Annotated in this window: 55 protein-coding genes, 1 tRNA gene and 1 pseudogene (2 of these 57 running past the window's edge); 22 read left to right on the top strand and 35 right to left on the bottom strand. The window is 76.7% G+C overall.

Features of this window, described 5'->3' with window-relative positions:
* Together ACFO3M_RS00555 and ACFO3M_RS00550 are read left to right on the top strand one after the other, a co-directional pair.
* A protein-coding gene (locus ACFO3M_RS00555) for a S8 family serine peptidase (RefSeq protein WP_387984971.1) crosses the window boundary here: on the top strand, positions 1-1,225 show its 3' portion. Its footprint begins 308 nt before the window's first position; only the last 1,225 of its 1,533 coding nucleotides appear in the window; its start codon lies off the left edge, out of view; it ends in the stop codon at positions 1,223-1,225.
* A gap of 235 nt (positions 1,226-1,460) precedes the next feature.
* Entirely contained in the window at positions 1,461-4,013 is a 2,553-nt protein-coding gene (locus ACFO3M_RS00550) for a putative bifunctional diguanylate cyclase/phosphodiesterase (RefSeq protein ID WP_387984968.1), read from the top strand.
* 23 nt (positions 4,014-4,036) lie between these two features.
* Here the strand turns inward: ACFO3M_RS00550 and ACFO3M_RS00545 are convergent, their stop codons facing one another.
* Positions 4,037-4,630 (bottom strand): helix-turn-helix domain-containing protein, encoded by a 594-nt coding sequence (locus ACFO3M_RS00545; RefSeq protein WP_387984966.1) that lies wholly within the window; start codon positions 4,628-4,630, stop codon positions 4,037-4,039.
* A 59-nt stretch (positions 4,631-4,689) separates the two neighbouring features.
* Between ACFO3M_RS00545 and ACFO3M_RS00540 the strand changes: the two genes are divergently transcribed.
* A complete protein-coding gene (locus tag ACFO3M_RS00540) occupies positions 4,690-6,288 on the top strand; it encodes an FAD-dependent oxidoreductase (RefSeq protein WP_387984963.1) in 1,599 nt (532 codons plus the stop codon).
* Here ACFO3M_RS00540 and ACFO3M_RS00535 read toward each other — a convergent pair.
* From ACFO3M_RS00535 to ACFO3M_RS00520, 4 genes are all read right to left on the bottom strand, one after another.
* Positions 6,258-7,040 carry an esterase/lipase family protein gene (locus ACFO3M_RS00535; RefSeq protein ID WP_387984960.1) on the bottom strand — a complete coding sequence of 261 codons (783 nt, stop codon included), beginning with the start codon at positions 7,038-7,040 and terminating at the stop codon, positions 6,258-6,260. The two genes, ACFO3M_RS00540 and ACFO3M_RS00535, sit on opposite strands and share 31 nt — an antisense overlap.
* A 101-nt stretch (positions 7,041-7,141) precedes the next feature.
* Positions 7,142-8,164, bottom strand: coding sequence for an acetamidase/formamidase family protein (locus tag ACFO3M_RS00530; RefSeq protein ID WP_387984957.1), 1,023 nt, complete (start codon positions 8,162-8,164; stop codon positions 7,142-7,144).
* Positions 8,161-9,606: an APC family permease gene (locus ACFO3M_RS00525; RefSeq protein ID WP_387984954.1), complete on the bottom strand. Its 1,446-nt coding sequence runs from the start codon at positions 9,604-9,606 to the stop codon at positions 8,161-8,163. Before ACFO3M_RS00525 ends, ACFO3M_RS00530 begins: the two co-directional genes overlap by 4 nt.
* Positions 9,607-9,684: 78 nt before the next feature.
* Positions 9,685-10,725, bottom strand: coding sequence for an ABC transporter substrate-binding protein (locus tag ACFO3M_RS00520; RefSeq protein WP_387984950.1), 1,041 nt, complete (start codon positions 10,723-10,725; stop codon positions 9,685-9,687).
* Positions 10,726-10,745: 20 nt separating this feature from the next.
* Between ACFO3M_RS00520 and ACFO3M_RS00515 the strand changes: the two genes are divergently transcribed.
* The gene (locus ACFO3M_RS00515; protein WP_387984947.1) at positions 10,746-11,240 is read left to right on the top strand and encodes a MarR family winged helix-turn-helix transcriptional regulator; all 495 of its coding nucleotides are present in this window, start codon (positions 10,746-10,748) and stop codon (positions 11,238-11,240) included.
* A gap of 211 nt (positions 11,241-11,451) precedes the next feature.
* On the opposite strand, the gene ACFO3M_RS00510 is transcribed toward ACFO3M_RS00515, so the two are convergent.
* Positions 11,452-11,757 (bottom strand): hypothetical protein, encoded by a 306-nt coding sequence (locus ACFO3M_RS00510; protein ID WP_387984944.1) that lies wholly within the window; start codon positions 11,755-11,757, stop codon positions 11,452-11,454.
* Between the two features lie 224 nt (positions 11,758-11,981).
* Between ACFO3M_RS00510 and ACFO3M_RS00505 the strand changes: the two genes are divergently transcribed.
* Positions 11,982-12,158, top strand: coding sequence for a hypothetical protein (locus ACFO3M_RS00505; RefSeq protein ID WP_387984941.1), 177 nt, complete (start codon positions 11,982-11,984; stop codon positions 12,156-12,158).
* A gap of 9 nt (positions 12,159-12,167) precedes the next feature.
* Here the strand turns inward: ACFO3M_RS00505 and ACFO3M_RS00500 are convergent, their stop codons facing one another.
* Positions 12,168-13,349 carry an acyl-CoA dehydrogenase family protein gene (locus ACFO3M_RS00500; protein ID WP_387984938.1) on the bottom strand — a complete coding sequence of 394 codons (1,182 nt, stop codon included), beginning with the start codon at positions 13,347-13,349 and terminating at the stop codon, positions 12,168-12,170.
* A gap of 38 nt (positions 13,350-13,387) precedes the next feature.
* On the opposite strand from ACFO3M_RS00500, the gene ACFO3M_RS00495 reads away from it, so the two are divergent.
* A complete protein-coding gene (locus tag ACFO3M_RS00495; protein ID WP_387984935.1) occupies positions 13,388-14,512 on the top strand; it encodes a glycerate kinase in 1,125 nt (374 codons plus the stop codon).
* Here the strand turns inward: ACFO3M_RS00495 and ACFO3M_RS00490 are convergent.
* Positions 14,485-14,991 carry a mycothiol transferase gene (locus ACFO3M_RS00490; RefSeq protein WP_387984932.1) on the bottom strand — a complete coding sequence of 169 codons (507 nt, stop codon included), beginning with the start codon at positions 14,989-14,991 and terminating at the stop codon, positions 14,485-14,487. The two genes, ACFO3M_RS00495 and ACFO3M_RS00490, sit on opposite strands and share 28 nt — an antisense overlap.
* Before the next feature lie 99 nt (positions 14,992-15,090).
* On the opposite strand from ACFO3M_RS00490, the gene ACFO3M_RS00485 reads away from it, so the two are divergent.
* Positions 15,091-16,140: an NAD-binding protein gene (locus ACFO3M_RS00485; protein WP_387984929.1), complete on the top strand. Its 1,050-nt coding sequence runs from the start codon at positions 15,091-15,093 to the stop codon at positions 16,138-16,140.
* On the opposite strand, the gene ACFO3M_RS00480 is transcribed toward ACFO3M_RS00485, so the two are convergent.
* Both ACFO3M_RS00480 and ACFO3M_RS00475 read right to left on the bottom strand, forming a co-directional pair.
* Positions 16,111-17,331, bottom strand: a complete 1,221-nt coding sequence (locus ACFO3M_RS00480) for a serine/threonine-protein kinase (RefSeq protein WP_387984926.1) — start codon at positions 17,329-17,331, stop codon at positions 16,111-16,113. The two genes, ACFO3M_RS00485 and ACFO3M_RS00480, sit on opposite strands and share 30 nt — an antisense overlap.
* Before the next feature lie 40 nt (positions 17,332-17,371).
* Positions 17,372-17,497: a hypothetical protein gene (locus tag ACFO3M_RS00475; RefSeq protein ID WP_387984923.1), complete on the bottom strand. Its 126-nt coding sequence runs from the start codon at positions 17,495-17,497 to the stop codon at positions 17,372-17,374.
* A gap of 84 nt (positions 17,498-17,581) precedes the next feature.
* On the opposite strand from ACFO3M_RS00475, the gene ACFO3M_RS00470 reads away from it, so the two are divergent.
* The gene (locus ACFO3M_RS00470; RefSeq protein ID WP_387984920.1) at positions 17,582-20,740 is read left to right on the top strand and encodes an acetyl-CoA carboxylase family protein; all 3,159 of its coding nucleotides are present in this window, start codon (positions 17,582-17,584) and stop codon (positions 20,738-20,740) included.
* A gap of 37 nt (positions 20,741-20,777) precedes the next feature.
* Entirely contained in the window at positions 20,778-20,975 is a 198-nt protein-coding gene (locus ACFO3M_RS00465; protein ID WP_387984917.1) for a hypothetical protein, read from the top strand.
* 2 nt (positions 20,976-20,977) lie between these two features.
* Here the strand turns inward: ACFO3M_RS00465 and ACFO3M_RS00460 are convergent, their stop codons facing one another.
* The gene (locus tag ACFO3M_RS00460) at positions 20,978-21,478 is read right to left on the bottom strand and encodes a DUF2505 domain-containing protein (protein WP_387984914.1); all 501 of its coding nucleotides are present in this window, start codon (positions 21,476-21,478) and stop codon (positions 20,978-20,980) included.
* 54 nt (positions 21,479-21,532) lie between these two features.
* On the opposite strand from ACFO3M_RS00460, the gene ACFO3M_RS00455 reads away from it, so the two are divergent.
* Positions 21,533-22,003 carry a GNAT family N-acetyltransferase gene (locus ACFO3M_RS00455; RefSeq protein ID WP_387984911.1) on the top strand — a complete coding sequence of 157 codons (471 nt, stop codon included), beginning with the start codon at positions 21,533-21,535 and terminating at the stop codon, positions 22,001-22,003.
* A gap of 16 nt (positions 22,004-22,019) precedes the next feature.
* Here ACFO3M_RS00455 and ACFO3M_RS00450 read toward each other — a convergent pair whose 3' ends face one another.
* Positions 22,020-23,012 carry a hypothetical protein gene (locus ACFO3M_RS00450; RefSeq protein WP_387984908.1) on the bottom strand — a complete coding sequence of 331 codons (993 nt, stop codon included), beginning with the start codon at positions 23,010-23,012 and terminating at the stop codon, positions 22,020-22,022.
* A 219-nt stretch (positions 23,013-23,231) separates the two neighbouring features.
* Positions 23,232-24,146, bottom strand: a complete 915-nt coding sequence (locus tag ACFO3M_RS00445) for an EamA family transporter (protein ID WP_387984906.1) — start codon at positions 24,144-24,146, stop codon at positions 23,232-23,234.
* Positions 24,147-24,218: 72 nt separating this feature from the next.
* On the opposite strand from ACFO3M_RS00445, the gene ACFO3M_RS00440 reads away from it, so the two are divergent.
* A complete protein-coding gene (locus ACFO3M_RS00440) occupies positions 24,219-25,118 on the top strand; it encodes a LysR family transcriptional regulator (RefSeq protein ID WP_387984903.1) in 900 nt (299 codons plus the stop codon).
* A gap of 6 nt (positions 25,119-25,124) precedes the next feature.
* On the opposite strand, the gene ACFO3M_RS00435 is transcribed toward ACFO3M_RS00440, so the two are convergent.
* The 3 genes from ACFO3M_RS00435 to ACFO3M_RS00425 are packed head-to-tail and all read right to left on the bottom strand — an operon-like array spanning position 25,125 to position 27,411.
* Entirely contained in the window at positions 25,125-25,577 is a 453-nt protein-coding gene (locus ACFO3M_RS00435) for a TspO/MBR family protein (RefSeq protein ID WP_387984900.1), read from the bottom strand.
* A 42-nt stretch (positions 25,578-25,619) separates the two neighbouring features.
* A complete protein-coding gene (locus ACFO3M_RS00430) occupies positions 25,620-26,474 on the bottom strand; it encodes an SDR family oxidoreductase (RefSeq protein WP_387984897.1) in 855 nt (284 codons plus the stop codon).
* A gap of 49 nt (positions 26,475-26,523) precedes the next feature.
* A complete protein-coding gene (locus ACFO3M_RS00425) occupies positions 26,524-27,411 on the bottom strand; it encodes a helix-turn-helix transcriptional regulator (RefSeq protein WP_387984894.1) in 888 nt (295 codons plus the stop codon).
* A gap of 132 nt (positions 27,412-27,543) precedes the next feature.
* Here ACFO3M_RS00425 and ACFO3M_RS00420 point away from each other — a divergent pair, with 132 nt between their 5' ends.
* Both ACFO3M_RS00420 and ACFO3M_RS00415 read left to right on the top strand, forming a co-directional pair.
* A complete protein-coding gene (locus tag ACFO3M_RS00420) occupies positions 27,544-28,566 on the top strand; it encodes a zinc-dependent alcohol dehydrogenase family protein (RefSeq protein WP_387984891.1) in 1,023 nt (340 codons plus the stop codon).
* A gap of 107 nt (positions 28,567-28,673) precedes the next feature.
* Positions 28,674-29,714 carry an NAD(P)-dependent alcohol dehydrogenase gene (locus ACFO3M_RS00415; RefSeq protein ID WP_387984890.1) on the top strand — a complete coding sequence of 347 codons (1,041 nt, stop codon included), beginning with the start codon at positions 28,674-28,676 and terminating at the stop codon, positions 29,712-29,714.
* 40 nt (positions 29,715-29,754) lie between these two features.
* Here ACFO3M_RS00415 and helR read toward each other — a convergent pair whose 3' ends face one another.
* From helR to ACFO3M_RS00385, 6 genes are all read right to left on the bottom strand, one after another.
* Positions 29,755-31,905, bottom strand: coding sequence for an RNA polymerase recycling motor ATPase HelR (gene helR / locus ACFO3M_RS00410; protein ID WP_387984887.1), 2,151 nt, complete (start codon positions 31,903-31,905; stop codon positions 29,755-29,757).
* Positions 31,906-31,993: 88 nt separating this feature from the next.
* Positions 31,994-32,878 carry an ABC transporter permease gene (locus ACFO3M_RS00405; RefSeq protein ID WP_387984884.1) on the bottom strand — a complete coding sequence of 295 codons (885 nt, stop codon included), beginning with the start codon at positions 32,876-32,878 and terminating at the stop codon, positions 31,994-31,996.
* A complete protein-coding gene (locus tag ACFO3M_RS00400) occupies positions 32,878-33,678 on the bottom strand; it encodes an ABC transporter permease (protein WP_387984881.1) in 801 nt (266 codons plus the stop codon). The genes ACFO3M_RS00405 and ACFO3M_RS00400 overlap by 1 nt, the downstream gene beginning before the upstream one ends.
* On the bottom strand, positions 33,675-34,502 hold the full coding sequence (locus ACFO3M_RS00395; RefSeq protein ID WP_387984878.1) for an ABC transporter ATP-binding protein: 828 nt from the start codon (positions 34,500-34,502) through the stop codon (positions 33,675-33,677). Before ACFO3M_RS00395 ends, ACFO3M_RS00400 begins: the two co-directional genes overlap by 4 nt.
* Before the next feature lie 7 nt (positions 34,503-34,509).
* Positions 34,510-35,586: an ABC transporter substrate-binding protein gene (locus ACFO3M_RS00390; RefSeq protein ID WP_387984875.1), complete on the bottom strand. Its 1,077-nt coding sequence runs from the start codon at positions 35,584-35,586 to the stop codon at positions 34,510-34,512.
* Positions 35,587-35,722: 136 nt separating this feature from the next.
* The gene (locus ACFO3M_RS00385; protein WP_387984873.1) at positions 35,723-35,953 is read right to left on the bottom strand and encodes a hypothetical protein; all 231 of its coding nucleotides are present in this window, start codon (positions 35,951-35,953) and stop codon (positions 35,723-35,725) included.
* Between the two features lie 104 nt (positions 35,954-36,057).
* Between ACFO3M_RS00385 and ACFO3M_RS00380 the strand changes: the two genes are divergently transcribed.
* Both ACFO3M_RS00380 and ACFO3M_RS00375 read left to right on the top strand, forming a co-directional pair.
* Positions 36,058-36,633: a dihydrofolate reductase family protein gene (locus ACFO3M_RS00380; protein WP_387984871.1), complete on the top strand. Its 576-nt coding sequence runs from the start codon at positions 36,058-36,060 to the stop codon at positions 36,631-36,633.
* Positions 36,634-36,775: 142 nt separating this feature from the next.
* Entirely contained in the window at positions 36,776-37,297 is a 522-nt protein-coding gene (locus ACFO3M_RS00375; RefSeq protein ID WP_387984868.1) for a hypothetical protein, read from the top strand.
* A gap of 209 nt (positions 37,298-37,506) precedes the next feature.
* Here the strand turns inward: ACFO3M_RS00375 and ACFO3M_RS00370 are convergent, their stop codons facing one another.
* Positions 37,507-37,746, bottom strand: coding sequence for a hypothetical protein (locus ACFO3M_RS00370; protein ID WP_387984865.1), 240 nt, complete (start codon positions 37,744-37,746; stop codon positions 37,507-37,509).
* A 190-nt stretch (positions 37,747-37,936) separates the two neighbouring features.
* Between ACFO3M_RS00370 and ACFO3M_RS00365 the strand changes: the two are divergent.
* Positions 37,937-38,125: pseudogene (locus tag ACFO3M_RS00365) on the top strand (DUF4177 domain-containing protein); the annotation flags it as partial.
* A 68-nt stretch (positions 38,126-38,193) separates the two neighbouring features.
* Here ACFO3M_RS00365 and ACFO3M_RS00360 read toward each other — a convergent pair.
* Together ACFO3M_RS00360 and ACFO3M_RS00355 are read right to left on the bottom strand one after the other, a co-directional pair.
* Positions 38,194-38,267: transfer RNA gene (locus tag ACFO3M_RS00360), tRNA-Ile, on the bottom strand.
* A 351-nt stretch (positions 38,268-38,618) separates the two neighbouring features.
* Complete coding sequence (locus ACFO3M_RS00355) at positions 38,619-39,173, bottom strand: DUF1707 SHOCT-like domain-containing protein (RefSeq protein WP_387984863.1); 555 nt, start codon at positions 39,171-39,173, stop codon at positions 38,619-38,621.
* 449 nt (positions 39,174-39,622) lie between these two features.
* On the opposite strand from ACFO3M_RS00355, the gene ACFO3M_RS00350 reads away from it, so the two are divergent.
* Complete coding sequence (locus tag ACFO3M_RS00350) at positions 39,623-40,840, top strand: M23 family metallopeptidase (protein WP_387984861.1); 1,218 nt, start codon at positions 39,623-39,625, stop codon at positions 40,838-40,840.
* Here the strand turns inward: ACFO3M_RS00350 and ACFO3M_RS00345 are convergent.
* Positions 40,837-41,739, bottom strand: coding sequence for a maleylpyruvate isomerase N-terminal domain-containing protein (locus ACFO3M_RS00345; RefSeq protein ID WP_387984858.1), 903 nt, complete (start codon positions 41,737-41,739; stop codon positions 40,837-40,839). The two genes, ACFO3M_RS00350 and ACFO3M_RS00345, sit on opposite strands and share 4 nt — an antisense overlap.
* A gap of 83 nt (positions 41,740-41,822) precedes the next feature.
* Between ACFO3M_RS00345 and ACFO3M_RS00340 the strand changes: the two genes are divergently transcribed.
* Positions 41,823-42,944 (top strand): GGDEF domain-containing protein, encoded by a 1,122-nt coding sequence (locus ACFO3M_RS00340; RefSeq protein WP_387984856.1) that lies wholly within the window; start codon positions 41,823-41,825, stop codon positions 42,942-42,944.
* A gap of 355 nt (positions 42,945-43,299) precedes the next feature.
* Positions 43,300-43,800: a DUF3145 domain-containing protein gene (locus ACFO3M_RS00335; RefSeq protein ID WP_387984854.1), complete on the top strand. Its 501-nt coding sequence runs from the start codon at positions 43,300-43,302 to the stop codon at positions 43,798-43,800.
* A gap of 231 nt (positions 43,801-44,031) precedes the next feature.
* Here the strand turns inward: ACFO3M_RS00335 and ACFO3M_RS00330 are convergent, their stop codons facing one another.
* From ACFO3M_RS00330 to ACFO3M_RS00305, 6 genes are all read right to left on the bottom strand, one after another.
* Positions 44,032-45,444 carry an acyl-CoA carboxylase subunit beta gene (locus tag ACFO3M_RS00330; protein WP_387984852.1) on the bottom strand — a complete coding sequence of 471 codons (1,413 nt, stop codon included), beginning with the start codon at positions 45,442-45,444 and terminating at the stop codon, positions 44,032-44,034.
* A 60-nt stretch (positions 45,445-45,504) separates the two neighbouring features.
* Positions 45,505-46,743 (bottom strand): beta-ketoacyl-[acyl-carrier-protein] synthase family protein, encoded by a 1,239-nt coding sequence (locus ACFO3M_RS00325; RefSeq protein ID WP_387984850.1) that lies wholly within the window; start codon positions 46,741-46,743, stop codon positions 45,505-45,507.
* Between the two features lie 50 nt (positions 46,744-46,793).
* The gene (locus tag ACFO3M_RS00320) at positions 46,794-47,033 is read right to left on the bottom strand and encodes an acyl carrier protein (protein ID WP_387984847.1); all 240 of its coding nucleotides are present in this window, start codon (positions 47,031-47,033) and stop codon (positions 46,794-46,796) included.
* A gap of 77 nt (positions 47,034-47,110) precedes the next feature.
* Positions 47,111-48,076 carry a beta-ketoacyl-ACP synthase III gene (locus ACFO3M_RS00315; RefSeq protein WP_387984846.1) on the bottom strand — a complete coding sequence of 322 codons (966 nt, stop codon included), beginning with the start codon at positions 48,074-48,076 and terminating at the stop codon, positions 47,111-47,113.
* Entirely contained in the window at positions 48,073-49,275 is a 1,203-nt protein-coding gene (locus tag ACFO3M_RS00310) for an acyltransferase domain-containing protein (RefSeq protein WP_387984843.1), read from the bottom strand. Before ACFO3M_RS00310 ends, ACFO3M_RS00315 begins: the two co-directional genes overlap by 4 nt.
* Before the next feature lie 163 nt (positions 49,276-49,438).
* A complete protein-coding gene (locus tag ACFO3M_RS00305) occupies positions 49,439-50,617 on the bottom strand; it encodes a PucR family transcriptional regulator (protein WP_387984840.1) in 1,179 nt (392 codons plus the stop codon).
* 44 nt (positions 50,618-50,661) lie between these two features.
* Here ACFO3M_RS00305 and ACFO3M_RS00300 point away from each other — a divergent pair, with 44 nt between their 5' ends.
* Positions 50,662-51,351 carry a phosphatase PAP2 family protein gene (locus tag ACFO3M_RS00300; protein ID WP_387984837.1) on the top strand — a complete coding sequence of 230 codons (690 nt, stop codon included), beginning with the start codon at positions 50,662-50,664 and terminating at the stop codon, positions 51,349-51,351.
* Positions 51,348-51,833 carry a pirin family protein gene (locus ACFO3M_RS00295; protein ID WP_387984835.1) on the top strand — a complete coding sequence of 162 codons (486 nt, stop codon included), beginning with the start codon at positions 51,348-51,350 and terminating at the stop codon, positions 51,831-51,833. Before ACFO3M_RS00300 ends, ACFO3M_RS00295 begins: the two co-directional genes overlap by 4 nt.
* Before the next feature lie 18 nt (positions 51,834-51,851).
* Here ACFO3M_RS00295 and ACFO3M_RS00290 read toward each other — a convergent pair whose 3' ends face one another.
* Positions 51,852-51,986 carry a hypothetical protein gene (locus ACFO3M_RS00290; protein ID WP_387984833.1) on the bottom strand — a complete coding sequence of 45 codons (135 nt, stop codon included), beginning with the start codon at positions 51,984-51,986 and terminating at the stop codon, positions 51,852-51,854.
* Between the two features lie 386 nt (positions 51,987-52,372).
* Between ACFO3M_RS00290 and ACFO3M_RS00280 the strand changes: the two genes are divergently transcribed.
* A complete protein-coding gene (locus ACFO3M_RS00280) occupies positions 52,373-53,773 on the top strand; it encodes a GH1 family beta-glucosidase (RefSeq protein WP_387984830.1) in 1,401 nt (466 codons plus the stop codon).
* Between the two features lie 188 nt (positions 53,774-53,961).
* Here ACFO3M_RS00280 and ACFO3M_RS00275 read toward each other — a convergent pair whose 3' ends face one another.
* Positions 53,962-54,882 (bottom strand): FAD-dependent oxidoreductase, encoded by a 921-nt coding sequence (locus tag ACFO3M_RS00275; RefSeq protein ID WP_387984827.1) that lies wholly within the window; start codon positions 54,880-54,882, stop codon positions 53,962-53,964.
* 93 nt (positions 54,883-54,975) lie between these two features.
* Positions 54,976-55,869: the 3' portion of a pyruvate dehydrogenase (acetyl-transferring), homodimeric type gene (aceE, locus tag ACFO3M_RS00270; RefSeq protein ID WP_387984825.1), read on the bottom strand. 1,905 nt of this gene lie beyond the right edge of the window; the window shows 894 of its 2,799 coding nt (coding positions 1,906-2,799); its start codon lies off the right edge, out of view — the gene reads right to left on this strand; its stop codon occupies positions 54,976-54,978.

Here is a 55,869-nt window from a genome sequence, read left to right as displayed (position 1 = left end):
GGAGCTGGCGCACCGCGACGCCTACGGGCACGGCACCCACCTGGCCTCGATCATCGCCGGGCGGGACGTCGCCGGGACCCCGGTGTCCTACACCGACCCCGGCCGGTTCAACGGCATCGCGCCCGACGCCACCCTGGTGGACGTCAAGGTCGGGGCCAGCGACGGCGCGGTCGACGTCACCCAGGTCATCGCGGCGATCGACTGGGTCGTCGAGCACCGCGACGACAACGGGATGAACATCCGCGTCCTGAACCTGTCGTACGGCACCGACTCCACCCAGGACACGCGCACCGACCCGCTGGCCTTCGCCGTCGAGCAGGCGTGGAAGGCCGGCATCGTCGTGGTGGTCGCCGGCGGCAACGACGGGTCGACCAACCACAACCTGGCCAACCCGGCCCGGGACCCCTACGTCCTGGCGGTCGGCGCGGCCGACACGCAGGGCACCGTGGACCCCGTCGACGACACCGTGCCCTCGTGGGCCACCCGCGGCACCAACCAGCGGCACGTCGACGTCGTCGCTCCCGGTGTCTCGGTCACGGGCCTGCGGGTGCCCAACGGCTACGCCGACGAGCGGCACCCCGACGCCCGCCGGGGCACCCGCTTCGCCGTGTCGTCGGGGACGTCGCAGGCCGCCGCGGTGGTCAGCGGCGAGGTCGCCCTCCTGCTGCAGGAGGACCCGCGGCTGACCCCCGACCAGGTCAAGCGGCAGATCATGTCGACGTCGTCGCCGTTCGACTCCACGACCAACCAGTACCGCGGCAACGGGCTGACCGACGTCCGCCAGGCGCAGGTCAAGCCGAACAACAACACCACCCAGTCGCCGCAGTTCTACGGCACCGGCACCGGCTCGATCGAGGCCTCCCGGGGGACGTCGCACGTCGACCACGACGGGGCGCTGCTGCAGGGTGAGGTCGACGTCTTCGGCAACGCCTGGGACGGCCGCGCCTGGGCCACCGCGTCCGCCCGGCAGACGGCGTGGGTGGGCGGCCGCTGGCGCGGCCACCTCCTCACCGGTGACGGCTGGGAGGGGACGACCTGGCGCACCGTCGAGTGGACCCAGCCGGCCTGGGACACCCGCCAGTGGCGCGACGCGTCCTGGACGACCCGGCAGTGGCGGGACGGCTCGTGGACGAACACGACGTGGTCGACCCGCCAGTGGCGCGACGCGTCCTGGTCGACCCGCCAGTGGCGGACGGCCGACCTGTCCAGCGCCTCGTGGTCGTGACCGCGGTCGTGGGCGTGGTCCGGCGCCCCGGGACGGCCGGCCGTCCCGGGCCGCGGCCCCCTCGCGGGCGGCCACCGGCCGGTCCGCCGCGCGGGACGCGGACGTGGGGTCGGGCGGGCCGCGGCCCCTCGCGCCGCGGCTGACCCTCCCGGGTGACCAGGGCGGGGTGCGACTGCAGGTCGCACCCCGCCCTGCCGTCGTCGTGGGGGAGGAACCCCCACCGAGGAGACGACACGTGGACGACCAGGAGACCGGCGGGCACGCGGGGCGGCGCCCGTCCCGGCCCACGCTGTGGGTGCTGGGCATCACGACCGCGCTCGTCGCACTGACCGGCCTCGCGCTGTGGGCGGCGCCCGTGGCACCGGCCCTGCACACCGGCCCGCACGGCGGGCTGTCCCTCCCGTGGTGGGTCCTGGCCCTCGGCTTCGCGGCCACCGAGGCCACCGTGCTGCACATCCAGGTCAAGCGCGAGGCCCAGACGGTCGCCGTCAGCGAGTTCCCCCTCGTGCTCGGCCTCTTCTTCGCCGGCCCGCTCCCCCTGCTGGCCGGGCGCCTCGTGGGGTCGGCGGCGGTGCTGCTGTTCCACCGCCGGTCAGCACCGCTCAAGACCACCTTCAACCTCGCGCTCGCCGGGGCCGAGACGGGGATCGCGGTCCTCGTCTTCGGCGCCGTCGGTCACCTGGGGGAGGGGAGCCCCCTGCTGTGGCTGGCCGCGCTCCTCGCGGCCCTGCTGGCCAACGCCGTGGGCATCGTGGCCATCGGCCTGGTGATCGCCGTGTTCGAGGGCGGGCTGCGGCCCGCGGCGCTGGCCCGCGAGGCGGTGACCGGGCAGGCGGTCGCGCCGATGGTGGTGGCCGTCGCCCTCGTGGCCGTCACCAGCCTGGCGGCCGACGTCCGCAGCGCCGTCCTCCTGCTGCTGGCCGCCGCGGGGCTGCTGGCCGCCTACCGCGCCTACGCCGCCCTCAGCGACCGGCACCTCAACCTCGAGCGGCTCTACCGCTTCACCCAGGCGGTGACCAGCTCGCCCGAGATCGACGTGGTCCTGGGCAACGTCCTCGGCGAGGCACGTGAGCTGCTCAAGGCCGAGCGCGCCGAGGTGGTCTTCCCCGCCCCGGGCGGCGGGCAGGTCGCCCGCGTCCTGCTGGGGCCCTCGGGCCGGCTCTCGCGGTCGGAGGAGCCACGGACACCCGTGGACGAGTGGCTGCTGCAGGCGGTGGTCGGCGGCGACGAGGCCCAGCTCCTGCCGCGGACGACCCGGCACACCCCGGCGCGCGCATGGCTGGCCGCCCGCGCCGCCCACGAGGCGATCGCCGTTCCCCTGCGCGGCGGGGCCGGCACGGTCGGCGTCCTCGTCGTCACCGACCGGCTCGGCGACGTGCGGACCTTCGACGAGTCGGACGTGCTGCTCCTCGAGACCGTCGCCAACCACGCCAGCGTCGCGCTGCAGAACGGCGAGCTGGTCGACAGGCTCCGGCACGACGCCCTGCACGACGCCCTCACCGGACTCCCCAACCGCGCGTTCCTGCAGCGCCGGCTCGCCCCCGCGCTCGACGACGTCCGTGACGGCCGCTCCGCCGGCGCGGTGGTGATGATCCTCGACCTCGACGGCTTCAAGGAGGTCAACGACACGCTCGGCCACCAGCAGGGCGACGCCCTCCTGGTCGAGGTGGCCGCCCGGCTGGTGTCCGCGGTCGGCGAGGCGGGCACGGTCACCCGGCTGGGCGGCGACGAGTTCGCCGTCCTGGTGACCGACACCGCCGACGAGGACCGTGCCGTCCGGCTCGGCCGGCGGCTGCTGCGGGCCCTCGAGCAGCCCGTGGCCCTCGACGGCCTCGAGGTCGAGGTCGGTGGGTCGCTGGGCATCGCCCTGGCGCCGGCACACGCCACCGACCCCGCCGGCCTGCTCAAGCGGGCCGACGTCGCGATGTACGACGCCAAGGGCACCGCACGCGGCCTGCGCGTCTACGCGCCCGACCTGGACACCGGCGACCCGCGCCGGCTCGCGCTGGTCTCGGAGCTGCGCACCGCACTGGCGACCGGCGGCATCGAGGTGCACGTGCAACCGCAGGCGCGGACGACCACCGGCGAGGTCGTCAGCGTCGAGGCGCTCGTCCGCTGGGACCACCCGGAGACGGGGCGGATCTCCCCGGAGGAGTTCGTGCCGATCGCCGAGCGCACGGGTCTGATCGGCGCGCTGACCACCCGCGTCCTCGACCGGTCGCTGGCCGCCTGCGCGGCCTGGCGGGCCGCGGGCCACGACCTCGGCATCGCGGTCAACCTGTCCGCGCGCAGCCTGCACGACGCCGACCTCGTCGACGAGGTCGCCCGGCTGCTCGCGCGGTACGGCGTGCCCGCGGGACGGCTCACCCTGGAGGTGACGGAGGGCTCGGTCATGGCCGATCCCGCCCGTGCCATCGCGCTGCTGCACCAGTTGCGCGACCTGGGGGTGCGGCTGTCGGTCGACGACTTCGGCACCGGGTACTCCTCGCTCTCCTACCTCAAGCGGCTCCCCGTGCACGAGGTGAAGATCGACCGCAGCTTCGTGACGGGACTGCAGAACGGCTCCGAGGACGTGGCGATCGTCCGCGCCGTCACCGATCTCGGGCGGCACCTGGGGCTGGAGGTGGTGGCCGAGGGCGTGGAGGACGCCGCCACCTGGGAGCTGCTGCGCGAGATGGGCTGTGACCTGGTCCAGGGCTGGCACCTGAGCCGGCCCATGCCCGCCGCCGAGCTGCTGCCCTGGCTGCGGCTCCGGCCCGTCGCTCCGGCGGTGCTCCGCGCCGTCTGACCCGCCGGGGGCCCGTCCAGCGCTCAGCGGCCGCGGGGTGCGGCGCGCACGTGCACGCGCTCGCCCTGCGGGCCGAAGAGGGCGAGCACCTCGGTGGGCCGGTCGTCGGCGTTGCCCAGCCAGTGCGGCGTGCGCGTGTCGAACTCGGCCGCCTCACCGGCGGAGAGGACGACGTCGGTGTCGCCGAGCAGCAGCCGCAGCCGGCCCGACAGCACGTAGACCCACTCCCACCCCTCGTGCGAGCGCTGCTCGCCCGGCTCCCCGCCCCGGCGCGGCGGCAGCACCAGCTTGTAGGCCTGCAGGCCGCCGGGGCGGCGGGTGAGCGGGATGAACGTGGCGCCGTGCCGGGTGATCGGCTTCAGCCGCACCCGGGGGTCGCCGGTCTCGGGGGCGTCGACCAGCTCGTCGAGCGGCACCTGGTGGGCGCGGGCCAGCGGCAGCAGCAGCTCCAGGGTGGGCCGGCGCTGCCCCGACTCCAGCCGGGACAGCGTGGACACCGAGATGCCGGTGTCCTCGGACAGCTGGGTCAGCGTCGCGCCGCGCTGCCGGCGCAGGTCGCGCAGCCGCGGGCCCACCGCGTCGAGGACGGCGTCGAGGTCCGCGTCGGGATCGGTCACGTTGCCAGTATGGCAAAGGGGTTTGCCTGATCCGCGACGGCGGGTGCACCGTGGGCGGTATGGACGAGACGTACGACGTGGTGGTCATCGGCGGGGGAGCGGCGGGCCTGTCCGGCGCCCTCGCCCTGGGGCGGGCGCGGCGCTCGGTCGCCGTCGTCGACGAGGGGACGCCGCGCAACGCGCCGGCGCACGAGATGCACAACTACCTGGGCCGCGACGGCACGCCCCCGGCCGACCTGCTCGCCGCCGGGCGGGCCGAGGTGGCGGGCTACGGCGGGGTGCTGGTCGACGGCACGGTCACCGCGGTCGGCGGGGCGGCCGGCGCCTTCACCGTGGAGCTCGCCTCCGGGCGGGTCCTCGGCGCGCGGCGGCTGCTGGTCACCACCGGCCTGACCGACGAGCTGCCCGACATCCCGGGGGTGCGCGAGCTCTGGGGCACCGACGTCCTGCACTGTCCCTACTGCCACGGCTGGGAGGTGCGCGACCGGGCGGTCGGGGTGGTCGCCACCGGCCCGATGTCGCTGCACCAGGCCCAGATGTGGCGGCAGTGGAGCGCCGACGTCGTGTTCTTCCTGCACACCGCGCCCGAGCCGGACGACGCCACCGCCGAGGCGCTGGCCGCGCGCGGCGTCCGTGTGGTGCGCGGCGAGGTCGCGGCGCTGGAGACCGAGGGCGGCCGGCTCACCGGCGTCCGGCTGGCCGGCGGCGAGGTGGTGCCGCGCGCCGCCGTCATCGTGGCCCCGCGGTTCACCGCCCGCTCGGCCGTGCTGGCCGGGCTGGGGCTGGAGACCCAGCCGTTCCGGATGGGAGAGGCGGTCGTCGGCTCGCACGTGCCGGTCGACGCCCGCGGCGCCACCGCGGTGCCCGGCGTGTGGGCGGCCGGCAACGTCGCGGACCCGAGCGCCCAGGTGATCGGCGCCGCGGCGGCCGGGCTGGGGGCCGGCGCGCAGATCAACGCGGACCTGGTCGCCGAGGACACCCGGGCCGCCGTCGACGTCATCCGGGCGATGAGCGACCCGGAGTACGGCGCGCAGTGGTGGGAGGAGCGCTACCGCACGCACGACTCCGGCGTGTGGAGCGGCCGGGTCAACGACGTCCTGGCCACCGAGGCCGCCGACCTGCCGCCGGGCCGCGCGCTGGACGCCGGCGCCGGCGAGGGTGGCGACGCCGTCTGGCTGGCCCGCCGCGGCTGGACGGTGACCGCGCTCGACCTCTCCCGCACCGCGCTCGACCGGGCGGCCGCGGCGGCCGAGGCGGCCGGGGTGTCGCTCGAGACCCGCGAGGTCGACGTCTCCTCGTGGCAGCCCGGCGAGGAGCGGTGGGACCTGGTGACCGCCTCGTTCCTGCACTTCCCGCCCGGCACCCGCGACGCCGTGCTGCGGACGCTGGCGTCGGCGGTGGCGCCCGGCGGCACGCTGCTGGTGACCATGCACGACGGCAGCGACGTCGCCCACGGCATCCAGCGGCCGGGCCTGCCCGACTGGTACGCCACCGGCGGGCAGATGGCCGCGGTGCTCGACCCCGGCGACTGGGAGGTCCAGGTGGCCGAGGCGCGGCCGCGCGCGGCGCGCGGGCACGAGCACGGATCGGCGCACGCCGCCGACGCGGTGCTGCGGGCGCGACGCCGTCAGCCGGTGACGTCGTCCTCGCTCGTGTAGAGCAGCCGCAGCCGGGCCGGCGGGGTGAACGGCCGCCAGCCGTCGCGGGTCTGGGCCAGGCGGTCGGCCACCAGCCACAGCACCGCCGGGTCGTGGCCCATGCCGAGGTGGCTGGCGTGCACGCCGACGTTCTCCGCGCGCGGCCCGGGCGTCTGCCGGCAGGCCCGCCAGTCGACGACGCCGTCCCAGCGCGAGTACACCGCGGTGCTCGGGACCGGCAGGCCGCCGGTGAGGCCGCCCCGGCCGCGCGGCACCGCGTGCAGGTGGCGGTAGCGGGCGTAGGCGCGGGCGCCGGGGCTGTCGTCGGGCGGGCCGCCGGCCAGCCCGAACGGCGAGCCGAGGCTGATCACCTGGCGGACCAGGCGCGGCACGCGCAGCGCCAGCCGCCGGGCGTAGATGCCGCCCAGGCTCTGCCCGACGATGCTCACCGGGCCGGCGTGCTGGTCGGCCAGCCGCTGCACCAGCCGGGGCAGCTCGTCGGTGATCTCCTTGGTGGGGCCGCGGTTGCGGCCGAGCTCCCAGCCGACCACCGGGTAGCCCAGGCCGCGCAGCCAGCGGCGCAGCGTCGCGGTGGAGACGTCGGAGGCCATCAGGCCGGGCAGCACGAGCACCCCGTGCGGCTCGCCGCGGGGTGCGCCGCGCAGCAGGGGGTAGGTCAGCGCGAGCGCGCCGGCGCTGGCCGCCGCCCGCACGGGCTCGGTGGCGGCGAGCAGGCGGCGGCGGGCTTCCGGGCTGTTGGGGGCGTCGGTCACGGTCGTCCCTCCGACGGCGGTGGCGGGTCTGCGACACCGCTACCCGGCCGGGCGCCCGGGACTCGCCTTCCGCGCGCGAAAGGCGGGTCCCGGGCGCGGGGTCAGCGCTCCTGCAGGTAGGCCGCCGCGGTGGCGCGCAGCCGCTCGTGCACGCCGTCGGCGGCGACCGCGCCGGGCAGGTACCGCTTCGCCAGCTTGGCCACCATCGTGTAGTTGGTGTCGACGACGTTGCCCGCCGGCGCCAGCCCCGCCTGGCTGACCAGCTGCAGGGCGTCGAGCTCGTCCCAGCCGGCGAGCTCGGCCGCCCAGGTCACCAGGTCGTGCTGACTGATCCGGTAGGCGTCCTCCAGCGGCCGCACCGACCCGGTCGACATGAGGAACTCGTCGGTCTCCAACCGCGGCCAGGCGGGCCCGCCGCCCTTGACCAGGTCGACGACGACGACCGTGCGCATCGCCGACTCGACCGCGGTGCCGCAGACCTCGCCCTCGCCCTGCCGGCAGTGCCCGTCGCCGAGGGAGAGCATCCCGCCGGGCACGTTGACGCCGAAGTAGACGGTCGTGCCGGCCCGCACCTCGGGGGTGTCCATGTTCCCGCCGTGCGCGCCGGGCGTGATGCTGGCGAACACCTCGCCCGCGGCCGGCGCGACGCCGATCGTGCCGTGCATCGGGTCGAGCGGGAGCTCCACCTCCGGCCCGCCGCGGCGGGGGCGGAACAGGCAGGTGCCCCGCTCGCGGTCGACCTCGTAGAGCCAGACCAGCTCCTCGAGCGGCTCGTGCAGCATCGCCGTCGAGTGGGTGGTGGTCAGCGCGCCGAAGTGCGGGAACGTGCTGGACACCGCCCAGTCGCGCGCCGGCGCGACGTCGACCAGGTGCACCGCCAGGGTGTCCCCGGGCTCGGCCCCCTCGACCGCGATCGGCCCGCTCACCGGGTTGAGGAAGGGGAAGTGGCACACCTGGCTCGGCAGGTCCTCGACGCTGCGCACCTTGCCGCCGTAGCAGTCCTCGGTGGTCAGCTCGACCACCGTGCCCGGCGCCACGGTGAGCAGCGGCTCACCGCCGCCGAAGGAGTAGCGCAGCTGGTCGGGGGTCGGCTCCAGGGAGACGACCTCGAGGGACGCCGTCACAGTCTCTCCTCCGCTCGGATCTCGGGCCTCCGGCCCGTGGCGATCAGGACGATCATCAGCACCACGCCGATGGCCAGCCACACGAAGCCGAGCTCCTGGGCGGCGACCTGGGCGTTGTAGACGACGTAGGCCAGGATGCCGAACCCGAGGACCGGCACCGCCAGGTGCAGCCACCAGTTGCGGCTCTTGAGGCGACCGACGAAGTGCACGACCACGGCGACGTGCAGCAGCAGGAAGGCCGACAGCGCGCCGAAGTTGACCAGGGTGGACAGCAGCGTGATGCCGTCCTCGCGCTGCTCCATGTACAGGCCGAGCACGAGGGAGACGGCCGCGACGAGGAGGGTGGCGTTGACCGGCACGCGGCGGGTCGGGTGCACCTTGCGCAGGAAGCCGGGCAGCTGGCGGTCACGCGCCATCGCGAACAGCAGCCGCGAGGTGGCCGCCTGGGCCACCAGCGAGTTGGCGAAGCCCCAGGCGATCGCCGTCGCCACGGCGGTCAGGGTGCCCAGCCAGGCGCCGCCGGCCACCTCCGCGGCGTCGTAGAACGCGGTGCCCGCGGCGTCGCCCTCGGCGATGAGGGTGTCGGGGTCGGGCACCAGCAGCGCGGCGACCCAGGTCTGGACGATGAACAGCGTCCCGGCCAGCGCGAGCGCGGCGATCATCGCCTTGCCGATCGAGCGGGCCGAGTCGCGGTTCTCCTCCGCGAGGGTGGAGATGCCGTCGAAGCCGAGGAAGCTCAGCACCGCGATCGACACCGCGCCGAAGACCAGCTCCAGCGAGAACGTGTCGCTGTTGTAGATCGGCGTGAAGTCGAAGCCGCGGCCCTCGCCGGAGGCCAGCGCGACGACGCCGATGACCAGGAAGATCGCGAGCACGATCAGCTCGGCCACCAGCATGATCTTGTTGACCCGCGCGGTGAACTCGATGCCGAAGTAGTTGACGGCGGTGTTGAGGACGACGAAGCCGATCAGCCAGACCCACACCGGGATCGACGTGACGATCGAGTTCATGGCGATCGCGGCGATGAGGTAGAGCAGCGCCGGGACCAGCACGTAGTCGAGCAGGATCATCCAGCCCGCGATGAAGCCGACCGGCTGGGCGATGCCGCGGCCGGCGTAGGTGTAGACCGAGCCGGCCATCGGGAACGCCCGGGACATCTGCGAGTACGACGCCGCGGTGAAGGCCATCGCCAGCCCGCCGATCGCGTAGGCGAGGGCGACCATGCCGCCGGAGCCCTGGAAGACGCTGCCGAAGATGCCGAACGGCGCGATCGGCACCATGAAGACCAGGCCGTAGACCAGCAGGTCGGTGAACGTCAGCGAGCGCTTGAGCTCCTGGCGGTAGCCGAACTCCTCGACGCCGGCGGCTCCGGCTGCCGGGACCGCGCCGGCACCGGTGCTCCCGGTGGCGTGCGCGGACGGGGTGGTGCGGGGGTCGGTCACGACTCCTCCTCTCGGCCGGCTCGGGGCCGGACGCGGGGAGGGTAGGCCCCGTTGCTTCCGATCGGAAGCAGTGGGGGGTCAGCCGCGCGCGCCGACCTCGCGGAACACCAGCCCGTCGGCGCGCGCCAGCCGGGGCCGGGGGATGCGCGGCGGCTCCGGCGTGCCGGTCTCCAGCAGCCGCGCGGCGGTGCGGACGCCGTCGTGCACGCTGCGGGCGTAGGCGCAGACCACCGGCGCGCTCGGCCCCACCCGGGCGGCGAGCCGCTCCTGCAGGGCGAGCTGCCCCTCGTCGCCGGCGCCGTCGGCCGCCGCGAACGAGGGCATGCAGGCGTAGAGCTCGCCGGAGCCGTCGCCGCCGACGGCGTACAGGCCGTTCTCCTCGAGCGCGCCGGACAGCCGGACGACGCGGCGGTCGAGCCCGGCCCGGGCGAAGGCGCGGTTGAAGGCGACCAGGTCGCGGCCGACCAGGCTGAGCAGGACGGCGTCGGCGCGGGTGCGGCGGACCAGGTCCAGCGCCGGGCCGGGGTCGGCCGGGCCGAACGGGACGAGCAGCTCGCCGGCGACCTCGGCGCCGAGGTCGTGCAGCACCGACCGCGCGGCGCGGTGCACCGCCTGCGGCCACACGTAGTCGGTGCCCAGCAGCACCCAGCGCCTCGCCCGGCGGTGGCGCACCAGCCAGGTGAGCGCGGCCGCGTGCTGGGCCGGCGGGGACGCGCCGATCCGCAGCGCCCCGCGGGACCCGCGCCCGCCCTCGTGCGGCGGGGTGAACACGTAGCCGGCGCGCCCGGCCAGCGCGGCGGCGACCGCGCGGGAGACGTCGCTGGTGGAGAACCCGACGAGGACGTCGACCGCGCCGGCGGCGTGCAGGGCGGCGACGTCGGCGGCCACCTCCGCGGGGCGGCGCCCGGCGTCGACGGTGACCAGCTCCACCGCGCGCCCGCCGACCCCGCCGGCCTCGGTCACCTCGTCGGCGGCGAGCGCGGCCAGGTCCAGCGCGGAGGGCGCGGTCATCGCCAGTGGCCCGGTCAGCGGGACGGCCAGCCCGATCCGGACGACGTCGGGGGACCGGTCGACGACGGCCGCCTCCCACGCCTCCATCGGGGCGGTCGGTCCGGGCACCTCCTGAGTATGGTGCGGGCATGGCGGTCGAGCAGCAGGCCACGGGCACCGCGGTGCCCGCCGCGCCCGCCGCCTCGCCCGCCGCCTCGCCCGCCGCCTCGCCCGCCGCCTCGCTGGTCGAGCTGCTGGCCGTCGTCTCGCGGCGGGTCGCCCGCGGCGTCGGGGCGGTGCTCGCCGAGGACGGCGCGACGCCGGAGACCTACCGGCTGATGCGCGCGCTCGCCTCGGGACCGGGCCGCACGATGAGCGAGCTGTGCGCGGCGCTGTGCGTCCCGGCGCCCACCGCCACCCGGATGGTCGACGGCCTGGTCGACGCCGCGCTGGCCTACCGGCTGCCCGACCCCGGGGACGGCCGCCGCGTGCGGGTGCACCTGTCGGCCCGCGGCCGCACCCGGCTGGACCGGCTGGAGGCGCTGGTGTCCGCGCACGAGGCGGCGCTGACCACCGAGCTCGGCCCGGCCCGGGTCGCCGCGCTGGTCACCGCGCTCACCGACCTCGCGGACCCGCCCGCCTGATGCCCGCGGGGCACCCGTCCCCGCGATCGTGGACCTCCGGCGGCGCCACGCCGTCACCTACCGGGGTGTCGCCGCCGCGACTCCGTGATCGAGTCGACGGGGGGCCGGGCACCGGGGGCCGTCGGACGCCGGCGGCCCACCGCGGGCGCCCGGACGGGCCGCGCGGGTACACCGGTCCGGTCTGCGCGAGTCCCGACGGCGGGCGCCCGCCTCAGTCGGACGGCGGCAGGATGCGGGGGACGAAGACCTCGTCGATCGGGCGCGGGCCGACGTACTGCCGGCAGGTGCACGGCACCCAGGTGTGACCGGCGAACCGGCCGCGCCGGTCGAAGGTGTCGCGGCGCAGCTCGGCGTAGCAGGTGTTGGTCTCGGTGTCGTGCTGGCTCAGGGTGTGCCCGCAGCCGCACACCGGCGTCGGGTTCGGCGGCGGACCCGCGGGACGACGGCGCCCGAGCCGGCCGGCCACGAAGCCCGCGGCCAGCAGTGCCGCACCGATGACCAGGCTGACAGGTTCCACCGTCGTCGCTCCTCCGCTCCGCAGACTCCCCGACGGTAACGCCGCGGGCGCCCTCGAGGTGCCGGGCGCGGGCGCGTCGCCGGTTCCCGGAGGGCGGTTTGATACGGAACCGTCCAGGACATCAACAGCGTGTGGACTCCCTGGCGGTCGGATTCGCCCGTCCGGACCGCTGGGACCAGGGCACTCCGGCCACCCGGCGCACCCCGTGGCACGCCGTCTCGTCGGTGCGGCCGGCGGCGGAGCGCGACGGCGAGGTGGAGCTGGCCCTCTGCGGGTCGATCGTGCAGATCTGGGGCCACCAGCGGTGGGAGCGCCTCGGCGCCGGGCGCACCGGCTGCCCGGAGTGCCGGCGGCTGTCCGGGCCGGCCTGGGAGCGGGCCCTCCTCAGCCGAGCCGGCTGACCGCGGCGGTCAGCGCCGCCGGCCGCTGATCGCCGACAGGCCGGTGATCTCCCGGCCCACGATCAGCGCCTGCACGTGGTCGGTGCCCTCGAAGGTGTAGATCGCCTCGATGTCGGCGTGGTGCCGGGCGATGTGGTGCTCGAGCAGGATCCCGTCACCGCCGAACAGGTCCCGCGCGTCGGCCACGATCCGCCGGGCGGTGGCGCAGCAGTGCCGCTTGGCCAGCGACGCCATCGCCGCGGTCATCCGGCCGGCGTCGGCGAGGCTGGACAGCCGCCAGCACATCAGCTGCATGGTGGTGATCTCGGCGAGCATCGTCGCGAGCTTCTCCTGCACCAGCTGGTAGCCCGCGATCGGCTGGCCGAACTGCTCGCGGTGCAGGCAGTGCGCCAGCGCCAGCTCGTAGGCCGCCGTCGCCACGCCCAGCGCGCGCCACGCGACGGTGTACCGGGTGCGGTCGAGGACCGTGGAGACGTCCTTGAACGAGCGGCAGTTGGCCAGCTTGTTCTCCGCCGGCACGCGGACGCCGTCGAGGCTGATCTCGGCCTGCCACACCGCCCGCAGCGCCGTCTTGCCGGTCATGACCCGCGCGCTGAAGCCGGGCGTGCCCTTCTCGACGACGTACCCGCCGACCGCGCCCTCCTCGTCGCGCGCCCAGATGAGCACGTAGTCGGCGATCGAGCCGTTGCCGATCCACTTCTTCTGCCCGTCGAGGACGAATGCGTCGCCGTCGCGGCGGGCGCTGGTCTCCAGGGCGACGGCGTCCGAGCCGTGGCGCGGCTCGGTCAGGCCGAAGGCGCCGATCTTCTCCATCCGCGCCATCTCGGGGAGGAAGCGCTCCTTCTGCTCCTCGGAGCCGAGCATCGCGATCGACTGCATCGCGAGGAAGCTGTGCACGCCGTTGAAGGTGCCGATGCTGCCGTCGGCGCGGGCGAGCTCGGCGGCCACCAGGCCCGCGGCGACGGCGCTCATCCCCGGCGAGCCGTAGCCCTGCACCGTGCCCCCGGCGATCCCGAGCTCGGCGAACCCGGGCACCAGCTCGAAGGGGAACTCGGCACGCTCCCAGTAGTCGTTGATCCGCGGCGTCACCTCCTTGTCGCACCAGGCGCGCACGCGGTCGCGGACCTCGACCTCCTCGGGGGTGAGCAGCTCCTCCAGGGCGTAGAAGTCGGTGCTCGCGGTCTCAGGCACGGCCCGACGCTACGCGCGGGCAGGGCATGCTGCCGGGCGTGCGGATCGTCGTCGCCCCGGACTCCTTCAAGGGCACGCTGACCGCGGCCGAGGCCGCCGACGCCGTCGCCCGCGGGCTGGCCCGGGTGCACCCGGACGCCGAGGTGCTCGCCCGCCCGGTGGCCGACGGCGGGGAGGGCACGGTGGCCGCCGCCGTGCGCGCCGGGTACCGCCCGGTGACGACGACGGTCGGCGGCCCCGACGGCCGGCCGGTGCGCGCCACGTTCGCCGTCGACGGGACGACGGCGGTGGTCGAGCTCGCCGCCGCGGCCGGGCTCGGGCTGCTCGCGGAGCCGGCACCGACGACCGCGACCACCCGCGGCGTGGGGGAGCTGCTGCTCGCCGCGCTCGACGCCGGCGCCCGGCGGGTGGTGCTGGGCCTGGGCGGCAGCGCCACCACCGACGCCGGCGCGGGGTTGCTGCAGGCGCTCGGCGTGCGGCTGCTCGACGCCGACGGCCGCGACGTCCCGCCCGGCGGCGCCGGGCTGGCGCACCTCGCGCGGATCGACGCCGGCGCCCGCGACCCGCGGCTGCACGGCCTGGAGGTCCGGGTGGCCACCGACGTCGACAACCCGCTCACCGGCCCGTCCGGCGCGGCCGCGGTCTACGGGCCGCAGAAGGGCGCGACGCCGGAGCAGGTCGCGCAGCTCGACGCGGCGCTGGCGCGGTTCGCCGCGGTGGTCCGCCGCGACCTCGGGATCGACCTGGAGGGGCGGCCGGCGATGGGCGCGGCCGGGGGGACGGCGGCCGGGGTGGCCGCCGTCCTGACCTGCTCGGTCGGGTCGGGCGCCGAGCTGGTCGCCGACCTGGTCGGGCTGGACGACGCGCTGGCCGGCGCGGACCTGGCGGTGACCGGCGAGGGGTCGCTGGACGCGCAGTCGCTGCGCGGCAAGGCGCCGGCCGTGGTCGCCGCCCGGGCCCGGCGGGCCGGCGTCCCGTGCGTGGGGCTGGCCGGCCGGGTCGCGCTGGGCCCCGACGAGCTGGCCGCCGCCGGGTTCGCCGCCGCGCACGCGCTCACCGAGGCCGAGCCCGACGTCGCCCGCTGCCTCGCCGAGCCCGCGGCCGTCCTCGAGGAGCTCGCCGCCCGCGTCCTGGGTCAGGCGCCGAGCAGCCCCCGCACGTAGGCCGCCTGCCCCACGTGCTGCAGGTCGTCGGACAGCACGCTGACCAGCCGGACGCCGAGGGTCACCGGCGGGTCCCACCGCTCGTCGACGACGCGGTCGAGGTCGTCGTCGGTGAGCCCGCCGAGGAACTCCGCACTGCGGGCGGCGACGGCGTCGGCGTACTCGAGCAGCAGCTCCGCCGAGGGCACCCGCACCGACGCCACCTCCTCCGTGCTCATCCCGTAGCCGGTGGCGGCGTCGTCGACGGGCAGGCCGAACCGGCCGGCGAAGCCCTGCGCCGTCCACACCTGCTCGGTGCCCGCGACGTCGGCGAGGTGGTCGTCCTGCACCCGCAGCAGGTGCCAGGCCAGCCAGCCGACCGGGTTGGCGTCCGGGCCGACGCGCTCGGCCAGCTGCTCGGGGGACAGGCCCTCGACGGCGGCGTGCAGGGTCTCGCCGATCTGCGAGTAGGCGTAGGTGAGCAGGTCACGGGTCCGCATGAGCGGCCGCTACCCGTCCCGCTCGCGGGGGACGCCTGCCGGCGCCGGCCGACGGTAGGTTGCGGTGTCCGCCCGGCCGTCGAGGGAGCCAGCCCGTTGGTGTTCGTCCTGCAGCGGCTGCTCCGCGCCCTCCGTGTCCGGCTCTCGGGCTGGCGCCTGCCGCTGGCGGTCATCCTGCTGGTGTTCCTCACCAGCTGGGCGGCGATGGCGCTGGTCGAGCCGGCCGGGACCGGCATCGCGGCGCCGGAGAGCTACTGGTGGTACTTCGTCATCACCGCCGCGACCGTCGGCTACGGCGACCTGTACCCGTCGTCGGTCGGTGGCCGGGTCGTCGGCGCCTACGTCGTCGTCGGCGGGATCGTCACGCTGACCCTGCTGTTCACCGAGCTGGCCACCGCCCTGCAGACCGCGCGGGGCAGGCGACTGAGAGGAGTGGTCGGCCTGGACCTCCGGGACCACGTCGTCGTGCTGGGCTACACCCCGGGGCGGACCGAGCGGATCGTCACCGAGCTGACCGTCGAGCCGGGCACCCGCATCGCGCTGTGCGCCCACGACGACGTGACGGTGAACCCCATGCCCGAGGAGGCGGCGGTCTCCTTCGTCCGCGGCGACCTCACGCACGCCGACGTCATGGACCGCGCCGGCGTGGCCCGCGCCCGCACGGTCGTCGTCGACGGCCGCGACGACAACGAGACCCTGGCCATCGCGGTCGCCGTCGACCACGCCAACCCGCGGGTGCACATGGTCGCCGCGGTCCGCGACCTGGGCCGGCGCGACACCCTCCGCTACGTCAACCCCGGCGTGCAGGTCGTGCAGTGGCACATGCCCTTCCTGCTGTCGGAGGAGGCGGCCGACCCCGGGCTGACCGAGATCTACAACGAGCTCATGACGGCGGGCGGGCACGGCAACACCTACTCGCTGCGCGTGCCGGCCGGGGCGCGGCCGCGGACGTTCGGCGAGTGGCAGACCGCCCTCGGCCGCGACCACGGCGCCACCGTGCTGGCGCTGCGGACCGCCGAGGACCTGCGGGTCAGCCCCGCCTGGGACACCCCGGTCCCGCAGGGCGCGACGCTGTACTACGTGGCGGCGCAGCGGCTGGACGTCACGCGGCTGGACCGCTCACCACACGCCGACCGCGGCGGCCAGTAGCGCCAGCACCCCGCCGACGGCGGCCAGCACGGCGAGCAGCGCGATCAGCACCGGCACGACGACCCAGCGGCGCCGGAACCGCCGCCGCCGCGCCGGCCGCGGCGGGGGCGGGGGCGGGGGTGGTGCCGGCGGGGGAGCGGCGGCCCTGGCGTGCCGCTCGGCGCGCCGCTCCCGGCGCCGGTCGGCGAGGTACCGCGCCTGGTCCCGGGCGTCGCGGGCGACGGCGCCGAGCCCCGCGGCCAGCCCGCGCAGGTCCTCGAGGTCGAAGCGCTCGACCCGGTCCCCGGGGGCGAGGCGCGGGCCGTCGTGGCGGGTGCCGGGGTCCTCGGCGGCGGGGGTCCACGCCGGCGCCGCGGCCGGCCCGGCCCGCTCGGCCAGGGCCTGCAGGGCGGCGCGCGTCCGCGCGACGTCCCAGCGCCGCGCGGGGTCCTTGGTCAGCAGCCCCTCGAGCACCGGCGCCAGCGGGCCGGCCCGCTCGGCCGGCGCGGGGTCCTCGGAGACGACGGCCAGCAGCGTGGCCATCGACTCGGGCCGGTCGAAGGCCCGCCGGCCCTCGACGGCGGTGTAGAGCGTGGCGCCCAGCGACCACAGGTCCACCGCCGGGCCGGGCTCCTCGCCCCGCGCCCGCTCCGGCGCCATGTAGGACGGTGAGCCGATGATCGCCCCTGACGTGGTGATCGACGGCCCGCCCGTGGCGACCGCGATGCCGAAGTCGGTGAGGTGCGCCGCGCAGTCGCGGCCGACGAGCACGTTGGCCGGCTTGACGTCGCGGTGCACGATCCCGGCGGCGTGCGCGGCCTCCAGCGCGGCCAGCACGTCGAGGCCGATGCGGGCCACCGTGGGCCAGGGCAGCGGGCCCTGCCGCTCGACGATCTCCTGCAGGCTCCGGGAGTCGACGAGCTCCATGACCAGCCAGGGCCGGCCGTCCTCCTCGACGACGTCGTAGAGCGTGGTCACGCACGGGTGCACCAGCCGCGCCGCCGCCCGGGCCTCCCGCAGCGTGCGGTCGCGCAGCGCCGCGCGCTCGTCGTCGCCGAGGTGGGCCGGGAAGGTCACCTCCTTGAGCGCCACGGGCCGGCCCAGCACCTGGTCGGTCGCGCTCCAGACCACGCCCATCCCGCCGCGGCCGAGCATCCCGGTGACCGCGTAGCGGCCGGCGACCAGCCGCCCTGCACCCGTGTCGGCGGACATGGGCGGACGGTACGCCGGTGGAGGAGCCGGCGTCCCGCCCTCAGTCGGTCCCGTCCTGCGCCGGCTCCGGGTCGCTCTGCGCCTCCAGGGAGGCCTCGGTCTCCGCGTCCTCCATCTCGAGGGCGATGTCGCGCGGCTGCGGCTGGTCCGGCTCAGGCGTCGTCATGACCGCAGCCTGCCCGCCGACGGCGCGGTCCGCTCCCCGGGACGGCGTCGCGGCGTGACCGGCGCCACCTAGACTCCGGCGCCGATGAGCATCACCCGCCTGCTGGTGGCCAACCGCGGCGAGGTCGCCGTCCGGGTGTTCCGCAGCGCCGCCGCCCTGGGCCTGTCCACCGTCGCCGTCGCGCCGGAGGACGACGCCGGGAGCCTGCACGCCCGCCGCGCCGACGAGGTCGTCCGGCTGCCCGGGACCGGACCGGCGGCGTACCTGGACGTCGGCGCCGTCGTCGGGGCCGCCGTCCGCGCCGGCGCCGACGGGCTGCACCCGGGCTGGGGCTTCCTCGCCGAGAGCCCCGACCTGGCCCGCGCCTGCGCGGACGCCGGGATCGCGTTCGTCGGCCCGGACGCCGCCGCGCTCGCCCTGCTCGGCGACAAGACCGCCGCCCGCGCCCGCGCCGGCGAGCTGGGCCTGCCGGTGCTCGCCGCCACCGACGGCGACACCGACCTCGCCGCCGCGACCGCCTTCCTCGCCGGCCTGGGCGACGGCGGCGCGGGGATGGTCAAGGCGGTGGCCGGGGGCGGCGGCCGCGGGATGCGCCCGGTGCGCGACCCCGCGGACCTGCCCGCCGCGCTGGAGCGGGCCCGCTCGGAGGCGCGGGCGGCGTTCGGCGACGGCGCGGTGTACGTCGAGCGGCTGCTGACCGGCGCCCGGCACGTCGAGGTGCAGGTGGCCGGCGACGGCACGGCCGTGGTGGCCCTCGGCGACCGCGACTGCTCGCTGCAGCGGCGGCGGCAGAAGCTGGTCGAGGTCGCGCCCGCGCCCGGCCTCGACGACGGCCTGCGCGCCCGGCTGGCCGGGTACGCCACCGCGCTGTGCGGGTCGCTGGCCTACCGCGGGCTGGCCACCGTGGAGTTCCTGGTCCGCCACGACGAGGTCCGCGGCGACGAGGTGGCCTTCCTCGAGGTCAACCCGCGGCTGCAGGTCGAGCACACCGTGACCGAGGAGGTCACCGGGCTGGACCTGGTCGAGGTCGGCATCCGGCTGGCCGAGGGCGCGACGCTGGCGGACCTCGGGCTGTCCGCGCCGCCGCCGTCCCGCGGGGCCGCCGTGCAGGCGCGGGTCAACGCCGAGACGCTGCTGCCCGACGGCACCGTGCACCCCGGCGCCGGCCGGCTGGAGCGGTTCGTGCCGCCGACCGGGCGCGGCGTGCGGGTGGACACCGGCGTGGTCGCCGGCGACGAGGTCGGCCCGCGCTACGACTCGCTGCTGGCCAAGGTGGTCGTCGCCGACCGCGACCTGCCGCGGGCGCTGGCCGGCTGCCGCCGCGCGCTGGCCGAGCTCGACGTCGCCGGGGTGCCGGTGAGCGCGGACCTGCTCGCGGCACTGCTGGACCTCCCCGAGGTGGCCGGCGGCCGCGCCACCACCGACCTCGTCGACGCGCGCCTGGCCGGGCTGGTGCCCGACCGCCCGGCCGAGGTCGCGGCGGCCGTCGACGGCGTGCTCCCGGTGACCGCGCCGCTGTCGGGTGCGGTGGTCGAGGTGGCCGCCGCCGACGGCGACGCCGTCGCCGCCGGGGCGACGCTGCTGGTGCTCGAGGCGATGAAGATGGAGCACGTCGTGCCCGCGCCGGCCGCCGGCGTGGTCACCGGGCTGGCCGTGCGGGTCGGCGACGTCGTCACGGCGGGGACCGTGCTCGGCGGGGTCGTCCCCGGCGAGGCCGGCGACGCCGGGGGCGGGCCGGGCGGGGAGGACCCGGACGCCGTCCGCCCCGAGCTGGCCGAGCTGCACGAGCGGCGCGCCGCCACCCTCGACGACGCCCGGCCCGAGGCGGTCGCCCGCCGCCACGAGGCGGGGCGGATGACCGCGCGGGAGACGGTGGCGGCGCTGGTCGACGAGGGCACCTTCGTCGAGTACGGCCAGCTCGGCATCGCCGCCCAGCGGGCGCGGCGGACGCTGGCGGAGCTGGTCGCGCGGACGCCGGCCGACGGCATGGTCACCGGCGTCGGCGAGGTCGGCGGCGTGCCGTGCGCGGTCCTCGTCTACGACTACACCGTGCTGGCCGGCACCCAGGGCCGCACCAACCACCGCAAGACCGACCGGCTGCTCGAGGTCGCCACCGAGCGCGGCCTGCCCGTCGTGCTGGTCGCCGAGGGCGGCGGCGGACGACCCGGCGACACCGACGGCGGTGGCTTCTCCCGGCTCGACGTCCCGACCTTCACCACGATGGCGCGGCTGGCCGGGCGGGTGCCCACGGTCGCCGTCGTCTCGGGGTACTGCTTCGCCGGCAACGCCGCGCTGGTCGGCTGCTGCGACGTCGTCATCGCCACCGAGGACAGCAGCATCGGGATGGGCGGCCCGGCGATGATCGAGGCCGGCGGGCTGGGCGTCGTCGCGCCGGAGGACGTCGGGCCGACGGCGGTGCAGGCGGCGAACGGCGTGGTCGACGTCGTGGTGCCCGACGACGCCGCGGCCGTGGCCGCCGCGCGGCAGGCGGTCGGGCTGCTGACCGGGCGGGTCGTGCCGGGGGAGGCCGCCGACCAGCGGCCGCTGCGGACGGCCCTGCCGGCCAACCGGGTGCGCAGCTACGACGTGCGCCCGGTGGTCGCCACGCTCGCCGACGACGGCAGCGTGCTGGAGCTGCGGCCGTCGTTCGGGCGCGGGATCGTCACCGCGCTGGCCCGCCTGGACGGGCGGCCGGTGGGGTTCGTGGCCAACGACCCGCGGCACCTCGGCGGGGCGATCGACGGCGAGTCGGCGGACAAGGCCGCGGCGTTCCTGCGGCTGTGCTCCTCGGCCGGGCTGCCGGTGGTGTCGCTGGTGGACACCCCCGGGTTCATGGTCGGCCCGGAGTCCGAGCGCACCGGCACCGTGCGCCGCTTCGGCGGGCTGTACGTGGCCGGGGCGCAGCTCCGCGTCCCGCTGCTGGCGGTGGTGCTGCGCAAGGCGTACGGGCTGGGCGCGATGGCGATGCTCGGCGGCGACCTGCAGGTCCCGCTGCTCACGCTGGCCTGGCCGACCGGCGAGTTCGGGCCGATGAGCCTGGAGGGGGCGGTGCGGCTCGGGTACCGGCGCGAGCTGGCGGCGCTGCCGCCCGGGGACCGCGACGCCCGGTTCGCCGAGCTGGTCGCGGCGTCCTACGCGCAGGGCAGGGCGCTCAACGTGGCGTCGGCGTTCGAGGTGGACGACGTCGTCGACCCCGCGGACACCCGCGACGTGCTGGTCCGCGCCCTGGCCGGACTGGCGTGAGCAGGCAGTGGGCGGCGCCCGCGGCTACCGTCCGGCCATGCCGCAGTTCCGCCTGACCACCGGTGACGGCGCCGTCCTGCACGAGTGGGACGCCGCCGACGCGACCGCCGCCGAGACCGAGGCCGTCGACGTCGTCGCCCGCCACCGCGCGGAGGACCCGCCCGGTGCCGCGGAGTACGTGCTCGTCGACGGCGCCGGCGGCGACGTGGCGCGCTGGGGCTCGGACGCGCCCTGAGCTCAGCTCTCCCCGAGGCGGCGCTGCAGCACCTCGTGCTCGCGCCGCAGCACGACCTGGGTGACCAGGTCGCGGACCGCGCCCTCGGCCTGGCGCCCGATGAGCGGGGCGTCGACCCTGGCGTCGCCGGTCACGGTGGCGCGGGTGCCGCCGGCCGCGGGGGTCAGCCGGCGCTCGCAGGTGACCCGCGCCTCGCGGCCCATGATCTCGGCGCGCAGGTCGAGGGCGCCGCGGTAGCCGCCGTCGCCGTCGGGCCGCCAGGTGGTGGTCTCGGTGACCGGGACCGTCCTGCCCACGAAGCGGGCGAAGACCGGCGGGATGCCCGTCGTCGGCGCCGACAGCCGAACCCGGGTGGTGGTGCCCGCCCCGTTCGCCTCGCTCGAGACCTCGCGCACCTCGGCGTCCAGGGCCTGGGCGACCTCGCGCAGGAAGACCTCGTCGGTGAGCTCGGCGAACACGCGGTCGGGGGCGGCGGTGTAGCTGGTGGTGGCGTCGATGGGCACGCCCCATCCTCGGCTGTGCCCCAGCGCGCCGCCCGGCGGGGTCAGACTGCGGCCGTGGGCGAGGTGGTCATCCGGCCGGCGGGTCCCGCGGACGCCGCCGCCGTCGCGGGGGTGCACGCGCGGGCCGGGCGGGCGGCGTGGTCGGCGTTCCTCGGCGACGTCCTGGCCGAGCCGGACGTGCCCCTCTGGCGGGAGCGGGTGGCCGCGGACGGGTTCCTCGTGGCCGAGCGGGACGGCGTCGTCGTCGGGTTCGGGCGGGCCGACGTCGCGACCGGTGAGGTCGCGCTGCTCTACGTGGACCCCGCCGAGCAGGGCAGGGGCACCGGGCGGGCGCTGCTGGCGGCCGTGCTGGACCTGCTGCGGACGGCCGGGTGGGACCGCGCCCGGCTGCGCACCGAGGAGCGCAACGCCGGCCCGCGCGCCTTCTACGAGCGGGCCGGGTGGCGGCCGACGGGCGAGGTGCTCGAGCGCGAGTGGGCAGGCCGGCGGCTGCGCGAGGTCTGGTACGTCCGGGACCTGGACTGAGCGGTCCGCGCCCGGCTCAGGGAGCCGGGGCGGGCTCGCCGGCGGGGGACTCCGCCGCGGTGCACCCCTCCGGCGCCGGGGGCTCGGGGGACTCCGCGGTGGACGGGTCGGCAGGCGGCTCGGGGCAGGCCGGGACCGGCGGGCACCCGGGCGTGGTGGCGTCCGGGTCGGTGGCCGGGTCGGTGGCCGGGTCGGTGGCCGGGTCGGTGGCCGGGGCCGCCGCCGGATCCGTCGTCGGGTCCGTGGTCGGGGCGGCCGTCGGGTCGGTGGCCGGGTCCGGTGTGGTCCCGGTGTCCCCGCACGACGGCTCGTCGGCGGGCGGCTGGTCAGCGGGCGGCTCGTCGACCGGCGGCTGTTCGGCGGGCGGGTCCTCGGCGGGCGGTTCCTCGACCGGCTGCTCGACCGGCTGCTCGACCGGGGGCTGCTCGACCGGCGGCTGGTCCGCGGGTGGCTCCTCGCCCGGCTCCGGTGCCGGCGGCGCGGGGTCCGCCGGTGCGGGAGGCTGATCGGCGGGAGGCTGCTCGGCGGGCGGTTGCTCGACCGGAGCCGGCCGGTCCGCCGGCGCCTCGACCGCGGGAGCCACGGGAGCCGGGGCGGGCGCTCGGGGCGCCGGAGTGGCAGGGGCCGGGACAGCGGGCTCGGGGTCGAGGGGCGCGGGATCGAACGGGACCTCCGTCGGCAGGGACCGGTCGTCGCTGGACCCGCGCGGGAACGAGTTCCGGGGGAGGGTGCCGGGAGAGGAGTCGTCGGCGTCGTCGTCCGGGGTGGCCCGGGTGGCGGCCGCGGGGGCCCAGCCGTCCTCGAACCCGGGCGCGGTGACGCCGATGCTCGGCATCACCAGCGGGCCGCCCTCGGGCAGGCCGTCGTCGCCCGAACCGCCCCGCCGGGCCTCGGCGTCGGCCGACGTCGTGTCCGCTCCGACCGCACCCGCGACCGGCGGCCCGGAGACCGCGGCCAGCGCGGCCGCCATCCCGAGCGCGCACGCGCTGGCGCCGAGCCCCGGGATCAACCGGGCGGATCGGACCCCGCGTCGCCTCTTGTCCATGGATGCTTCCCCCTGAGCTGTCACTGCGCCCTCAATCCTGACCCGGGCCGTTCCGTACGTCCACGAATGCCGGTGCTGTTCACCCGTGTGTCGCGGGAACCCCCCGGGAGAGGGCCGGGACCGGGCGTTCGGCACGGCGGCAGGTCGAGGTCGGTCCCGGAGCGCGGTGCAGGGCTGGTCCGGTCAGGCGGTGGAGTGCTCCAGGACGCGAGGTGCCGGCCGGGTCCGGGGCGGCCGGCTGCCGAACAGGACGCCGGCCACGACGAGGGCGCCGCAGGCCAGCTCGACCAGCGGCGACCGCTCGCCGAAGAACAGCCACGCCGAGCCCATCCCGACGACGGGCACCAGCATCGAGAACGGGGCCACGGTGCCCGAGGGGTGCCGGCTCATCAGCGCCGTCCAGATGCCGGAGCCGAGCAGCGTGGCGACCACGACGGTGAACAGCAGGCCGGCCAGCGCGAGCAGCCCCGTCGTCGTCCCGAGCGTCGTCAGCGACGCGCCGATGCGGGCCGGGCCCTCGGTCGCCAGCGACAGCGCGAGCATCGGCAGCGGCGGCACGACGGTCATCCAGAGCATCAGCCGGAACGGGCGGGCCGGGCGCGCCTGCCGGTTGCACAGGTTGCCCAGCGCCCAGCCGAGCCCGCCGCACAGCGTCAGCAGCACCGGCAGCAGCGTGGCGCCGCCGTCCAACCCGGCCCGGTGGACGGCGATGCCGGCCAGGCCGACGACGGCGAGCGCGACCCCGGCCGCCTGCCGCCCCGTCAGCCGCTCACGGAGCAGCAGCCCGGCCAGCACGACCGTGAACGGCGCCGAGGACTGCAGCACCAGCGAGGCGAGGCCGGTCGGCATGCCGGTGTCCATCGCGACGTAGAGGAAGACGAACTGCAGGACGCCGAAGCCGGTGCCGTACCCGAGCACCCACCGCCACGGGACGCCGGGCCGCGGCACGAGCAGCACCGTCGGGACGGCGACCAGCGCGAACCGCAGCGCGACGAGGAAGAACGGCGGGAACTGCTCGAGCGACAGGTGGATCGCCGGGAAGTTCAGTCCCCAGACGACGGCCACGAGGAGGGCGAGCAGGCGGTCGCGGGTCGGCACGCCGTCGAGCGTGCGCCCTGCAACCTTCCAGCACCAGCGAGATCTCGTGACACGACGATGTAGCGTCGCTGCATGGACGTCCGCGCGCTGCAGACCCTCCGCGCGGTGCGGACGCAGGGCGGCGTCACCGCCGCGGCCGCCGTCCTGCACCTGACGCCGTCGGCGGTGTCCCAGCAGCTGGCCGCGCTCTCGCGGGAGGCCGGGGTGCCGCTCACCGAGCGGATCGGACGCGGGCTGCGGCTGACCGCGGCGGGGGAGGCGCTGGCCGAGGCGGCGGTCGACGTCGCGGTCGCCGTCGAGCGGGCGCGGGCCGCCTGCGCCGCCTTCCTCGAGCGTCCCGAGGGCACCGTGCGGGTGTCGGCGTTCCAGAGCGGTGCCCAGCTGCTGCTGCCGCCGCTGCTGACCCGGGTGCGCGAGCTCGGCGGGATCACCGTCGAGTGCTCGGACGAGGACGTCGCGCTCGACGAGTTCCCCGCGCTCACCGACCGGGTCGACGTCGTCGTCGCCCACCGGCCCGACGGCACGCAGTGGCCCGCCCCGGGGCTGCGCGTCGTCCCGCTGCTGCGCGAGCCGCTCGACGTCGCCGTGCCCCGCGACCACCCGCTGGCCGGCCGGTCGCGGGTGCGGCCCGGGGACCTGGTCGACGAGGACTGGATCGCCGTCCGCGAGGGCTTCCCGGTCGCCACCGTGCTGGCCGCCGTCGCCGCGGGGTCGGGCACCGCGCCGCGGATCACCCACCGGATCAACGACTTCTCCGTCGTCGAGGCGCTGGTGGCCGCCGGTCACGGGATCTCGCTGCTGCCGCGGTTCACCCGCGGCGGCCACCCCGGCGTGCGGCTGCTGCCGCTGGCGGGGGTGCGGGCCGGACGGCAGGTCGACGCGCTGCTGCGGCCGGACACCGCCGAGCGGCTGGTCGTGCGCCGCGTGCTCGACGCCCTCGTGGACGTCGCCGCCGAGGCCGCGGGCGGATGAGACCGGTCAGCGGCGGTTGCGGCGGGCGATCTCGGCGCTGAGCACCGTCGCGAACGCCGTCCACGCCGCGTAGGGGAGCAGGGCCCGACCGGCGGCGCGGTCCACCCGGCCGGCGCGCCGGGTGAGGTCGGCCGTCGACGCCGCCAGCAGCGCCGCCTCCGCCGCCGCCAGCGGGGGCCGGTGGGCGCGGAAGAAGGCCCACGTCCAGCCCGCGTTCAGCACGAGGTTGCCTGCGAGGGCCCGGGCGTCCGCCGGGTCGCCCCGCTCCAGGAGGCGTCCGCCGGCGAACGCCAGCAGCGCGTACAGCGCCGTCCACGCGATCCCGAACACCGGGCCGGGTGGCTGCCAGCGCGGCGTGTCGAGCCCGCGGTACCAGGACGAGCCGACGTCGGTCCCGGCCGAGCCGACCAGGGCGGTCAGCCCGACGGCGGTCGAGGCGGTCAGCAGGGGACGTCGCACGGGGTCAGCCTGCGCCGCGGGCGGCGGACCCGCCCGCGGAGCTCAGGGCTTCCAGCGGTGCAGGCCGGTGACCCGGCGGACGGCGGCGGCCGCCACCCGGTACGGCACCTTGTCCAACACCGCGGCCAGCTTCGCGTCCGGCCCGACGGTCACCCGGAACCGCGGGCGGTCCGCGTCCAGGGCGCGGGCGACGGCGCGGGCCACCTCGCGCGGGTCGCGCGAGCGGGGGAGGTGCTCCTCCTCGACGAACCGCTCCACGGTCTGCAGCAGGCCGGTGTAGGGGCTGCCGGGCGGGGTGACACGGGGCGTCGTCGCCCAGATCGCGGTGTCGTAGTTGCCCGGCTCGACCAGCACCACCCGGACGCCGAACGGCTCGACCTCGTAGGCCAGGGACTCCGCCCAGCCCTCGAGCGCCCACTTCGACGCGCAGTACAGCGACAGCCCGGGGTTGCCGTAGCGGGCGGAGTCGCTGGAGACGAGGACCAGCCGCCCGGACCGCTGCCGCCGCATGACCGGCAGCACGAGCTGGGTGAGCCGCAGGGCGCCGAGCAGGTTGGTGTCGAGGACCCGGCGCCACTCGTCCTCGTCGGTGTCCTCGAACGCGCCCCCGCTGGCGGTGCCGGCGTTGTTCACCAGCGCGTCGAGCCGGCCACCGGTGAGACCGAGGGTCTCCTCCACCGCCCGCCGGGAGGACTCCGCGTCGGTCACGTCCAGCTGGACGACGTCGAGCGGCTCCAGCCCCGCCTCGCGGGTGCGGGCGTCGAGCGCCGCCCGCCGGCCCGGGTCGCGCATCGAGGCGACGACGTGCCGGCCGCGGCGGGCCAGCTCGACGGCGGTCTCCAGGCCGAGCCCGGAGGAGCACCCGGTGACCAGGACGGTGCGCTGCTCGGTGTCCACGCCACCCGCATCGGCAGTCCGGCCGGCCGACCGGACGACACCCGCCGGGTCAGACGCGGTCGGCCGCCGCGCCGGGCTGCTCCTGTCCCGCGGTCGCGGCCCAGCTGGCGAGCAGCCTGAGGGCGTCCTCCGACGGCGTGCCGGGCTCGGCGGTGTAGATCGTCATGCGCAGGTCCGCGGAGTCCTCGGCCGGCAGGTCGAACGTGTGGTAGCCCAGGTCGAGCGTGCCGACGACGGGGTGGCGGAACCGCTTGGCACCGTTGTGGTGGATGCGGACGTCGTGCGCCGCCCAGCGGACCCGGAACTCCTCGCTGACCGTGGACAGCTCCCCGACCAGCTCGCGCAGCTGCGCGTCGTGCGGGCGGCGGCCGGCCTCCCCGCGCAGCAGCGCGACGGTGGTGTTGGCGGCGAGCTCCCAGTCGGCGTAGTAGTCGCGCGCACCCGGGTCGAGGAACTGGAAGCGGGCGAAGTTCGCCGGCCGCCGCGGACCGTCGAACAGCGGTGAGTGCAGCGCCCGGCCGAGGGCGTTGGTCGCCAGGACGTCCAGGCGGCCGTTGGCGACGAGGGCGGCCGAGCCCGTCATCGAGTCGAGCATCCACTGCACCCGCGGCTGTATCCGCGCCCTGCCGCGACGCTGCGGCGTGCGGGCCGGGCGGGTGGCGGCGCGGGCCAGGTTGAACAGGTGGGTGCGCTCGGCCTCGTCGAGCCGCAGCGCCCGGGCGACGGCCTCGAGCACGTCCTCGGAGACGCCGGCGATGTGGCCCTTCTCCAGCCGGGTGTACCAGTCGGTGCTCACCCCGGCGAGGACGGCGACCTCCTCGCGGCGCAGCCCGGGCACCCTCCGGCGTCCGCCGCCGGGCAGCAGCCCGGCCCGCTCCGGACTGATCCGGGCGCGCCGGCTGACCAGGAAGTCGCGGATGTCGGCGCGGTTGTCCACTCGTTCGACGGTACGGCGGCCCGCCGGGCCAGGGGGGTCGTGCCAGTACCCCCACAAGGCCGACCCCCCGCGCGTGCGCCGGAGGGGGTTCCGTGGGGTGCACACCCCGAACGACCCACGAGGAGCAGCACCGTGCGAGGAGCCGTCCTGTACGCCCCCGGCGACGTCCGCGTCGAGGACCGCCCGGACCCGCGGATCGAGCAGCCCACCGACGCCGTCATCCGGCTCGCCGCCGCCTGCGTGTGCGGCTCGGACCTGTGGCCCTACCGCGGCATCGAGGCGGTGGCCGGCCCGTCGCCGATGGGGCACGAGTACGTCGGCGTCGTCGAGGAGGTCGGCAGCGAGGTCCGCACCGTCCGGCCCGGGCAGTTCGTCGTCGGCTCCTTCTTCGCCTCCGACAACACCTGCGAGATCTGCCGCGCCGGCTACCAGACGCACTGCGTCAACCGGCAGCCCGGCGCCCCGACCGGCGCGCAGGCGCAGTACGCGCGGATCCCGCTGGCCGACGGCACCCTCGTCGCCACCCCCGACCTGCCGTCGGACGACCTGGTCCCCGGCCTGCTCGCCGCCTCCGACGTGCTGGGCACCGGCTGGTTCGCCGCCGTCGCCGCCGAGGCCGGCCCCGGCAGGACGGTCGCCGTCGTCGGCGACGGCGCGGTCGGCCTGCTCGGCGTCCTGGCCGCCCGGCAGCTCGGCGCCGAGCGGGTCGTCGTCTTCAGCCGGCACGAGGACCGGCAGCGGCTGGCCCGCGAGTTCGGCGCCACCGACGTCGTCACCTCCCGCGGCGACGAGGGCGTGGCGGAGCTGGAGGAGCTCACCGGCGGGCTGGGCGCGCACTCGGTGATCGAGGCCGTGGGCACCCAGGAGTCGATGGTGCAGGCGATCCGCGCCACCCGCGCCGGCGGCCACGTCGGCTACGTCGGCGTCAGCCACGACGTCTCGCTGCCCGGCGAGGAGCTGTTCTTCTCCGGCGTCCACCTGCACGGCGGCCCCGCCCCGGTGCGCCGGTTCCTGCCCGAGCTGATCGACCTGATCTGCAGCCGCACCATCGACCCCGGGAGGGTCTTCGACCTCGAGCTCCCGCTGGAGCAGGCCGCCGAGGGCTACCGCGCCATGGACGAGCGCCGCGCCATCAAGGCGCTGCTGCGCCCCTGAGGCCGACGACCAGCACGCCGCCGTCCACTGGCTGACCCCCGTCACCGACGAGGAGCACGCCGCCGCCCCGCCGTCGACCGACGGCCCCCAGAACGGAGAGCACCCTCATGCGCGTCACCGCCTACGCCACCCCGGCCGCCGGCCGGCCCCTGGCCCCCACGACCATCGAGCGCCGCGACGTCGGCCCGGACGACGTCCTCATCGCCATCGAGTACGCCGGCATCTGCCACTCCGACATCCACACCGTCAACGGCGACTGGGGCCCGCAGCCCTTCCCCGTCGTCCCCGGCCACGAGATCGTCGGCGTCGTCGCCGAGGTCGGCGCCGACGTCACCACCCACCGGGTCGGCGACCGCGTCGGCGTCGGCTGCATGGTCGACAGCTGCGGCGAGTGCGCGAACTGCCGCAACGGCGACGAGCAGTACTGCCTGGCCGGCATGGTGCCCACCTACGCCGGCACCGACCGGGACGGCACCACCACCCAGGGCGGCTACTCCACCCACGTGGTCGTCGACGCCGGCTTCGTCCTGCGGGTGCCCGACGGCATCGACCCCGCGGCGGCCGCGCCGCTGCTGTGCGCCGGCATCACCACGTACTCGCCGCTGCGCCGCTGGGGCGCCGGGCCGGGCCGGCGGGTCGCCGTCGTCGGTCTCGGCGGGCTGGGCCACGTGGCCGTCAAGCTCGCCGCCGCGATGGGCGCCGAGGTCACGGTGCTGTCCCAGTCGCTGAAGAAGCAGGAGGACGGCCTGCGGCTCGGCGCCACCCACTACGCCGCCACCAGCGACCCGGACACGTTCGCGCGGCTGGCCGGCCGGTTCGACTTGATCGTGAACACGGTGAGCGCGCCGATCGACCTCGACGCCCACCTGTCGCTGCTGGCCGTGGACGGCGCGCTGGTCAACGTCGGGGCGCCCGCCGAGCCGCTGAGCCTGCACGCCATGTCGCTGATCGGCGGCCGGCGCACCTACGCCGGCTCGATGATCGGCGGCATCGCCGAGACCCAGGAGATGCTCGACTTCTGCGGCGAGCACGGGATCGGCGCCGAGGTCGAGGTCATCCCCGCCGAGCGGGTCAACGAGGCCTACGAGCGGGTGCTCGCCTCCGACGTCCGCTACCGGTTCGTCATCGACACCGCCACCCTCCGCTGACCCGTGGCGCGGGCCCCGTCCCGCGGGGCCCGCGCCGCCGTCAGCGGCTCGTGAGGACGACGAGCCGCTGCGTCGCCCGGGTCATCGCGACGTACCGGTCGACCGCTCCCTCGATCCCCTCGCCGAACCGGTCGGGGTCGACGAGGACGACCAGGTCGAACTCGAGCCCCTTCGCCAGCACCGGCGTCAGCGACCGCACGCGCGACGTCGCCGGGAACGCCGGGTCGCCGATGACGCACGCGACGCCCTCGGCGTGCGCGGCCAGCCAGCCGTCCACGACCGCCCGCAGGTCCGCGGCGGACCCGTGCGTGACGGGGACGCCGGTGCTGCGGACCGACGTCGGCACGTTGGCGTCCGGGACCGCGGCCCGGATGACCGGTGCGGCCTCGGCCATGACCTCCTCCGGCGTGCGGTAGTTGACGGTCAGCGAGGCCAGCCGCACGTCGGGGAGGCCGACCCGCCCGAGCCGCTCCTCCCATGACTCCGGGAACCCGTGCCGGGCCTGCGCGCGGTCCCCGACGACGGTGAGGCTGCGGGACGGGCAGCGGCGCAGCAGCACCTGCCACTCCGCGTCGGTCAGCTCCTGCGCCTCGTCGACGACGACGTGCGCGAACGGGCCGGCGAGCACGTCCGGGTCGGCCTGGGGCAGCGCGGCCTCGTCGACCAGGGCGTCGCGGAGGTCCTGGTGGCGCAGGGAGGTCATCAGCAGCAGCTCGGAGTCGTCGGCCGCGATCAGCTCGTCGACGACGCCGGCCATCCGCTCGCGCTCGGCCGCGACGACCGCGTCGTGCCGGCGCCGCCGCCGCTCCACCTCCGGGTCGCCGATCCGCTGCCGCGCCGCGTCGAGCAGCGGCAGGTCCGACACCGTCCACGCCCGCGGGTCCGCGCGCTGCAGCGCCCGGACGTCGTCGGCAGCGAGCCAGGGCGCGCACCGGCGCAGGTAGGCCGGCACCGACCACAGGTCCCCGACGACGTCGGCGGCCTCCAGCAGCGGCCAGGCGCGGTCGAACGCCGCACGCAGGTCGCCGTCCCGCCGCACCGCCCGCCGCACCTCGTCCGGCTCGGCGTCCTCGTCGTCGTGCGCGTCCACGACGATGGAGACCAGCGCCTCCCACGCCTGCCCGCGCGCCTCGTTGTGCGGTGTGCCGGGGTCGGGCGCCTCGAACGCCTCGGCCCAGTCGTCGGGGCCCAGCCACACGTCGGCCCACGGGGTCGTGACCGTCGTCCCGCGGGACGGCGGCTCCTCGTGGAAGCGCACCGCCGCCTCGACCGCCTCGGCCATCCGCGCGGACGCCTTCAGCCCGGCCACGTGCGGGTCGGCCTCGACACCGGCCGTCGCCCCCTCGGGCACCAGGTCCCGCAGCGTGCAGGTCCGCACGCCCTCCTCGCCGAGGCCGGGCAGGACGTCGGAGACGTAGGCCAGGTAGGGCTGGTGCGGGCCGACGAACAGCACGCCGCCCCGGTGGTGCCCGAGGCGCGGGTCGGAGTAGAGGAGGTAGGCGGTGCGGTGCAGGGCGACGACGGTCTTGCCCGTCCCCGGGCCGCCGTCGACGACGAGCGCGCCGCGGGAGCCCGCGCGGATGATCGCGTCCTGGTCGGCCTGGATGGTGGCGAGCACGTCCCGCATGCGGTCCGACCGGTCGCTGCCGAGGCTGGCGATGAACGCGGACTGGTCGTCGAGCGCGGCGTGCCCCCGGAGCCCGTCGGGGATGAACACCTCGTCCCAGTAGTCGGTGATCCGGCCGCGGGTCCAGCGGTACCGGCGGCGGCTGGCCAGCCCCATCGGGTCGGCGTGGGTGGCGCCGAAGAACGGCGCGGCGGCCGGGGAACGCCAGTCGACCAGCAGCCGGCGGCCCGCGCCGTCGGTGAGGCCGAGCCGCCCGACGTAGACCGGCTCGCCGCCGTCCGCGGGCACCGTGCGCCCGAGGCACAGGTCCAGGCCGAAGCGGCGCAGGGTCCGCAGCCGGGAGGTGAGCCGGTGCACCTCCAGGTCCCGGTCCAGCGCCGCCTGGCCGTGGCCGCCGGGGGACCGGCGCTCGGCGTCGAGGCGGTCGCCCAGCTCGGCGACGGTCCGCTCGAGGCTCGCCGCGACGGCGGCGAGGTGCGCGGCGTCGTCGGCGACCAGCGCCGGGTCCGCCTTGGCGGCGAGGTCGTCGGGGAGGGCGAACACGGTGGTGCTCAGGGGGGTCACGGCGGGCGAGTGTGGGCCCCGACCCGGGCCTTGCCGCAAGCCCCGGGGGGCGCTATACGTTGAGGTGGGAGGACGGACGGCCCCCGTCTCAGGTGCCCTCGCCCGGCGTCATCCCCATCCGGGCCAGCACGACCGTCTCCCCGATCTGCACGAGGTTGTAGAGCACCAGCGACACCGCGGTCACCACCACGACCGCCGACCAGACCAGCGAGAACTGCACCTGCGCGTACGCGGTCTGGATCGCCGAGCCGATGCCGTCGCCGGTGGCCAGCCACTCGACCAGCAGCGCCCCGGTGAGCGCGCCGGGCACGGAGACGCGGACGGCGGCGAAGAACGCCGGCAGCGACGCGGGCAGCGCCACCTTCCGCAGCGCGGTCAGCGGGCCGCCCCCGTACACGTGCACGACGTCGAGCACCTGCGGGGACGCCGACCGCAACCCGAAGGCGATCGTCACCAGCGCGGGGAACAGCACGACGATCCCGGCGACCACCGCGACCGTGGCGACGTCCCGGCCGAACACCAGGATGATCAGCGGCGCCATCGCGACCAGCGGCACCGAGCGCAGCAGCATCGCGATCGGCATGAGCGCGTGCTCCACGCCCCGCGACAGCCGGAACGCCGTCGCGCCCAGCAACGCCGCCGCCAGGCCGGCGACGAAGCCGATCAGGGCGTGCCCCAGGCTGGTGCCCAGCCGGTCGAGCAGCAGCGACCGGTGCTCGCCGGCGTCGTCGTCGGTGACCAGGTATGCCCACACGTCCAGCGGGCCCTTGGCGACGTAGGACGAGATGCCGAACAGCTCGATCACGCCGACCCACAGCACCCCGACGACGACCAGCGTCCCGAGGGAGGTGAGCAGCGAGCGCCCCAGCGCGCGCAGCACCGCCCGGGTGGCCTGCCGCCGGACCTCCCCGCGCCGGGCCGCGGCGTCCACCGGCGCGGCCGCCGTCCGGGGCCCGCCGGGCGTCTGCGCCATCAGGCCTGCCGTCCTCTCGACCAGGGGGTCACGAACCGGGCGACCAGCCCGAGCAGGGCGAAGCCGACGATCGCCACCGCACCGGAGGCCAGCGCGATGCCCCACACCCGCGCCGGGTTGAGGCCCTGCTGCGCGGCGGTCATCGCCGGCCCGATGCCGACGTCGACCTTGCCGAAGTACTCGCCCAGGACGGCGCCCAGGAAGCAGGCCGGCACCGCGATCTGCAGCGCGGTGAGGACGCCCGGCAGCGCGGCGACCAGCCGGACCTTGCGCAGCTGGGTGAGCGCCCCGCCGCCGTGGACGGCGACCACGTCGAGCGCGGCCCGGTCGGCGGCGCGCAGGCCGAGCAGCGTGCCGACGACGGTGGTGAAGAAGCAGCTCAGCGCCGCGAGGAAGACCGCCGTCCCGGAGGCCTCGCCGACGTCCGGGGCGCCGGTGATGATCAGCACCAGCGGGCCGACGGCGACGATCGGCACGCAGTAGGTGATGGTCGCCAGCTGCGTGACGACGCCCTCGGTCCGCGGCACCACCAGGACGACGGCGGCCAGCAGCAGTGCGAGCCCGTTGCCCCACAGGAAGCCCCGCGCGCCCTCCTCCAGCGTCACGCCGAGGTTGCGGCCGTAGAACGCCCAGCCGTCGGCGGCCCACTGGGCCACCACGTCGGGCGGGGTGGGGACCGCGTCGACCGAGCCGGCGCCGACGTCGGACAGCACCGTGACGGCGGCCAGCCACCACAGCGCGACGACCAGTGCCGACCCGAGCGCGCCGACCGCCCAGGACGGCAGCCGGACGCCGCTCACCCGCCGTCCCCGTCCGTCCCCGCGCCGGTGCCGAACAGCAGCTCCGACGCCCGGTCGACGTAGGCGTGGAACTCCGGCGTCCGCTGCATCTCCGGCGTCCGCGGGCGGGGGAGGTCGACGTCGATGACCTCCCGCACGCGGCCCGGCCGCGGGCTCATGACCGCCACCTGGTCGGAGAGGAACACCGCCTCGGTGATGCCGTGGGTGACCATGAGGGTGGTCGCCGGCTTCTCGGTCCAGATCCGCAGCAGCTCGAGGTTGAGCCGCTGGCGGGTCATGTCGTCCAGGGCGCCGAACGGCTCGTCGAGCAGCAGCACCGACGGTCTGAGGACCAGCGCCCGCGCGATCGACACGCGCTGGCGCATGCCGCCGGACAGCTGCGCCGGCCTGGCCTTCTCGAAGCCCTCGAGCCCGACGAGCGCGACCAGCTCGCGCACGTACGCGTCGTCGACCCGCACCCCGGCCACCTCGAAGGGCAGCCGGATGTTGGACAGCACGCTGCGCCAGGGCAGCAGTGCGGCGTCCTGGAAGGCGATGCCGAGCTCGTGCCCGCGGCGCAGCTCCTGCGGGCTCTTCCCGTCGACCCGGATCGAGCCGCCGGTCGGCTGCTCCAGCCCGGCCAGCACCCGCAGGATCGTGGACTTGCCGCAGCCCGACGGGCCGAGCAGGGAGAGGAAGCTGCCGCGGTCGGTGTGCAGGTCCACCGCGGACAGCGCCTCGACCCGGCGGGTGCCCATCGAGAAGGTCTTGGACAGGCCGGTGATCTGCACGCCGGTGCCCAGGGCGGCGCCCCGGGCACCGGACGTGGTGGTCGTCTCGGTCACCGGGTCATCAGGGCCGGTAGTCCCTGAGCTCCGGGTTCTCCTCGTAGACCTCCTCGAGGAGGGACAGGTCGAACAGCTCGTCGGCCTCGATCTCGACGCCGGCGCCGGCCAGGGACTCGACGGTCTCCTGCTGCAGCTCGTCGGTGATCGTGAACAGGCCCTCGGCCTCGGTGTCCTCGGTGGTGATCAGCTCGTCGTTGGCGGTGTGCGCCGACTGCACCTCGTTCTCCCGGACCAGGCCGAGGTCGGCGCCGTAGCTCTCCAGGCAGACGTCGACGGCGGCCTCGGGGTCGGCCAGGACGTCGGTCCAGCCCTGGATCTCGGCGACGAGGAACGCCTTGAGCCTCTCCCGGTCCTCCGCGATCGACTGCTCCGTGGCGGTGAACGTCTCGGCGACGAAGGGCAGCCCGTTGTCGGCGAAGGGCAGGTTGGTGACGGCCAGGCCCTGGCTCGCCACGGTGATCGACTCGTTGGTCAGGTAGGCGACGAAGCCGTCGACCTCGCCGTTGACCAGCACGGAGGGGTCGTACTGCACCGGGACGACGGTGACCTGGCCCGGGTCGATGCCGTTGGCGGCCAGCAGCGCCTGGAAGAGGCTGGTGTTGGAGTCCTGGACGCCGATCCGCTTGCCGACCATGTCCTGCGGCGTCGCGATGTCCCCGCCGTCGGCCAGCGACAGGATCGTGAACGGGTTCTTCTGGTACGTCGTCCCGATGATCCGGACCGGGGCGTCCTCGTTGGCGACGGCGGTGCCGACCGAGACGGCGTCGCTGAGCGCGACGTCGACCGAGCCCTGCACCAGCTCGGCGACGCCGGTCGAGGGGCCGGCGACGAGGTTGACCGAGGAGAAGCCGGCGTCGGCGTAGTAGCCGTTGGTGTCGGCCACGTACTCGCCGAGGAACTCGGCGTTCTTGATCCAGGACAGCTGGACGGACAGCTCGCCGAAGCCGTCCTCGCCGGATCCCCCCGGTCCGCCGGGGTCGTCGGACCCGCCGCAGGCGCCCAGGGCCAGGGCCAGGCCCACGGCGGAGGTCGCCGCGGCGGCCCGCCGGAGAGGGGAGCGGGTGGGGGACGGGAAGGTCATCGGGGTCCTCGCTCGGGTCGGCTGCGCGGTCGGCGGCGCCCGACACTCGCCGACGTTCGTTTCCGCCCGACGCGCGTCGTGTCACCGCCGGGTTACCGCCGGTCCCGCGCCCGTGAGGAACCCCACGCCGCTCCCGTCAGCCGGCGGATCCCGTCGTCATCCGGTCCAGCACCTCCAGCCACGCCCGACGGACGTGCACGGGCTGGTCGTCGACCAGGGAGCCCAGGTGGGCGGGGTCGAGCCGGCCGGGGTCGACGACGGTGCCGAAGGCGAGGCGGAAGACGAGGTCGCTGACCTGGTCGCCCGCCAGGCCCGCGTCGGTCAACGGCTGCAGGACCCACCGCGGGTCCGCCGGCATCGTGCTCACGGACGATCTTCGTGCGCGGGCCGCCTCCCGGATGCACCCGGCGACGAGTCCCCGTCCTCCGGCCGGTCACCACCGTGCACGCTGCGGACGGGGAGGAGAGCCCGATGTCCGACCTGGTGGTGGACTTCATCGTCTCGCTCGACGGCTACGGGGCCGCGGGGGGCTGGCCCGGCTACTGGGGCATGGAGGGGCCCGAGTACCTCGGCTGGCTGGGGCAGGACGGCGCCCTGGAGCAGACCGTCCTCATGGGGGCGACGACGTACCGGCTGATGTCCGGCTTCGCCGCCGAGATCCCCGACGACCCCGGTCTCGCCGGCCTGACGGCGATGTCGAAGGTGGTCTTCTCCTCGACCCTGCGCGCGCCGCTGTCGTGGGCGAACACCGAGCTGGTCGACGGCGACGCCGTGGCCGCCGTGCGGGCGATGAAGGAGCGCGGCACGCGACCGCTGCGCACGGTGGGCAGCGTCAGCCTGTGCCGGTCGCTGCTCGCCGCCGGCCTGGTGGACCGCTACCGCGTCGTCGTCTTCCCGGTCATCACCGGCGCCACCGGGACCGACCGCGTCTACGACGGCTATCCCGACGTCGCTCTCGACCTGGTCGACAGCCGCCTGTTCGACGGCCGGCTCCAGCTGCTGGAGTACGTCCCCACGGTGCTCGCCGGTCCGCCCGGGGCGACCTGAGGGAGCCGCGGACCCTCCGGCGGGGACCTTCGTGTCTTCTCCGGGGAACGGCGCGGTCCTAGCGTCGGGGCGAGCTGACCCCGGTGTCCGGTCAGACGCGGCCGGTGTCCCCGCATCCCCGCTCACCCCGGAGGTGGACGCCATGCGCACCCCGAAGAAGCGCACCAGCCTCGCCCTCGCCGGTTCCGCCGCCCTCGTCGCGGGGGTGGTCGTGTGGCCGGCGGGCGCGGCGGCCGCCCCGGAGGGCGAGGTCCTCGAGGGGACCTTCGAGACCGACCGGGTGGAGGAGGTCTTCCTCGACCACGACGCCAACGGCGTGCCCTCGCTCGGGGACGAGCTCGTCTACACCAACACCAGCACGGGCGGCCTCGGGGACGCCACCGACCGGGGCCACTGCGTGTTCCACCAGGTGGACCTCGCCGCCGACAGCACGGTGCTGCACTGCACCGCGACCAACGTCGGGCCGCGCGGCTCGCTCACCGTGCAGGGCGTGAGCCGCACCGGCATCACGGCCCCGGTGCTGCGGGAGCCGAGCAGCTGGGCCGTGACCGGCGGCACCGGCGAGTTCGCCTCCGCGTCGGGGGAGATCCACATCGAGGAGTTCGAGGGCGCCGGGCTGGACTTCCGCTCCCGCGGGACGTTCCGGATCGTCCTCGGCGGCTGAGGGGCGTCCCGTGCCGGTCGCCGTCCCGGGCGACCGGCACTGCGCTCTCGTGCGGCCGCGCGCGACACGCCGCGTCGACCATCCCGGCCCGGCGGCCGGCGCCGGGCCGACCGTGTCCTCGCGGGGACCGCCGGTGTGTCCGCCCGTGACACCACGGGCCCCGGGGAGACCGGTGCCGCGTCTCCCCGGGGCCCGTCCGACCGGTCGGCTCAGCCGCCGAGCCGGGACCTGAGCAGCTGCTTGCCCCGTTCAGCGCCCTTGCGGCTGTCCGCCTGGGCCTTGCGGAAGAGCTCGGCGAGTTCGCCGTCGCCGTCGCGGTCGGCGTCCTGGATGTAGGTCTCCAGCCGCAGCGCGTTGCTCAGGCACTGCTCGGTGAACCAGATGAGGTTGTAGTCCTTGTCCTGGGTGCCGGTGACCTGCCCGGCCTCCTGGCCGCTGGTGGTGGTCATGGCTCGCTCCCTCCACTCGGGTGAGGGGTTCGGTCTACTCGCCGGCGACCGCGTGCGTCCACCACTACCTGCCTGGTGGTCCTCCGTGCCCGTACCCGGGCCGAGCGGTGCCGGACGCGTCGGCCGACGTGGACGCTCGGGCGTCCGGCCGACGGACTGACCCGTCGAGCACCGACGAGGGGAGCGGGCGGTGGCCGGACGCCACGAGTACGAGGTCGAGGAGCTCCGCGAGGGCGTGATCGGCGGCAAGACGTCCGGCGACGAGCTCGAGAGGCTGCTCGACGAGCACGCCCGCGAGGGCTGGCAGCTCAAGGCGATCACGTCCGTCGACGTGAAGGGCCGCATCGGGCCGGGCAGCGTGGAGGGCAGCCTGGTGACCTTCGAGCGCCCCGTCGCCCGAGCACGCCCGGGACCGGCGACCGCTGCGCCGACCCACGCTCTCGTGTGTGGGGCGGGTGGGGCTCGAACCCACGACCCAGGGATTATGAGTCCCATGCTCTGACCGGCTGAGCTACCGCCCCGGAACGACGCTCCCAGCCTGCCAGACGCCGGACCGGCGCTCAGCGGACCCACAGGCGCCGCGCCGCCGGGTCCCAGCGCCGGTCGCCGCCGCGCCGGGCCCTGCCCCCGGAGGTCCGGCGACGGGCCGCGGTCGGTGCGGCCGCCGCCGCGCTGCTGGGAATCAGTGGCGTCGGCGGCTACGCCCTCGGCTCGGCCGCCGCGGGGGAGGGCACCGCGGCGACGACGTCGGTGGTCCGGCCCGGCACCACCGACGGCACCCGGGGCGGCGTCCCCGGCCCCCCGCCCGGCCTCGACGAGGGCACCACCGGCGACAGCCCTGACCCCGTGCGCGGGCGGACCCGGCCGGGGACTCAGCCCCGGCCGGGTCCGTCGCCGAAGCCGTCGAAGCCGTCGAAGCCGCCGGGCCCGCCGCGGAACCCGTCCGGGCCGGCGTCGAACCCCTCGGCCAGCCCGTGCAGCACCAGCGAGCCGAACGCCACGAGCACCAGCAGGGTGACCAGGCCGACCAGTGCGATGCGCACCGCCGCGGGACGGCCGGCGCGCGCCCCGGCGACGGTGGTCCGCAGCTGCTCCCAGGCCATGAGCCCCAGCGGCCGCCAGCCCGGCGCGGTGACCTGCGGCGGGGCCGCCACCGGCGGGAGGTCGGCGGTCAGCGGCGCGAGGTCGCGCAGGTGGACGGCGGCCCAGGCGGCCGCCATCCGGTCCCCGCCCTCGTCGGGCGTGAGCGCCCCGCGGGCGACGCCGTCCTGCAGCCGGTGCACCGTCGCGAGCCGGTCGGCGTCGGTCGCGCGCACCGGCGGTGCCGGCGGCACGGCGCCCGGTCGCACCGTGCCGTCGGCGGCGGCCGCGTACCGCGTCCGGCCGCCGAACGGCGTCGTCGGTCCTGGGATCGGGGTCCCGTCCATGTCGTTCCTCCCCACGAGAGCCGGTCCGGCCGGCCAGCGTGCCCGCGGTTCCTGTGACGGACCTGTGAGCCCGGCCACCGCGGGACATGCCTCGAAGGCGGGAGTGGCACTGCGTGTCAGACCGGCCACGAACCGTGAGACCCGCAGGTCGTCGCAGTGCCGGAACGGTTGAGCGCGCAAGCGGACACGCCGGGGCCGTTATGTCCCCGTGACCTCACCCGTCCCATCCGTAGTACCTTCGCCCGCGGTCCTGCCGGGCCGCTGCGCCTCGGGACGACGAGGACCCCGGCCGGACTCCGCCTGACCGTCCCGGCACGCGCCGGGAGCGGGGACCGCACGGAGGTCCCCGGCTCGGTCGCGCCCGCGGACGCCGGACGCGGGCAGGCCGCCCGTCCCGCCGGACGGGCGCCGATCCGGCAGGCGGCCGCGAGAAAGGGAGATCCGCCCTCTTGGCGACCGCGCACCACCGGACCGCCCGCTCCACCTCCCGCCGGCTCCGCCGCGCCGTGCTCGCCGCCGGCGCCGCCGCGCTCCTGATGGCGGCGCCCGTCCCGGCGATGGCGGACCCCGACGACGACGTCGCCGCGGCCGAGGCCGCCGAGGCCGCCCTCGTCGCCGAGGTGAGCCGGATCCAGGGGGCGGTCACCGCCGCCGAGGAGCAGCTCCAGCGGATGACCGTCGAGGCGGAGGCCGCCGCGGACGCCGCACTGGTCGCCCAGGCCGAGCTCGCCGCCGCGCAGGAGGCCGCCGCCGTGGCCGCGGCCGAGCTGCAGGCCGCGCGCGACGCCGTCGCGCAGGCGCAGGACGAGGTCGTCGAGCTCGGCCGCGAGGCCTACATGGGCAGCGGGGGAGACCTGGGCGGCACCGCCTCGGTGCTGCTGGACAGCCAGGGCCCCCGCGAGGTCCTCGAGCGCGCCGCCACCCTCGACCTGCTCGGCGCCCAGCGCGCCGAGACCCTCGAGCAGTACGAGCTGCTGGAGACCCAGGAGGAGGAGGCCGACGCCGCCGCCCGCGCCGCGGTCCAGGAGCGCGACGCGGCCGCCGCGGCCGCCGCGCAGGCCCAGGCCGCCGCCGACGCACGGCTGGCCCAGGCGCAGGGCGACTACGACGCCCTGGCCGGTGAGAAGGCCCGCCTGGACGAGCAGTTGCGCGCGGCCGAGGTCGAGCTGCTGCGGCTGCGCGGCGTCGCCGAGGCCGAGGCCGCCTGGGAGGCCCAGCAGGCCGCCGAGCAGCGGGCCGCGGTCGACGTCCAGTCCAGTGCCGGTGGCGGCATCGCCCCGACCACCGGCCGCGTGACCTCCTGCTACGGCCCGCGCTGGGGGACCATGCACCAGGGCGTGGACATCGCCGCCCCGATCGGCACCCCGGTCCTCGCCCCGGAGGGCGGCGTGGTCCTGCAGGCGGGCCCGGCCAGCGGCTTCGGCCAGGCCGTCTACGTCCAGCACGACGACGGCTCGATCACCCTCTACGGCCACGTCAACCGGTTCTTCGTCTCGGCCGGCCAGGTCGTGGGCGCCGGCCAGCAGATCGCCGAGGTCGGCAACAAGGGCCAGTCCACCGGGCCGCACCTGCACTTCGAGGTGCACGAGGGCGGGCTCTACGCCAGCCGGGTCGACCCGATGCCGTGGCTGCAGGCGCACGGCATCTCGCTGGGCGGCGCCTGCTAGCGGCGTCCGCGGAACCGGCCGAGCAGGTCGCCGGCGCCCCCGACGGTCCGCGCGGCCAGCGCCAGGATCGGCCCGCCGGGGATGCCCGGCGCCGACTCGACGATCGGGGCCAGCCGCATCAGCTCCGGCAGGTCCCGCACCCGCAGCCGGCGCCGCACCAGCGCCGCGGCCGGGTTGGTCCGCCCCGACGCCGCCTCCAGCAGGACGTCGGCCGCGGCCTCGACGACGGCGCCGCGGGGCCGCGTGCCGCCCACCGGCCGCACCGTCCAGCCCGGCGGGTCGGCCGCGAAGACCCACCCGCCGCCGGGGGTCACCAGGGCGGCGCCGCCGGCGATGCCCGAGGAGGCGGCCAGCGCGCCGGTGACGTCGGCCAGCGCGGCCAGCCCGGCGTCCAGGACCCGTGCCGGGACCGGGGGAGCGCCCAGCGGTACCAGGTCCAGGCCGTGCACGGCGAGCTCGTAGGCCTGACCGAGGACCACCGACAGCATCGGCAGCCGCCCGACCGTGGAGACCGCGGGCGCGGCGTCCAGCTCGACGGGCTCCTCGGTCAGGTAGCGCTCGGTCGCCTCCCGGTTGCGGCGCAGCGCGGCGAGGACCTCCTCCCGCGAGGCGTCGCGGTGGGTGGCGGTCACCCGGGCGTTGGTCGCGTCGACGTCGGCCGGCGTCCCGGCGCCGCCGGCCTGGGCGGAGGCCACCAGGTCGGCCAGGGCGGCGTGGTCGGGCCAGCAGCCCAGGTGCACGCACACCTCGTGCGCCCGCCAGCCCGGGAGCCGCGTCGGCCGGTCCAGGTCCACCGCGGCCGCCTGCTCGAGGAAGGCGTCCCAGGCGCCGAGCACCATCGGCCCCACCACGTCCCGGCCGGCATCGGCCATCCCGCGCGTCCCGTCGTCCCGTCCCATGCCCCGGCCCCTACCCACCCCGTCGGGGGAGTGGCACGTGCGTCCGAGTGGAGAACGGAACGAGATCGGCCGAGAACCCCAGCGTGGACGGGGCAGGGGTGCGGCGTGCCGAGGCGGGGACCCCGCGCCGGCCGCGGCGTGCCGCGCCCGCCTGGCTCGGCGTCGGCCTCTACCGGCCGTTGGCCGAGGACGACGAGCGCGCCCGCTTCTGGGTCCGGCACGTGCACACCGGCGTGCTGCTCAGCGAGATCGCCGGCTGGGCCTGCCTGGTCTACACCCTGACGACCCCGACCCCCGGTCACCGGCACCCCGTCCTCCTGGCGCTGGCCGGCTCGGTCGTCGTCCTGACGCCCCTGCTGCTCCTCCTGCCGCTGCACCGGATCGTCCGCGACCTGCGCGGCCCGCTGCTGTTCTCCGTCTGGACGGCCGCCGTGACGGCCATCGTCGCCACCGCTGCGCGGCTCGACGGCGGCACCGACAGCCCGCTGTCGGTGATCTTCTTCCTGGTCCTCGTCTATATGGCGGTGGCCTACCCGCCGGCCGGCGTGGTGCTCACCGGCACGCTCATGACCACCGCGTACGCGACCCTGGTCGCCGGCCCGCCGGATGCGCACTCGCTGCTGGTGGCCACCGTGCTCGGCACGGTCACGCTGATCTGCACGCTGTCCTCGGCCAACCAGTGGGCCGCCCACGACCGGCAGGTGCTGCTGCTGCGCACCCAGGAGGCGCTGGCCACCACCGACCCGCTCACCGGCGTGCCCAACCGCCGGGTCTTCCTCGACCGCGTCGGCCGGGCCGTGCGCCTCGCCGGCCGGGGCGAGCGGGCGGTGGTCTGCATCGTCGACCTGGACGGTTTCAAGGCGGTCAACGACCGGCGGGGCCACGCCGCCGGCGACGAGGTCCTCCGCTCGGTCGCCGCCGCGCTGGGCCGGGTGGTCCGCGAGACCGACACCGTCGCCCGGCTCGGTGGTGACGAGTTCGCCGTCCTCGCCGGGTCCCTGCTGCCCGCCGACGACGTCCTGCTGGCCGACCGCCTGCGCGCCGCCGTCGCGGAGGTCGGGACCGGCTGCGGGGTGACCGCCAGCGTGGGCTGTGCCCCCGTGCACCCCGACGACGACGTCGCGGGCGTGCTGCACCGCGCCGACGAGGCGATGTACCGGGCCAAGGCGGCCGGCGGGGACCGGGTCGCCGATCTCGCAGGGTGACCGACACTCCCGCAGGCCGCTCACCGAGCGTCACCGGCGGTCGACGGAGTTCCGTATGCGACACGGGCTCCCGCAACGGCCCGTGACGGGAGCCACGGTGTAGCGTCGAGGCGGTCCGACCCCGGGTTGGACTCTGCGCCGGTGGTCGTGGTATGGCGCTGACCAGCACTTCCGTGACGCGCGTGGCGGGTGTGGTCACATCCGGAACAGTCGCTGCATCCGCACTGGCGCGACCGGCACCTCATCGTGCACACTGTCACCGGGAGCCCTGGTCCGCCGCCGTTGACCACAGCCTGTCACCGAATCGATCGTCCGTTGGGGAAGACGAGACCGATCGAGTCGATGGAGGTGCCTCGTGCAGCGACGGTCTACCCAGGGTGTCGTCTTCGTGCACTCCTGCCCGAAGGCGCTCTGCCAGCACGTCGAGTGGGCGCTCGAACGCGTCATCGGCGCGCCGGTCTCCCTGTCGTGGGCCGACCAGCCCGCGGCGCACGGTGCCTACCGTGCCGAGGTCGCCTGGACCGGGGTCCCCGGCACGGGCGCCAAGCTGGTCGCCGCGCTGCGCGCGTGGCCGATGCTGCGCTTCGAGGTGACCGAAGAGGCCAGCCACGGCAACGACGGCGAGCGCATGTCCTACGTGCCCGGGCACGGCGTCTTCCGGGCGCCCACGAGCGCCAACGGCGACATCGTCGTGACCGAGCAGCAGCTGCGGACGCTCGCGGCGACCGCCACGTCGGTGGAGGCGTTCCGCCACGGCGTCGACCAGCTCCTCGGCGCGGCCTGGGACGCCGACCTCGAGGTGTACCGCTACGCCGGCGACGGCAGCCAGACCACCTGGCTGCACCAGGTCGTCTGAGCGTCCGGAGCGGAGTCGCAGGTCACGATCAGGGCACACGACGTGAGGCACCCCGCCCCCTCGTCGTAGGCTGCACACCAGGTCGTCCGGACGCCGTCGGGGAAGCGGCGTCCGGGCGACCTCCACACGAGAGGCCCGCCACCGCTGCAGCGGTGGCGGGCCTCTCGGCGTCCGGACGGGAACTCGTCCGGTGGGCGGTCGGCCCCGCTGCGCGGGGCAGCGGGGACCTCCTCAGAGCGGGATGTTGCCGTGGGCGCCGCGGCCGGCCGGGGCCGAGGCGAGGGCCTCGACCAGCCGGCGGCGGGTGCGGGAGGGCTCCACCACCTCGTCGACGACGCCGATCTCCAGCGCCCGGTTCACCCCGCCGGCGATCCGCTCGTGCTCGGCGGCCAGCTGCGCGTGCAGCGCCTCGCGCTCGGCCGGCGGCACCGCGGCCAGCTTCTTGCGGTGCAGGATGCCGACGGCGGCCTTGGCGCCCATGACCGCGACCTCGGCGCCGGGCCAGGCGAAGACGGCGGTGGCGCCGAGCGAGCGCGAGTTCATCGCGATGTAGGCCCCGCCGTAGGACTTGCGGGTCACCAGCGTCACCCGCGGCACGACCGCCTCGGCGAAGGCGTGCAGCAGCTTCGCGCCGCGCCGCACCACGCCGTCCCACTCCTGGCCCACGCCGGGCAGGTAGCCGGGGACGTCGACCAGCACCACCAGCGGCACCCCGAAGGCGTCGCACATCCGCACGAAGCGGGCGGCCTTCTCCGCCGACGCGGAGTCCAGGCAGCCGCCCAGGCGCAGCGGGTTGTTGGCGATCACGCCGACCGTCCGACCGCCCAGCCGGCCGAGCGTGGTGACCACGTTCGGCGCCCAGCGCGGGTGCAGCTCCAGCCCGGGCCCGTCGAGCACGGCGGCCACGAGAGGCTTGACGTCGTAGGCCCGCTGCGGCTGCTCGGGCAGCAGGGAGCGCAGGTCGACGTCGGGGGCCTCCGACGCCGGCGCGAAGGAGCCCTGCGCGGCGAACAGGTCCACCGCCTGCCGGGCGGTCTCCAGGGCCGCCGCCTCGGACTCGGTGACCACGTGCACGACGCCGCTGCGCCGGCCGTGGGTGTCCGGGCCGCCGAGGCGCTCCATGTCGACGTCCTCGCCGGTGACCGAGCGGACCACGTCGGGGCCGGTGACGAACACCCGCCCGGCCGGCCCCATGATCACCAGGTCGGTGAGAGCCGGCCCGTACGCGGCGCCGCCGGCAGCCGGGCCGAGGACGACCGAAACCTGGGGCACCCGGCCCGAGGCGCGCACCATCGCGGCGAACACCTCGCCGACGGCGTGCAGCGCGGTCACGCCCTCGGCCAGGCGGGCGCCGCCGGAGTGCCAGATGCCGACCACCGGCACGCGCTCGCGCAGCGCGGTGTCGATGGCGTCGACGATGTGCCGGCAGCCGTCGATCCCCATCGCGCCGCCCATCACCGTGGCGTCGGTGCAGAAGGCGACGGCGGGGCTGCCGGCCACCGTCCCGCGCGCGGCCATGACGCCCGAGGTGTCGCGGGGGGCGAGCAGGGCCACCGACCCGGCGTCGAAGAAGCGGGCGAGGCGGTCCTCGGGGTCGCGCGGGTCGGGGCTGGGCAGCGTCGGGACGGCGTGGACGGTGGTCACCGGACCTCCAGGGGCGGGCCTTGAGTGCGGGGCCGGCCCGGGGGCCGGGCGGGGAGTGCGCTAGGCGGTCGTGAAGACGAGCGCGATGTTGTGGCCGCCGAAGCCGAACGAGTCGTTGACCGCGGCGGTGAGGGACGCCTGGCGCGGCTCGCGGCGGACGATGTCGAGGGCCTGCACGGCGGCGTCGTCGTCGGGGTCGTCGAGGTTCGCCGTCGCGGGCACGACCTGCTCGCGCAGCGCGAGGATGGTGAACACCGACTCCAGGGCGCCGGCGGCGCCGAGCAGGTGGCCGGTCTGGCTCTTCGTCGCGGTGACCAGCGCGTGGTCGCCCACGGCGCTGCGGATCGCGGCGGCCTCGGCGGTGTCCCCGACCGGGGTCGAGGTGGCGTGCGCGTTGACGTGGCCGACGTCGGCGGGGTCGATGCCGGCGTCGCGCAGCGCGGCGCCGATCGCGCGGGCGGCGCCCTCGCCCTCGGGGTGCGGGGCGACCAGGTCGTAGCCGTCGGCGGTGGCGCCGGCCCCGGCGAGCCGGGCGTGCACCCGGGCGCCGCGGGCCCTGGCCGAGCCCGCGCGCTCGAGGACCAGCGCGGCCGCGCCCTCACCGAGCACGAACCCGTCCCGGCCCTTGTCGAACGGGCGCGAGGCGCGCTCGGGCTCGTCGTTGCGGGTGCTCATCGCCCGCATGGCGGCGAACCCGGCCATCGGCAGCGGGTGGACGACGGCCTCGGCGCCGCCGACCAGGACGACGTCGGCGCGGTCGAAGCGCAGCAGGTCCAGGCCCCAGCGGATCGCCTCGGCGCCGGAGGCGCAGGCGCTGACCGGGGCGTGCACGCCGCCGCGGGCGCCGATGGCCAGCCCGACGGCCGCGGCGGGGCCGTTGGGCATGAGCATCGGGATGGTGAAGGGGGAGACCCGCTTGGGGCCCTTCTCCTCCAGGACGTCGTCCTGGCCGAGCAGGGTCAGCGCCCCGCCGATGCCGGTGCCGAAGACGACGGCGATCCGCTCGGGCTCGACCCCGGCGTCGGCGGCACCGGACTCGGCCCAGGCCTGCTCGGCGGCGATGACCGCGACCTGCTGGCTGCGGTCCAGCCGGCGCGCGCGGACCCGGTCGAGCTGCTGGACGGGGTCGGTGGCCAGGGTCGCGGCGAGCTGGGCCGGGAACTCCTTGACCCAGTCGTCGTCGAGGCGGCGGACCCCCGACCGTCCGGCCAGCAGCGCGTCCCAGGTGCTGGCGACGTCGCCACCGAGGGGCGTGGTGGCTCCGAGGCCGGTGACGACGACGTCGTCGTTCGAGCTCATGACGGGTCCTCTCCTGGGGGCGTGCGGGCGCGGGCGGCCGGGGACCCGGCTCAGCCCTGGTTCTTCTGGATGTAGCTGATGGCGTCGCCGACGGTCTTGATGTTGCCGAGCTCGTCGTCGGGGATGGCCACGCCGAACTTGTCCTCGACGGCGGTGGCGATCTCGACCATCGACAGGGAGTCGACGTCGAGGTCCTCGGTGAACGACTTCTCCGGGGTGGCGTCGGCGGGGGCGACCCCGGCGACCTCCTCCAGGATCTCGGCCAGACCTGCCTGGATGTCCTCGCTCACGCGGGGGTCCTCTCTCTCGGTGGGGGCGGGCGCTGCCCGCCGTCGGGCCCGGACGTCCCGGGTGTCTGGGGTGCCGCTCAGGGCAGGACGAGCACCTGGCCGGCGAAGGTGAGACCGGCGCCGTAGCCGAGGACGAGCGCGAGGTCGCCGCTCTTGGCCTCGCCGGACTCCATCAGCGCGGTGAGGGCCAGCGGGATCGACGCCGCGGAGGTGTTGCCGGCCTGGACGATGTCGCGGGCGACGACGGTCTCCTTGCCGAAGCCGAGCCGCCGGGTCATCGACTCGACGATGCGCAGGTTGGCCTGGTGCGGGGCGAACACGTCGATGTCCTCGGGCCCGACGCCGGCGGACTCCATCGCCTGGATGAGGGTGTCGGTGAGCCGGGTGGTCGCCCAGCGGTAGACCGCCTGGCCGGCCATCGAGATGCCCCTGGAGCCGGCGACGATCTCGATCGCGGAGAACTGGTCGCCGTCGCTGCCCCACGCCACCGGGCCGATGCCCGGCTCGTCGGAGGCGCCGACCACGGCCGCGCCGGCGCCGTCGGCGAAGATCACCGCGGTGGAGCGGTCGGTCTGGTCGACGACGTCGGTGAGCCGCTCGACGCCGACCACCAGCGCGTTGCGCGCCGAGCCCGCGCGGATGGCCGCCGAGGCCACCTCCAGCGCGTAGCAGAAGCCGGCGCACCCGGCGTTGAGGTCGAACGCGCCGGGGCGGGGGATGCCCAGGCGGTGGGCGACCTGCGGGCCGATGCCGGGGATCGGCTCCTTGAGGCTGGCGCTGGCGAGGATCACCAGGTCGACCTCGTCGGGCGCCAGGCCGCTGGCGGCCAGCGCCTTGCCGCCGGCGGCGACGGCCATCTCCTGCAGGGTCTCGTCCTCCGAGGCCCAGCGGCGCTCGGCGATGCCGACGCGGGTCTGGATCCACTCGTCGTTGGTGTCCATCACCTGGGCGAGCTCGTCGTTGGTGACGCGCCGGCGGGGCCGGTAGCCGCCGAGGCCCAGGATGCGCGCCCCGGGGGCGCCCTTCGGCAGTCGGATGCTCACGCGGGGACCTCCGGGTAGAGACGGGCGAGCGGGTCGCCGGCGTCGACGAGGTCGCCGTCCTGGACGAGCCACTCGGCGAGGACGCCGTCGTACCCGGCCGAGACCTTGACCTCCTCGCGGCGGCTGCGCACGCAGCCGAGGGGGGTGCCGGCGGGCAGGTGGGTGCCCTCGGGGACGTCGGCGGGGCTGACCGTGCCGCGGACGGGGGAGACGACGACGCGCCAGTCGGGCTGGTGCTCGGCCTCGGGGCGGCCGCGGGCGGCGTCGATGAGCGCGCGGGCGCGGTCGAGGTCGCCGGGGCCGGCCAGCGCCAGCACCTCGACGTCGGCACCCTTCCACTCGCGCTTGGCCAGGCCCGCCAGCGCGCCCGCCGGCGGCAGCTCGATGGCCGCGGTGACGCCGAGCTCGCGCAGGGTGGCCAGGCACGCGTCGAAGTGCACCGGGCTGGTGACCTGGCTGACCAGGCGGGACAGCGTCTCGGCGCCGGAGTCGACGGCGGCGCCGTCGGCGTTGGACAGCAGCAGCCGGCTCGGGTCGGCCGGGCGCAGGCCGCCGACCAGGCCCTCGAGCTCCTCGCGGGCCGGGCCCATGTAGGAGGTGTGGAACGCGCCCGCCACCGACAGCGGCACCACCCGTGCCTTCGCCGGCGGCTCCGCCTTGAGCGCGGCCAGCCCGTCGAGCGGCCCGGCGACGACGACCTGGCCGCCGCCGTTGAGGTTGGCCGCGACCAGCCCGTGCCGCTCGAGCGCCTTCTCCAGCTCGTCGGGGTCGGCGCCGAGGACGGCGGACATGCCGGTCGGGGTGAGCCCGCAGGCGCGGGCCATCGCGCGGCCGCGTACGGCGGTCAGCGCGATCGCCGCCTCGACCGACAGCACGCCGGCCAGCGCGGCCGCGGTGAGCTCGCCGACGCTGTGCCCGGCGATGACGACGTCGCGGCCGGTCTGCGGGCTGTGCGCGACCGGGCCGGGCAGGCCGCCGAGCTCGCGGGCGACGAACAGGCTCATCGCGACGACCAGCGGCTGGGTGACCGCGGTGTCGCGGATCGCCTCGGCGTCGCCGGTGGTGCCCAGGGTCAGCAGGTCGGCGTCGGCGATCGCCCCGGCCCAGCGGAAGAAGGACTCGGCGCCGGGGAGCTCCAACCAGGGGGTGAGCATCCCGGGCTTCTGCGCACCCTGCCCGGGTGCGAGGACGGCCAGCACCCCACCACCGTCTCATTGGTCACGGCCCCCCGCGCGCTCGTCCGGCACGAAAGGACACCGCTGCGCTTTGGAGGGTTCCTACAACAGCGGAGCCCGGACGAGCCGTTGCGGTGCCGATCCGTGGTGGACAACACTGCAGGACCCCTTGCGGCCCCGGACCCTGCTAGTGCCAGAGGGAGCGCTCGCCGCCCAGGTCGGCCAGTGCGAGCGCGACCTGGAGCGTCCAGGCGCCGCGCGGGTCGGTGGCCACCTGGCCGGTCACCTCGGCGGCCCGCTTGAGCCGGTACCGGACGGTGTTCGGGTGGACGAACAGCGCCCGCGCGGTGGCCTCCAGGTTGCCGCCGCCGGCCAGCACCGCCCGCACCGTCTCGAGCAGGTCGCCGCCGGCGGTGCGCAGCGGGAGCACCACCCGCTCGGTGAGCGCCGCGCGGGCCAGCGGGTCGCCGTCGAGGGCCCGCTCGGGCAGCAGCGCGTCGGCGGGGACCGGCCGCGGTGCGCCGGGCCAGGCGCGCGCGGCCCGGAGCCCGGCCAGCGCCGCCGCGGCCGACCCGCCGGCCGCGCTGAGCCGGTCGACGACCGGGCCGAGGACCACCGGGCCCGGCCCGAACTCCTCGGTGACCCGCTCGGCCGCCGACCGCAGGTCCTCGGCGCCGCCCAGCACCACCACCAGGTGCTCGGCGTGCACGCCCACGAGCACCTCGCAGCGGTGCGAGCGGGCGGCGCGGCGGACGTCGGCGTGCGTGTCGCCGTCGGCGGGGGCGACCCCGACCAGCACGGCCACCGGGCCGGTGCCGTCCCAGCCGAGCGCGGAGGCGCGGCCGGGCAGCTCCTCGGAGCGCTCGCCGCGGACCAGCGCGTCGACGACCAGCGCCTCCAGTCGCGCGTCCCAGGCGCCGCGGTTCTCGGCGAAGCTCGCGTAGACGTGCGCGGTGGCGAAGGCGACCTCGCGGCTGAACAGCAGCACGGCCAGGCGCAGCGCGTCGGCGTCGCCGGGCTCGGCCACCGACTCGACGTGGTCGTCCATCACCTGGACGGTGAGCTCGACCAGGTCGACGGTCTGCTTGAGCGGCACGGCGCGGACCAGGTCGCGGGGCGCGGCGCCGAACACCTCGCCGGTGAGCCGGGGCGGGCGGTCGGGGGAGCGGCACCACTCGACCAGCGAGGCGATGCCGGCCTGCGCGACGAGCATGACCCACGAGCGCTGGTCGGCGGGCATGGTGCGGAACCAGGGCAGGTCCTCGTCCATGCGGGCGACGGCGCGGGTGGCGATGGCCCCGGAGGCGCGCTCCAGCCGCCGCAGCGTCGCCGCCGTCGGCGGGCGGTCGATCACCCGGTGGGCCACGCGGTCAGCGTGTCACGGCCCGTTGCGTCGGGGAGAGTGGGGGAGTGACCGCCCCGACCACCGCGCCCGCACGGGCCCGCCGCCGGGTGCTCCGCGCGATCGGGGCCGGCCTCGCCGTCCTCGCCCTGCTCGGGACCGGGGTGGCGGCCCGCTTCGGCCCGCAGGTGCGCCTCGACGACGCGGTCAGCCGGGAGCTGTACGCCGGGGACGACCGCTCGGCGCCGGTGAGCGCACTGCTGGAGACGCTCACCACCCCGGGCGTCACCTGGTTCCGCGTGCTGGTGTTCCTGCCGGTGCTGGTCTGGCTGGTCCGCCGCCGGGCGTGGCGCACCGTGCTGTGGGTCGTCGTCGCGGTCACCGCCGTCGGGCCGCTCACCACCGCGCTCAAGGAGCTGGTCGGGCGCGCCCGCCCGGCGTTCGAGAACGGCGGCCTGGTGTACGAGGGGCTGAGCTACCCGAGCGGGCACTCCTCGGGCATCGCCACGCTGGTCACCGTCGCGCTGGTGCTGGCCTGGCCGCGGCTGACCGCGCCCGGCCGCCGCGCCGCCGTCGCCGCGGGGGTCGCGCTCGCGGTGCTGGTCGGGCTGACCCGCGTGTGGCTGGGGGTCCACTACCCGTCCGACGTCGTCGGCGGGCTGTGCCTGGGGACGGCGTGGTCGCTGCTGGTCGCCCTGGTCGCCGGCGGGCTGCCCGGCGGTCCGGCGGCGCTGTCCGGGCGGGACGCCGCGCGGTGACCGGCGTCGAGGGCGCCCCGCTGCTCGAGCCGGGCGACGGCTCGCTCGGCCCGCTGCTGCGGGTCACCGACGACCGGCTGCCGCCCGGCGCCGGCTACGGCGTGCACGCGCACCGCGCGGTCGACGTCGTCGCGATCGTGCTGGCCGGCTCGCTCACCCACCGGTGGGGCGGGGACGCCCCGCTGGCGGCCGGCGACGTCGGCGTGCTGCGCGCGGGCACCGGGCTGGACCACGACGAGGTCGCCGGACCCGGCGGCGCCCGGGTGCTGCAGGCCTACCTGCGCGCGGCCGACCCGGGCGCGGCCCCGGCGCACGAGGTCGTGCGCGCCCCCGCGGGCTGGGTCGACCTCGGCCGCCCCGACGCCCGGCTGTGGCTGGGGGCGGACGGCCCCGACGTCCCCGACGGCGTCGTGCTGCGCCCCGGCGGCGGGGTCGCCGTCGTGTGGCGCGTCGATGCCGCCCGCCCCGTCTGGGCGACCTGAGCGAGGACCCTCGCGACCTCAGGCGGAGGCGCGCCGCACGAGCCGGGTCGGGCAGACCCGCGCCTCCACCTCCGCGGAGCCCTCGACCCGGCGCGGCACCAGGTCGGTCATCTGGCGGGTCATCTCGCCCAGCGGCTGGGCGACCGTGGTCACCACCGTCCACGTCACCCACGACCAGGTCGAGGCGATGACGACGGGCGACCGCGTGGCGGTGCTGCGCGACGGCGCCCTGCAGCAGTGCGGCACCCCGGCGCCCTGCGCGACCGCCCGGCCACCACCTTCGCCGCCGGGTCCATCGGCTCGCCGGCGCGCTGCTGCCGGTGTCGCGGGACCTGCTCGACCGGGCCGCCGCCGGCACCGGGGGGGCACCGTCGGCTTCCGCCCCTGCGGGTCCGCGAGGGCGGCCTGCACGTCCTCGACCCCGTGACGCAGGCGCGCGTCGACCAGCCCCTACCGTCCTCCCGTCGGCGGCGACCGCTGCCGCCACGCCTCCCCCTGGCCTCGCCCCGCTCACCCCTGCCCTGAGGAGCACCCCTGCCGTGACCACCACCGACGCCCACGAGGACGCCCTCGCCGGGCTGACCTTCCCGCCCGGCTTCGTGTTCGGCGCCGCGACCGCCTCGTACCAGATCGAGGGCGCCGTGACCGAGGACGGGCGGGGACCGTCGATCTGGGACACCTACAGCCACACGCCCGGCCGCACGTTCGAGGGCCACACCGGCGACGTCGCCGTCGACCACTACCACCGCTACCGCGACGACGTCGCGCTGATGGCGGACCTGGGGCTGTCGGCGTACCGGTTCTCGGTGGCCTGGCCGCGGGTCCTGCCCGAGGGCGGCGGCCGGGTCGAGCAGCGCGGGCTGGACTTCTACCGGCGGCTGGTCGACGAGCTGCTCGCCGTCGGGGTGCAGCCCTGGCTGACCCTGTACCACTGGGACCTGCCGCAGGCGCTGCAGGACCGCGGGGGCTGGGCCGACCGGGACACCGCGGAGCGCTTCGCCGACTACGCCGCGGTCGTCGTCGACGCCCTCGGCGACCGGGTGCGGCACTGGTCGACGCTCAACGAGCCGATGTGCAGCGCGCTGCTCGGCCACGTGTCCGGCGCGCACGCCCCCGGCCTGCAGGACCCGGTCGCCGGCGCCCGCGCTACCCACCACCTGCTGCTCGGGCACGGCCTGGCCGCCGCCCGGCTGCGGGCGGCCGGGGTGACCTCCCTCGGCGTCACGCTGAACTTCACGCCGATGCACCCGGCGACCCAGGACCCCGCCGACGTCGACGCCGCCCGCCGGCTCGACGGCCAGCAGAACCGGATGTTCCTCGAGCCGGTGGTCCACGGCGCCTACCCGGCCGACGTCGTCGCCGACCTCGAGGCCGCCGGCGCCCCGCTGCCGGTGCGCGACGGCGACCTGGAGACCATCGCGGCGCCGCTGGACTGGCTGGGCGTCAACTACTACTTCGAGCAGACCGTGCGGGCCGGCACCCGCCCCGCGGACGCGCCGCCGACGTCGTTCATCGGCGGCGAGGACGTCGTCGAGCTCGACCCCGAGGGCCCGACGACGACGATGGGGTGGGGGATCAGCCCGCAGGCGTTCACCGACCTGCTGCTGTGGCTCACCGAGCGCGCGCCCGGCCTGCCGCTGGTGGTCACCGAGAACGGCTCGGCCTGGGACGACGAGGTCGACGCCGAGGGCGCGGTGCACGACCCCGAGCGGGTCGACTTCCTGGTCCGCCACCTCGGCGCGATGGCGGCGGCGATGGAGCGCGGGGCCGACGTCCGGGGCTACTTCGCCTGGTCGCTGCTGGACAACTTCGAGTGGGCCCGCGGCTACGCGCAGCGGTTCGGGCTGGTGCACGTCGACTACGCCACCCAGCGGCGCACGGTGAAGGACAGCGGCCGGGCCTACGCCGAGCTGCTGCGCCGGCACCGCGCCGGGGCCTGAGGACCGGGGGCCCGTGCGGGGGTCGCGCACGGGCCCCCGGTCCTACGCCGCGGCCGGGCGGTCGCTGCTCGCCACGGCCGTCGCGCGGGTGGACGGGCTCGGGCGGGTCACGGGCGCCGCGGCCGCCCCTCGGTCCACCGTCCCGGGCACTCGCCCGAGGCGCAGGCCCGGCTGCTCCCGGCCGACGCTCAGACCAGGTCGGCGACGTCGGCCGCGCAGCCCCAGGAGAGGGTGACCCCGGCGCCGCCGTGCCCGTAGCAGGCGACGACCGGCCGCCCGCCGACCTCGAGCCGCTCCAGCCGGACGGTGGGCCGGCCCGGCCGCAGCCCGACCGCCCGCGACAGCACCGGCTGTCCCCGCAGCGCCGGGACGAGCGCGCACGCCCGCTCCAGGATCGCGGCCTCCACCCGCGGGTCGGGGTCGCGGCCCGTGGCCCCCTCCACCGCCGTCCCGCCGACGACGACGTCCCGCCCTCGGGGGACGACGTAGGTCAGCCCGGCCGGGCCGTCCTCGTCCAGCACCCACCCGGGCAGGCCCGGGTCGGCGAGGCGGACCACCTGGCCCTGCACGGGCACGCAGGTGTCGTCGTCGAGGAGGTGCCCGGACCCCAGCCCCGCGGCCACCACGACGACGTCCCCGGCCACCTCGTCGAGCGACCCGACCCGGCCCGGCACGGTCGTCACCCCGGCCGCGGCGCACGCGGCGGCCAGCCAGGGCAGGTACCGGCCGGTGTCGACCACCGGCAGCGTGCAGCGGGTGCCGGCGGGCGCGCCGGGCGGCAGCTCGTCCGGGGACGCGGGACGGACCCCGGGCACCCCCGGCGCCCACCACGGGTCGGGGTCGGGGGTGCGGTGCACGTACGTGCCCGGGCGCAGCGCCACCCCGGTCGCCGGGTCGGCGGCGAGCCGGGTGAGGACCTCCAGCGAGGTGGCGCCCCACCGCAGCACGGCGTCGGCGGGCGCCACCCGGTAGGGGGACCAGATGGCGGCGGCCACCGCGGAGGTGGTCGCCTCCCACGGGTCGGCGGTGAGCAGCCGGACGCGGTGCCCGGCACGGGCGAGCTCCAGCGCGCAGGTCAGCCCGACGACGCCGCCGCCGACGACCGCCACGGTGCGGCGGTCGTCGGCGGTATTCCTGGACCCGGCCCCCTTGCAGGGTCCCGCCGCGAGCTGGCGAGTGGCGGGGGGCAAGGGGGTCCTCGCTCAGGTCGCCGGGCTCGGGTCGGTCCGCTCCTCGGCCGGCGCGGCCTGCACGTCGCGGATCCGGTACCTCTCCACCGCCTCGCGGACCTTCGACCGGTCCACCTGGCCCCGGTCGGCCAGCGACGCCAGCGTCCGGACGACGATCGACTCGGCGTCGACGTGGAAGTGCCGGCGCAGCGCCGGGCGGGTGTCGGACAGGCCGAACCCGTCGGTGCCCAGGGTGGCCATGCCCCCGGGGACGAACGGCGCGATGAGGTCGGGGACCGACTTCATCCAGTCCGACACCGCCACGACCGGGCCCTCGGCGTCCTGCAGCCGCTGGGTCACGTAGGGCACCTGCGGCTCGTCCTCCGGGTGCAGCAGGTTGTGCTCGCTGACCTCGTCGGCCTGCCGGCGCAGCTCGGTCCACGAGGTCACCGACCACACGTCGGCCGACACGCCCCAGTCCTCGCGCAGCAGCTCCTGCGCCCGCAGCGCCCACGGCACCGCGACGCCGGACGCCAGCACCTGGGCCCGCGGGCCCTCACCGGAGCCCGGCGCGTACAGGTACATGCCGGCGAGCAGGCCCTGGACGTCGAGGCCCTCGGGCTCGGCCGGCTGGTTGTAGGGCTCGTTGTAGACGGTCAGGTAGTACATGACGTCGGGGCTGCGGTGCCCGCCCAGCGGCGCGCCCGGGTCCTCGCCGTACATGCGCAGCAGCGCGTCCCGGGTGATGTGCCCGACCTCGTAGGAGAACGCCGGGTCGTAGGACACGACGGCCGGGTTGGTGTGCGCCAGCAGCAGCGAGTGCCCGTCCTCGTGCTGCAGGCCCTCGCCGTTGAGCGTCGTGCGGCCGGCGGTGGCCCCGAGGACGAAGCCGCGGGTCATCTGGTCGGCGGCGGCCCAGAACGAGTC

The organism is Geodermatophilus arenarius (genome assembly GCF_042654585.1).
In the GTDB taxonomy this organism is placed as follows: domain Bacteria; phylum Actinomycetota; class Actinomycetes; order Mycobacteriales; family Geodermatophilaceae; genus Geodermatophilus; species Geodermatophilus arenarius.
The sequence above is the reverse complement of the archived record's forward strand: the minus strand, read 5'-3'. Positions and strand labels throughout refer to the sequence as shown.

What these genes read in the sequence shown, in the direction of transcription:
- ACFO3M_RS00540 (WP_387984963.1), top strand. Translation starts at nt 4,690, where the DNA reads ATGGACGAGACGTACGACGTGGTGGTCATCGGCGGGGGAGCGGCGGGC.
- ACFO3M_RS00515 (WP_387984947.1), top strand. Translation starts at nt 10,746, where the DNA reads ATGGCGGTCGAGCAGCAGGCCACGGGCACCGCGGTGCCCGCCGCGCCC.
- ACFO3M_RS00490 (WP_387984932.1), bottom strand. Translation starts at nt 14,991, where the DNA reads ATGCGGACCCGTGACCTGCTCACCTACGCCTACTCGCAGATCGGCGAG.
- ACFO3M_RS00480 (WP_387984926.1), bottom strand. Translation starts at nt 17,331, where the DNA reads ATGTCCGCCGACACGGGTGCAGGGCGGCTGGTCGCCGGCCGCTACGCG.
- ACFO3M_RS00475 (WP_387984923.1), bottom strand. Translation starts at nt 17,497, where the DNA reads ATGACGACGCCTGAGCCGGACCAGCCGCAGCCGCGCGACATCGCCCTC.
- ACFO3M_RS00470 (WP_387984920.1), top strand. Translation starts at nt 17,582, where the DNA reads ATGAGCATCACCCGCCTGCTGGTGGCCAACCGCGGCGAGGTCGCCGTC.
- ACFO3M_RS00465 (WP_387984917.1), top strand. Translation starts at nt 20,778, where the DNA reads ATGCCGCAGTTCCGCCTGACCACCGGTGACGGCGCCGTCCTGCACGAG.
- ACFO3M_RS00440 (WP_387984903.1), top strand. Translation starts at nt 24,219, where the DNA reads ATGGACGTCCGCGCGCTGCAGACCCTCCGCGCGGTGCGGACGCAGGGC.
- ACFO3M_RS00415 (WP_387984890.1), top strand. Translation starts at nt 28,674, where the DNA reads ATGCGCGTCACCGCCTACGCCACCCCGGCCGCCGGCCGGCCCCTGGCC.
- ACFO3M_RS00405 (WP_387984884.1), bottom strand. Translation starts at nt 32,878, where the DNA reads ATGGCGCAGACGCCCGGCGGGCCCCGGACGGCGGCCGCGCCGGTGGAC.
- ACFO3M_RS00390 (WP_387984875.1), bottom strand. Translation starts at nt 35,586, where the DNA reads ATGACCTTCCCGTCCCCCACCCGCTCCCCTCTCCGGCGGGCCGCCGCG.
- ACFO3M_RS00380 (WP_387984871.1), top strand. Translation starts at nt 36,058, where the DNA reads ATGTCCGACCTGGTGGTGGACTTCATCGTCTCGCTCGACGGCTACGGG.
- ACFO3M_RS00375 (WP_387984868.1), top strand. Translation starts at nt 36,776, where the DNA reads ATGCGCACCCCGAAGAAGCGCACCAGCCTCGCCCTCGCCGGTTCCGCC.
- ACFO3M_RS00370 (WP_387984865.1), bottom strand. Translation starts at nt 37,746, where the DNA reads ATGACCACCACCAGCGGCCAGGAGGCCGGGCAGGTCACCGGCACCCAG.
- ACFO3M_RS00355 (WP_387984863.1), bottom strand. Translation starts at nt 39,173, where the DNA reads ATGGACGGGACCCCGATCCCAGGACCGACGACGCCGTTCGGCGGCCGG.
- ACFO3M_RS00345 (WP_387984858.1), bottom strand. Translation starts at nt 41,739, where the DNA reads ATGGGACGGGACGACGGGACGCGCGGGATGGCCGATGCCGGCCGGGAC.
- ACFO3M_RS00325 (WP_387984850.1), bottom strand. Translation starts at nt 46,743, where the DNA reads ATGAGCTCGAACGACGACGTCGTCGTCACCGGCCTCGGAGCCACCACG.